This window comes from Rhodohalobacter sulfatireducens, from assembly GCF_022012475.1.
Taxonomy (GTDB): Bacteria; Bacteroidota; Rhodothermia; order Balneolales; family Balneolaceae; genus Rhodohalobacter; species Rhodohalobacter sulfatireducens.
In genome coordinates this window covers 1-57,671 of record NZ_JAKLWS010000017.1, presented here as the reverse complement: position 1 = coordinate 57,671, position 57,671 = coordinate 1, and the positions used below count along the sequence as shown (strand labels likewise).

The 57,671-nt window shown below is 39.4% G+C and carries 44 protein-coding genes and 1 tRNA gene (1 of these 45 running past the window's edge); 31 read left to right on the top strand and 14 right to left on the bottom strand.

Going from position 1 to position 57,671, the window contains the following annotated elements; translation table 11 throughout:
* From L6773_RS13255 to L6773_RS13210, 10 genes are all read left to right on the top strand, one after another.
* Positions 1-450, top strand: partial view of a PAS domain-containing protein gene (locus L6773_RS13255; RefSeq protein WP_237854913.1) — the final stretch only. Its footprint begins 2,277 nt before the window's first position; 450 of the gene's 2,727 nt are visible here — the last part of the coding sequence; its start codon lies off the left edge, out of view; it ends in the stop codon at positions 448-450.
* Between the two features lie 12 nt (positions 451-462).
* A complete protein-coding gene (locus tag L6773_RS13250) occupies positions 463-1,122 on the top strand; it encodes a response regulator transcription factor (protein ID WP_237854912.1) in 660 nt (219 codons plus the stop codon).
* 119 nt (positions 1,123-1,241) lie between these two features.
* Complete coding sequence (locus L6773_RS13245) at positions 1,242-1,676, top strand: hypothetical protein (protein WP_237854911.1); 435 nt, start codon at positions 1,242-1,244, stop codon at positions 1,674-1,676.
* A 159-nt stretch (positions 1,677-1,835) separates the two neighbouring features.
* On the top strand, positions 1,836-4,001 hold the full coding sequence (locus L6773_RS13240) for a PAS domain S-box protein (RefSeq protein WP_237854910.1): 2,166 nt from the start codon (positions 1,836-1,838) through the stop codon (positions 3,999-4,001).
* Positions 4,002-4,033: 32 nt separating this feature from the next.
* Positions 4,034-4,399 (top strand): response regulator, encoded by a 366-nt coding sequence (locus L6773_RS13235; protein WP_237854909.1) that lies wholly within the window; start codon positions 4,034-4,036, stop codon positions 4,397-4,399.
* Between the two features lie 24 nt (positions 4,400-4,423).
* The gene (locus tag L6773_RS13230) at positions 4,424-5,623 is read left to right on the top strand and encodes a GAF domain-containing sensor histidine kinase (protein ID WP_237854908.1); all 1,200 of its coding nucleotides are present in this window, start codon (positions 4,424-4,426) and stop codon (positions 5,621-5,623) included.
* Positions 5,624-5,964: 341 nt separating this feature from the next.
* Complete coding sequence (locus L6773_RS13225) at positions 5,965-6,477, top strand: cupin domain-containing protein (protein WP_237854907.1); 513 nt, start codon at positions 5,965-5,967, stop codon at positions 6,475-6,477.
* Between the two features lie 17 nt (positions 6,478-6,494).
* The gene (locus L6773_RS13220; RefSeq protein ID WP_237854906.1) at positions 6,495-7,595 is read left to right on the top strand and encodes a glycoside hydrolase family 3 protein; all 1,101 of its coding nucleotides are present in this window, start codon (positions 6,495-6,497) and stop codon (positions 7,593-7,595) included.
* A gap of 264 nt (positions 7,596-7,859) precedes the next feature.
* Positions 7,860-8,432 carry a DinB family protein gene (locus L6773_RS13215; RefSeq protein WP_237854905.1) on the top strand — a complete coding sequence of 191 codons (573 nt, stop codon included), beginning with the start codon at positions 7,860-7,862 and terminating at the stop codon, positions 8,430-8,432.
* A gap of 27 nt (positions 8,433-8,459) precedes the next feature.
* A complete protein-coding gene (locus L6773_RS13210) occupies positions 8,460-9,377 on the top strand; it encodes a 2-hydroxyacid dehydrogenase (RefSeq protein WP_237854904.1) in 918 nt (305 codons plus the stop codon).
* A gap of 464 nt (positions 9,378-9,841) precedes the next feature.
* On the opposite strand, the gene rlmN is transcribed toward L6773_RS13210, so the two are convergent.
* From rlmN to L6773_RS13185, 5 genes are all read right to left on the bottom strand, one after another.
* Positions 9,842-10,960 carry a dual-specificity RNA methyltransferase RlmN gene (rlmN, locus tag L6773_RS13205; protein ID WP_237854903.1) on the bottom strand — a complete coding sequence of 373 codons (1,119 nt, stop codon included), beginning with the start codon at positions 10,958-10,960 and terminating at the stop codon, positions 9,842-9,844.
* A 145-nt stretch (positions 10,961-11,105) separates the two neighbouring features.
* The gene (locus tag L6773_RS13200; RefSeq protein ID WP_369431574.1) at positions 11,106-11,285 is read right to left on the bottom strand and encodes a hypothetical protein; all 180 of its coding nucleotides are present in this window, start codon (positions 11,283-11,285) and stop codon (positions 11,106-11,108) included.
* Between the two features lie 12 nt (positions 11,286-11,297).
* Complete coding sequence (locus L6773_RS13195; RefSeq protein WP_237854901.1) at positions 11,298-11,471, bottom strand: four helix bundle protein; 174 nt, start codon at positions 11,469-11,471, stop codon at positions 11,298-11,300.
* 172 nt (positions 11,472-11,643) lie between these two features.
* Positions 11,644-12,267 (bottom strand): peroxiredoxin-like family protein, encoded by a 624-nt coding sequence (locus L6773_RS13190; protein ID WP_237854900.1) that lies wholly within the window; start codon positions 12,265-12,267, stop codon positions 11,644-11,646.
* Positions 12,268-12,327: 60 nt separating this feature from the next.
* Positions 12,328-13,578 (bottom strand): hypothetical protein, encoded by a 1,251-nt coding sequence (locus L6773_RS13185; RefSeq protein WP_237854899.1) that lies wholly within the window; start codon positions 13,576-13,578, stop codon positions 12,328-12,330.
* A gap of 297 nt (positions 13,579-13,875) precedes the next feature.
* Here L6773_RS13185 and L6773_RS13180 point away from each other — a divergent pair, with 297 nt between their 5' ends.
* Entirely contained in the window at positions 13,876-15,504 is a 1,629-nt protein-coding gene (locus tag L6773_RS13180) for a potassium channel family protein (RefSeq protein WP_237854898.1), read from the top strand.
* Positions 15,505-15,921: 417 nt separating this feature from the next.
* Here the strand turns inward: L6773_RS13180 and L6773_RS13175 are convergent, their stop codons facing one another.
* The 6 genes from L6773_RS13175 to L6773_RS13150 all read right to left on the bottom strand — a co-directional run bounded on the left by L6773_RS13175 (position 15,922) and on the right by L6773_RS13150 (position 25,691).
* A complete protein-coding gene (locus L6773_RS13175) occupies positions 15,922-17,436 on the bottom strand; it encodes a TrkH family potassium uptake protein (RefSeq protein ID WP_237854897.1) in 1,515 nt (504 codons plus the stop codon).
* A complete protein-coding gene (trkA, locus tag L6773_RS13170; RefSeq protein WP_237854896.1) occupies positions 17,436-18,782 on the bottom strand; it encodes a Trk system potassium transporter TrkA in 1,347 nt (448 codons plus the stop codon). Before trkA ends, L6773_RS13175 begins: the two co-directional genes overlap by 1 nt.
* A 667-nt stretch (positions 18,783-19,449) precedes the next feature.
* Complete coding sequence (locus tag L6773_RS13165) at positions 19,450-19,893, bottom strand: nucleoside deaminase (RefSeq protein ID WP_237854895.1); 444 nt, start codon at positions 19,891-19,893, stop codon at positions 19,450-19,452.
* On the bottom strand, positions 19,893-22,196 hold the full coding sequence (locus tag L6773_RS13160; protein ID WP_237854894.1) for a S9 family peptidase: 2,304 nt from the start codon (positions 22,194-22,196) through the stop codon (positions 19,893-19,895). The genes L6773_RS13165 and L6773_RS13160 overlap by 1 nt, the downstream gene beginning before the upstream one ends.
* Positions 22,197-22,329: 133 nt before the next feature.
* The gene (locus L6773_RS13155; RefSeq protein WP_237854893.1) at positions 22,330-24,246 is read right to left on the bottom strand and encodes a heavy metal translocating P-type ATPase; all 1,917 of its coding nucleotides are present in this window, start codon (positions 24,244-24,246) and stop codon (positions 22,330-22,332) included.
* A gap of 26 nt (positions 24,247-24,272) precedes the next feature.
* A complete protein-coding gene (locus L6773_RS13150) occupies positions 24,273-25,691 on the bottom strand; it encodes a phosphoglucomutase/phosphomannomutase family protein (protein ID WP_237854892.1) in 1,419 nt (472 codons plus the stop codon).
* 180 nt (positions 25,692-25,871) lie between these two features.
* Between L6773_RS13150 and L6773_RS13145 the strand changes: the two genes are divergently transcribed.
* The 6 genes from L6773_RS13145 (at position 25,872) to L6773_RS13120 (ending at position 30,943) form a co-directional block, all read left to right on the top strand.
* On the top strand, positions 25,872-26,897 hold the full coding sequence (locus L6773_RS13145; protein ID WP_237854891.1) for a porin: 1,026 nt from the start codon (positions 25,872-25,874) through the stop codon (positions 26,895-26,897).
* 318 nt (positions 26,898-27,215) lie between these two features.
* A tRNA-Ile gene (locus tag L6773_RS13140) sits at positions 27,216-27,289 on the top strand.
* Positions 27,290-27,768: 479 nt separating this feature from the next.
* Entirely contained in the window at positions 27,769-28,944 is a 1,176-nt protein-coding gene (locus tag L6773_RS13135) for a tyrosine-type recombinase/integrase (RefSeq protein ID WP_237854890.1), read from the top strand.
* A 102-nt stretch (positions 28,945-29,046) separates the two neighbouring features.
* The gene (locus L6773_RS13130; RefSeq protein WP_237854889.1) at positions 29,047-29,682 is read left to right on the top strand and encodes a hypothetical protein; all 636 of its coding nucleotides are present in this window, start codon (positions 29,047-29,049) and stop codon (positions 29,680-29,682) included.
* 182 nt (positions 29,683-29,864) lie between these two features.
* Positions 29,865-30,122 (top strand): hypothetical protein, encoded by a 258-nt coding sequence (locus tag L6773_RS13125; protein WP_237854888.1) that lies wholly within the window; start codon positions 29,865-29,867, stop codon positions 30,120-30,122.
* Between the two features lie 20 nt (positions 30,123-30,142).
* The gene (locus L6773_RS13120; protein WP_237854887.1) at positions 30,143-30,943 is read left to right on the top strand and encodes a replication protein; all 801 of its coding nucleotides are present in this window, start codon (positions 30,143-30,145) and stop codon (positions 30,941-30,943) included.
* Between the two features lie 1,225 nt (positions 30,944-32,168).
* Here L6773_RS13120 and L6773_RS13115 read toward each other — a convergent pair.
* Positions 32,169-32,396 (bottom strand): UPF0175 family protein, encoded by a 228-nt coding sequence (locus L6773_RS13115; RefSeq protein ID WP_237854886.1) that lies wholly within the window; start codon positions 32,394-32,396, stop codon positions 32,169-32,171.
* A 1,282-nt stretch (positions 32,397-33,678) separates the two neighbouring features.
* Between L6773_RS13115 and L6773_RS13110 the strand changes: the two genes are divergently transcribed.
* The 9 genes from L6773_RS13110 (at position 33,679) to L6773_RS13070 (ending at position 45,938) form a co-directional block, all read left to right on the top strand.
* On the top strand, positions 33,679-35,223 hold the full coding sequence (locus tag L6773_RS13110; RefSeq protein WP_237854885.1) for a type I restriction-modification system subunit M: 1,545 nt from the start codon (positions 33,679-33,681) through the stop codon (positions 35,221-35,223).
* The gene (locus tag L6773_RS13105; RefSeq protein ID WP_237854884.1) at positions 35,216-35,686 is read left to right on the top strand and encodes a hypothetical protein; all 471 of its coding nucleotides are present in this window, start codon (positions 35,216-35,218) and stop codon (positions 35,684-35,686) included. Before L6773_RS13110 ends, L6773_RS13105 begins: the two co-directional genes overlap by 8 nt.
* A 3-nt stretch (positions 35,687-35,689) precedes the next feature.
* The gene (locus L6773_RS13100) at positions 35,690-36,814 is read left to right on the top strand and encodes a restriction endonuclease subunit S (protein WP_237854883.1); all 1,125 of its coding nucleotides are present in this window, start codon (positions 35,690-35,692) and stop codon (positions 36,812-36,814) included.
* Position 36,815: 1 nt separating this feature from the next.
* Complete coding sequence (locus tag L6773_RS13095) at positions 36,816-37,565, top strand: PIN domain-containing protein (RefSeq protein ID WP_237854882.1); 750 nt, start codon at positions 36,816-36,818, stop codon at positions 37,563-37,565.
* A gap of 74 nt (positions 37,566-37,639) precedes the next feature.
* Positions 37,640-39,007: a DUF262 domain-containing protein gene (locus tag L6773_RS13090; RefSeq protein ID WP_237854881.1), complete on the top strand. Its 1,368-nt coding sequence runs from the start codon at positions 37,640-37,642 to the stop codon at positions 39,005-39,007.
* Complete coding sequence (locus L6773_RS13085) at positions 39,004-40,158, top strand: DUF3696 domain-containing protein (RefSeq protein WP_237854880.1); 1,155 nt, start codon at positions 39,004-39,006, stop codon at positions 40,156-40,158. Before L6773_RS13090 ends, L6773_RS13085 begins: the two co-directional genes overlap by 4 nt.
* Positions 40,151-40,957 (top strand): hypothetical protein, encoded by an 807-nt coding sequence (locus tag L6773_RS13080; protein WP_237854879.1) that lies wholly within the window; start codon positions 40,151-40,153, stop codon positions 40,955-40,957. Before L6773_RS13085 ends, L6773_RS13080 begins: the two co-directional genes overlap by 8 nt.
* Positions 40,954-44,190, top strand: coding sequence for a type I restriction endonuclease subunit R (locus L6773_RS13075; protein WP_237854878.1), 3,237 nt, complete (start codon positions 40,954-40,956; stop codon positions 44,188-44,190). The genes L6773_RS13080 and L6773_RS13075 overlap by 4 nt, the downstream gene beginning before the upstream one ends.
* 140 nt (positions 44,191-44,330) lie before the next feature.
* Positions 44,331-45,938, top strand: a complete 1,608-nt coding sequence (locus L6773_RS13070) for a coiled-coil domain-containing protein (protein ID WP_237854877.1) — start codon at positions 44,331-44,333, stop codon at positions 45,936-45,938.
* Between the two features lie 496 nt (positions 45,939-46,434).
* Here the strand turns inward: L6773_RS13070 and L6773_RS13065 are convergent, their stop codons facing one another.
* The gene (locus L6773_RS13065) at positions 46,435-47,511 is read right to left on the bottom strand and encodes a hypothetical protein (protein WP_237854876.1); all 1,077 of its coding nucleotides are present in this window, start codon (positions 47,509-47,511) and stop codon (positions 46,435-46,437) included.
* A gap of 394 nt (positions 47,512-47,905) precedes the next feature.
* Entirely contained in the window at positions 47,906-49,648 is a 1,743-nt protein-coding gene (locus L6773_RS13060; protein ID WP_237854875.1) for a hypothetical protein, read from the bottom strand.
* Between the two features lie 451 nt (positions 49,649-50,099).
* Between L6773_RS13060 and L6773_RS13055 the strand changes: the two genes are divergently transcribed.
* The 5 genes from L6773_RS13055 to L6773_RS13035 form a co-directional block, all read left to right on the top strand.
* A complete protein-coding gene (locus L6773_RS13055) occupies positions 50,100-50,420 on the top strand; it encodes a helix-turn-helix transcriptional regulator (RefSeq protein ID WP_237854874.1) in 321 nt (106 codons plus the stop codon).
* A gap of 93 nt (positions 50,421-50,513) precedes the next feature.
* Entirely contained in the window at positions 50,514-51,113 is a 600-nt protein-coding gene (locus tag L6773_RS13050) for a type IV toxin-antitoxin system AbiEi family antitoxin domain-containing protein (RefSeq protein ID WP_237854873.1), read from the top strand.
* 446 nt (positions 51,114-51,559) lie between these two features.
* Positions 51,560-52,321 (top strand): type IV toxin-antitoxin system AbiEi family antitoxin, encoded by a 762-nt coding sequence (locus tag L6773_RS13045; RefSeq protein ID WP_237854872.1) that lies wholly within the window; start codon positions 51,560-51,562, stop codon positions 52,319-52,321.
* Positions 52,318-53,229 (top strand): nucleotidyl transferase AbiEii/AbiGii toxin family protein, encoded by a 912-nt coding sequence (locus tag L6773_RS13040; RefSeq protein ID WP_237854871.1) that lies wholly within the window; start codon positions 52,318-52,320, stop codon positions 53,227-53,229. The genes L6773_RS13045 and L6773_RS13040 overlap by 4 nt, the downstream gene beginning before the upstream one ends.
* 594 nt (positions 53,230-53,823) lie before the next feature.
* Positions 53,824-57,671 (top strand): SIR2 family NAD-dependent protein deacylase (locus L6773_RS13035; protein WP_237854870.1); only part of this gene is annotated, 3,848 nt, incomplete at its 3' end.

Genomic DNA, 57,671 nt, shown 5'->3' with positions numbered 1-57,671 from the left:
AATCATGCAATTTCTGAAACACGCAGTATTTCGCAAAACCTCCTGCCGAAAGCCATACAGGATTATGGACTGGAACTTGCCGCCGAATCGCTAACAAATCAGCTTCGAAAACTGCACAATATTGATGTCTATTTTTATTCAAATTTGAATGACGTTGAACTTTCCGATAAAGTGCAGATAAACCTCTATAGAATTTTACAAGAAGCCCTAAACAACGCTACAAGACATGCAAATCCTACAAAAATTGAGGTCCAACTGGTCTATTCAGAGGGCGAGGTTCTCATGACAATTGAGGACAATGGCGTAGGTTTCGATATCAATAAAGCAGGCGAAAATGGCCTTGGAATACGTAGTATAAAAACCAGAGTTGGTGCTATGTCTGCAAATTTAGATATTGTTAGTAATAAGGACAGAGGGACGATTGTATCAGTAGTTGTTCCTATTCATTAAACCGATACACATATGGCGAATGTTAAGATAGCTTTGGCAGACGATCATAAGATTGTACGCGACGGTATAAAAACCTTACTTGAATCTCAGTCTGAGATAGACGTAGTCGCGGAAGCATCAGATGGAAATGAAATCCTGGAAAAAGTGAAAGATAACCTGGTTGATTTGGTTATAATGGATATCAGTATGCCGGAGAAAGATGGTATTCGAGCTACCAAAGAGCTGAAGGAGAAGCATCCAAATCTGAAGGTATTAGCCCTGACCATGAGTAACGATGATCTGCATATCCGCCAGATGATCCAGGCAGGTGCATCGGGCTATATTATGAAAAGCGCCGGAAGACAGGAACTCAAAAACGCTATTGAAACTATCATGAAAGGGCAACACTACTTTAGCGATGAAGCCACAAAAAGTATTATGATGGACCTGGTGAAAGGAAAAGGCAAATCAACGACTATGGATGCAGTACATATAACTGACCGCGAACTTGAAATCCTCGAACTTATCGTGCAGGAATTCACAAACCAGGAGATTGCCGAAAAACTATTTATCAGTTCCCGAACCGTGGATGCACATCGCCGAAACCTGTTGCAAAAAACAGGTGCACGCAATACTGCAGGTCTCGTCAAATACGCATTTCAGCACAATCTAATTTCATCTGCAGACGAGTAGTTTCGATAAAATCACCAATGTAAGCCGGATGGTTATTAAGATGGGTAAAGGCTTTCTATTAGGTCTTTTTACGTAAACATACGCCCCAAAAATACGCCCTTCAACCAATATACTTTTGCATGCCCCATTTATACATTGATTATATGGAACAGTGGGATCATAGTATAACAATCATCTCGGATCATAAGCCACGCACGGAAGCACTGTGCAAGATTATTAAAAGTTATTATAAAGAAATTTCAAAGATCCCAATTATTGACACTGATAATCTAGGCTCCTTAACAAATATCAATAAACACCTTCTGCTTCTCATTGATTTAATGGGATCAAATAAAAAGCCAAAAGAAATTATCCTCCCGTTAAGAGAGATGAATTCAGATTTTAAAATGATTGCCCTACACATCTACCAGACCCCAAAGTTGATCCATCCACTCTACAATATGGGGGTAAATGGGTATGTCTTCTATGAGCCATCTCGAGAAGAATTGATTCATGCCATAGAAAAAGTAACGAATGGAGAGACCTATAAACCGGAATATCTGCGATCTGCGTAAAAAAACCTACAGTCAAACTGACGAGTATTATAGGTAGTTACTGAAATAAAAAATACGTCTTTCACGTCAACCTCTTTTCATCCAATTAAGATAATTTAATATGAGAAGAGAAACCAAGACTATAATTATCAAAGAGATTGAATTCCTTTCAGTAGAATCATGAATACGTACGACTCCACAATTTTAGACGCACTGCAGGGTGCAGCCATTATAGTAGACGAAAACGGCAATATTACCTTTACCAATAAGAAATGGAATAACGGAAATGACTCCCTGATGTTAACCGAAAATACACCCCCTGGCGAGAACTATTTTAAACACTGCAGGCTGGCAATCGAAGAAGGTAACGATTACGCTTTGCAATTACTTTTTGGAACCAGAAAGGTTTTAAACGGCCGCAAGAAATCCTTCAATATTACCATAATGCTTCCTGCGTCAGGTGAGAAAAAGTGGTACAAAGTGGAGGTCACACCCATTGATATTAATTCCAAAAATCATGTATTACTTCTGTTTCATGACGTATCCGGAAATATTAAAACAGTCAATTACTTAAGAAATTCGGAAGCACTTTACCGACAGAATTTTAAATACTCTACCGCTGGAATTATTTTTGGAAAACGGAGTGGAGAGATTCTGGATGTAAATCCTGCCGCATGTAAAATCCTTGGGTACAGTAAACCGGAATTGATTGAAGGCGGCAGAAGTATGATAGTGGATGAAGATGATCCAGCCCACAAAGAAGTTGTACGTGCCCGGAATGAAAAATCTGTCTTCCGGGGAGAAAAAGAGTATAAGCATAAAGACGGTCATTACGTCCCCGTTCAGTTAACTTCTGTTAGCTTTAGATCTGAAAACGGTGAAGAACAGATCATCAACACGTTCCAGGATATTCAGCACGAAAAATTGAATCAACATACTCTTGCAGAGGAACGACGATTTACAAAAACAGCTCTGAACAGTATACCCGGCATCTTTTTTGTGGTTGACTCAAAGCGAAAGTTTGTTCGATGGAATCGGTCACTGCATACCACCCTTGGATACAGTGACGAAGAGATGATGGAGAAAACGGTTCTCGATATTTTCGACCCCTCAGAACAGGATACCATTCTGCCATTTTTTGATGAGGCTTTTAAAAACGGACAAATGGAGTACAATGGTAAAATCATCTCAAAGAACTCTGGAATTCGTGATTACCAGCTATATTTCAATGCTTTTGAGAGTAGTGGGAGAAGATACCTGGTTGTAACAGGTATTGATAAAACCGAGCTTGTGGAATCAGAAAAAGTACGGGACCAAAATCTTCAATTGATGACTGAGTTATTCGACAACTCTCCCATCGCAACAGTAATGATCAACCCGAAAAATGAAGCTCAAAAGATAAACAGAGCCTTTATTGATCTGTTTGGTTATTCCGAAAAAGAACTTCTTGGACGTAACATCAACACACTGATTACAAATAAGAAGTTGCAGAAGGAAGCCGATGAAATCAGCCGCCTTGCATTTAATGGAAGTTCAGATCAGCGCAAGGCATTAAGATTTACGAAAAATGGGCATGAAGTACCGAGCCTGTTATCAACCGTACCCGTTCGCAGTAACGGGGATATTATTGCTGTTTACGGAATGTATATTGACTTGTCCGAACAGGTGAAACTTGAGAATCATCTGCAGAAATCACTGGAAGAGAAAGATATTTTACTCCAGGAGGTTCACCATCGCGTAAAAAATAACCTTGCGATCATAGCCAGCCTATTGCAACTGCAAATTATAAATGACAGCAATGAACTTGCAAAACCAAAATTACAAGAAGCCTACAGCCGTATTTTTTCGATAGCGAAAATTCACGAAAATCTTTACAACAGCGACAATGTAGCTGAAATAAGTTTTCCGGATTACCTGAACTCCATTATAGAAACCATGCCGAATGTGGCACGATCAAGCGAGTTTGACTTGAATATCAATGTTCAGGACTCTCCCCTCATCCTCAATGTAAACCAGGCAGTACCGCTTGGACTACTCATTAATGAACTTGTACATCTTACTCCACACACAGAAGATGAATACCAAAAAGCAGAATTGAACTACAATTGCGAGGGAGATAATGTAACGATTACCATCAGCGGGCTTGACAAACAAGCTGAAGACTTTAGTTCTGAATCAGAGGAAACAGAATTTCATCAACTGCTCATCGAAACATTTTTAAAGCAGATTGATGCAAAGATCGACATAGTAAAAAATCACAAAGACAAATTTGTGATCACTTTCCAAAAAATGAATTCAGTAGAAGGGCCTAACCATAACCCAATAACGAATCGCAAGAGTTTATAACTAAAAAAGCGTTGCTTAAAAATACTAAGATCATGCGTATTTTAATTATCGAAGATAATGCAATACAAGCTTTAAACCTCGAAATGATTGTACAACGATTGGGTTTTGCAGACGTTGAAAAAGTTTATTCACCACCACAAGCGTACGAAATTATGGAACACTTTACACCGGATTTAATGCTTGTGGATATTAATCTTGGAACGGATGAAACCGGAGTAGACATTGTAAAAAATGTACAACAAAAACACCCGACTCTTGTTCTCTACATAACCGGGAACTCCGATTCACATCATAAACGTATGGCGGACGAAACCTCCTACATCGACTATATAATTAAACCGATCGATCCATTTCAGATTAAAAAAGTCCTGGAGAATGAAAGTTTAATAACCTCCTGAAATTTTAATGCTCAACACGGGAGTATGGAACAAAAGAATGAAACAGCAAGACTCAAGGCACTTGAAGCTTACGATCTCATCAATGAGAAAAGCGAGGACGAACTCGATAAAATTACGGAACTGGCAGCATCTATTTGTGATGCACCCGTTGCAAAAATAAACCTGATTGGGAGAGATATCCAGTGGACTAAATCAGATTTCGGTTCTGATGAAAATGAAAGAGTTTGGTCCATAAAACGAGATCGCTCCATTTGCCAATTCACAGTTCGACAAAACACAATCCTTGAAATTCCGAATCTAACTAAAGATCTCCGTTTTAGAGATCTCTCGTACGTTAAAGGGGAACCTTACTTCAGGTATTATCTTGGAGCCCAGCTCTTCAACCCGGATGGATATGCCATTGGCGCTCTTTGTGTCCTGGATTATGAAGAACGCCGTTTACCAGACAGGAAGAAAAAAGAACTAAAAATTCTGGCCGACCAGGTGATGACATCCCTTGAGTTGCGAATACAAAACCAGCGACTCACAGAGATGAATGAGCAGAAAAACAATCTCATGAAAGTTCTCAGCCACGATTTAAGATCTCCTCTCAGTGGAATCATTGGAATGAGTGATCTGCTCAGTGAACTGGTGGCCAAAGATAACGAAGAAGCCCTGGAGATGTCTTCACTCGTTAACCAGAGTGCCAAGCAGCTTAACCAACTGATTGATGATATTCTCAACTATACCATCATCGAATCAAAAGGATTTTCTCTGAATCTTACAGAGACCGATATCAACTCCATTGTTGAGAATATGAAGCGCCTGTACAAGCCATCGGCCAGACTCAAGAATATCGACCTGGCTTTTGAATCGGATGTAGATAGAGATGTACAGCTGGATGATAAAAAATTTGAACAAATTTTTGGAAACCTGCTTTCAAATGCTATTAAATTCACAACTGAGAATGGTAAAATCCGTGGAAAAGTTTATGATGAAGGTGACAGCCTTGTCCTTGAAGTCAGTGATACCGGTGTTGGGATGAAAGATGAAGTGATACAAAATTTGTTTACAGAAAATTCAAAAGGACAACAGGGAACAGCTGGAGAAAAAGGCACAGGCTTAGGACTCAACATTATCAAACACTTTACTGAACTCCACAACGGTTCAATTGATGTAGACAGCACGCCGGGCAAAGGCACTACGTTTACCATACGCTTCCCTCTTTCAGGCGAAAACTCCTGATAAATGAATATAACGCGTTTACCAGTTAAGACCCTTTAAGTGGCGGGATAGAAGTCTTAACCACTCACTAACGTGAATAACCGAGGTGCCCACAACCCTTCCCGCAAGGCGATCCTTTTGGGAAAAGAACTTCGCTCCGCTGCGTACTCTTGGAGGTTGTTTGATTTGAGCCTCCTTGAAGTGTCCGCAGGACCTCCAAGAGTGGCAGGGATGGAGCTCTAACCGGTAAACGCTTTAACTTATTGAAAAAGTAAACCTCTCTTATTCAATTTTAAGGTGCCAATCTTTTGCCGTACATTTCTCTGGTAATAAACAACTTACCCTAAAACAGAAAATATCGGATGCTGGATTTATCTCAAAAAACTGATAAAAAGTCGGCCTTTGACTCGGTAGAGAGCTATATTCAATCAATTGGGCTTAACATTTTAAAAAAAGATATGACCCGCCCCTGGGGTGGTTTTTTTGTGATTGAAGATGGTTCTCTTTCGATTTTTACAAATCACTTTTTTCCCGGAATCGACCCTCAAAAAAATGGACAAAACCAGGCATTAAGTCCAAAAGTTTTACTTGTTGAACCCCAAAAACGACTCTCCTGGCAATATCATCATCGTCGATCGGAACTGTGGAAAGTTGTGAACGGACCCGTTGGAATTGTTTTAAGTGAAGATGATAATCAAACAGAAGTCCAATCATTTGACTCCGGTGAGATATTGACCATAGAAAAAGGCCAGCGTCATCGTTTAGTAGGATTGCAAGATTGGGGAGTCGTTGCTGAAATTTGGCAGCATACGGATTCGTCCAACCCATCTGATGAAGATGATATCGTGCGTCTTGATGACGACTTCGGACGCTAAAATTGATGCATTAGACTATGAATAAACTGATTTTTCTCTTATTCACACTTTTCTTTATCGCTCCTTCCCTCTTTGCCCAATCCAACGAAGCTTCACTGGATGAAAAAATTGGTGAAATGCTTATGATCGGGTTCAAAGGTTATGAAGTTAGTGACACCTCACACATTGTTCGGGATATCGAGGATTATCACTTGGGCGGAGTCGTACTTTTTGATTACGATGTACCGACTGACCGGCCCGTGCGAAATGTTGAGAGTCCGGATCAACTAGTAAACCTCATCACTCAGCTCAACAATCTTACCGACAGAAAACTATTTATTGCCGTGGATCAGGAAGGGGGTCGAGTGGCACGGCTTAAGGAGTCCCGTGGATTTATACCTAATGTTTCGGCTGAATATTTGGGTGAAATTGACAATGTTGATTCAACCCGCTACTACGCAGAAACGATGGCCGATCAACTCGATGAACTCGGCTTTAATATAAATTTTGCCCCCGTGGTTGATCTGAATATCAACCCTGATAATCCGGTCATTGGGCGGATTGAGCGCAGTTTTAGTGCTGATCCTGACGCTGTTGTAAAACACGCTTCCATTTTTCTGAATGAATTTAATGAGCATAATATTCTGGGTGTGTTAAAACACTACCCGGGACATGGCAGTGCCTGGAACGATTCTCATGTGGGTATGGCTGATGTCACTGAAACATGGCAGGAATCAGAACTTGAACCCTATCGCGATCTTATTCAAACAGATAACCGGTTTGCGATAATGACGGCTCATGTTTTAAACGAAAATCTCGATGCTGAATGGCCGGCCACTCTTTCTGAAGAGGTTCAAACCAATATTCTCAGGAATCAGCTTGGGTTCGAAGGAGTTCTTTTTTCGGATGATATGCAGATGGAAGCGATCCGTTCATTTTATGGACTTGAAACGGCCATTACCCGGGCGATCAATGCCGGTGTGGATGTACTTGTATTCGGGAATAATTCGGTCTACTGGCCCGATGTTGTACCTCAGGCAGTGGAGATCATCAAGCAAAAAGTGGAGTCGGGCGAAATTCCAGAAGACCGAATTGATACATCATACAGACGAATTATGAATGCTAAAAATTCTTTGTAAATCAACATGTTTACCGGTTGACTTTACAAAGTTTTAGCCGTTAATATTGAATAAAACATGTTTTATAGGCTGATCATCCCCATGTCCCCCCTTCAAAGGGGGAAAATTCGGGTGCCTTTGCCGAATAGGGGGATGACAAATGCTGGGTAACTACATAAGTTCATTCCAGTTGAGTATAGAGCTTTATGGCTTACAATCTTAACCGGTAAACTCATTGCAAATCAATTAATATCCCTTGAATTATAGAATTTAATACAGCGTAAAATGGCTAAAACATACTCTTACGATGAAATGTTGGATCTCATCAATAAAGATCTGGATCGGATTGATAATTTTTTTGAAATACCGAATGACCTGATTTCTCTGAAGCCAGAACCGGATAGCTGGAGTGCGTGTGAAATTATCCAGCATATCTGTAAGTTCAACGGACTTTATGTAGAACAGATCGATAAAGCGTTAGAATCCGGGGAGATGTTGAAAGCCAACGGTCAGCAGTTCAAACCGAGATTCATTTTCAGGCAGTTCATCCGTTTCCTTGAGCCGCCCTACAAGTTAAAGACAAAAACGATTGCCCCGATGTATCCGAACAATACGGGCGAGATCAACCCGGAAAAACCCATTCAAAATTTAAAAGAGAGCAACCTTCAGATCAGCAAGCGTATTGAAGATTACCGGGACCAGCAGTTGGATTTGAATAATATTAAAGGAAAGAACCCGGTATTGCAGTGGGTTTCTATGAGTTTAATTGAGTTTATTTTGATACTTGAAGCTCATCAACGGCGGCACTTCTGGCAGTTAGAGCAAACTCTTTTAAGACTTTCCGGAAATAAATACTGATTTCGAATTGATCATCATTTAGCACCTATGTCGATACTACTCGTCGCAAAAGACAGGAATTTAAAACCTTTTAAGGAAGCACTGCACAAGGCCGATAGAAACCTGGATATTGAAACCTGGCCGAATGTTGACAAACCTGAAAGAGTGCAATTTGCTGTTGCCTGGAATCAACCCAAAAATGTGTTCGATTCCTATCCGAATTTGAAAGTTATCTCATCATTGGGAGCCGGTGTCGATCATCTTTTAAATGATTCGACCATACCGGATCATATTACTTTTACAAAGATTACAGAACAATCCCTGGTCACCCAGATGATTGATTATGTGTACGCATGTGTACTCTCTATCATGCTAAAGCTTGATACTTACCGCGACTCGAAAAGCTGGAATCCTCAACGAAAATTTACCCGGGAGGATCTGAACATCGGCGTTATGGGATTGGGAAATATTGGGAAAGAGGTAGCTATCTACCTGGCTGACCAGGGATTTTGTGTGTCCGGCCTCTCCCATTCAAAAAAAGATCTACCCGATATTCAAACCTTTACACCTGACCAAACGGATGATTTTCTCAGCGGCGTAAGTATTCTTGTTAACCTGCTGCCCCTTACTGGGAAAACGGAAGGAATCCTCGATCTCGATCTTTTTAAGAAACTCACATCTCCTTCTTTTTTGATTAATGCGGCACGCGGAGATCATTTAATAGATGAAGATCTGATCTACGCATTGGATACCAATATAATTGAAGAGGCATATTTGGATGTCTTTTCTGAGGAACCGCTGCCGGATTCACACCCGTTTTGGAACCGAAAAAATATTCACATTACACCTCATATTGCCGGGGGAAGCGATCCCGATAATGTTGCAGAAGAATTAACAGAAAACTATAAGCGACTGCTTTCGGGGATGGAGTTGAAGAATGTTGTTGACAGGGAGAAGGGATACTGAGTCTAAGTTTAAAGACGGAGGAAGCGTCTCGCCGGTACGATATCTTCATTGCTATTATAAATGCGGCTTAAGCCACTTACTGTATCTGTCTGTTTTCAACAGTCAGTTAAAACTGACGGTAATTGATAGCCCCATTGTACCAGATTCCTCTATTAAATTTATTGCCGTTGGCTTTAGCCCAATATACTTTAGCGAACCCCTGTTTGATTCCTCAACATTATTTGCATCCATCAGCTCAACCCCTCTGAACTATTTTCCTGATGGCATGAGCGTTCGACTCGATCCTAATTTCGTAAGCACATGCGCAACACTTACGCTAACTCTTTCAAGCAAATTCTTTGAAAAGCGGATTAAATGACCTCATGAAAAGAATTGAAATCTCTCTCTTTCAGAACTGATATTTATTTAAAATTCTGATTGAGCGAGCGTCTCGCTCGTACCCAATTTTCTAAATATGGCGGAATTTAGCTATCCTTCGCCATACTCTTTCCTCTTTCCTGCCCCTCTTTTATCGCAAGCTGACCACACCCTGCATCGATGTCATCTCCCCGGCTGCGGCGAACGGTTGCCGTCACATCTTTGCTGATCAGGGCCTGCATAAACTGATCGAGTCGGTTCTCTCGTACGCGTTTCAGCTCCACACCGGCAACATTGTTATACATGATGATGTTTACCTTTGACGGAACCCATCGAGTGATTTGAGCCAATTTATGGGCATCCTCAACAAAGTCATTGAACTGATCAAACAACAAGTATTCGTAGGTGACCGGCTGCTGTGTTCGTTGGAAGAAATAGGTTACTGCTTCTTTCAGCTTTTCCAGGTTCAGCGATTCATTGATCGGCATGATTTTATCTCGCTTCTCATCGTCAGCTGCATGCAATGAAATTGCCAGGTTCACACCCAGGTCTTCATCGGCAAGCTGTTTAATCTGTTTTGAAAGGCCTACCGTGGAAACTGTAATTCTGCGGGGTGACATCTCCAATCCGAGCGGATCCGACAAAATCTTGGCAGACTCAACCACCGCTTTGTAGTTGTGGAGCGGCTCGCCCATCCCCATATACACGATGTTGTTGATCTTCTTACCAAACTTCTCCTCGGCCACCTCATTGATAATCTGGACCTGGTCTACAATTTCCCCATGCGTAAGATTTCTGAAATAACCCATTTTACCGGTTGCACAAAAGGAACATCCAAACATGCAGCCCACCTGTGATGATACACAAACCGTAATTCTGTTGATCGACCCGTCCGAATAATAATCAGGGATAAGAACGGCTTCCACTTTGTAATCATTGGGATCATCCAACTTAAAAAGAAACTTGATGGTACCGTCTTTGGATTCCTGCTGATTAAAAACTTCAATACGCTTAATCTCCGCCAATTCGGAAAGCGTAGCACGAAGATCTTTCGAAAGATTGGTCATCTCCTCAAACGTACTTGCTCCCTTTTGGTACAGCCATTGAAATACTTGATCCGATCGGTAACTTTGCAGTCCCAGGTCTTCAAGGTATTCGGTGAGTTGTTCTTTTGGTAGACTTTTTAGATCTGTTGTCGGGGTCTCTGTGATCTGATTGTTTTCCATGGGCCAAAGATACAAACATACGGGCGGAATCAACAGAGGGTATGAATTTCGAATAAAGAATATCCAATGTAGAATATCGAAGGATTGGCTCACTTCTACATTCGGTGTTCAATATTGGCTATTCGATATTCAGAGAGTTCGATATTCATTCCAGGTTTTTCTTTGCTGTTTGAATACTTTTTACAAAAATGGATATGAGTTCATTAACTTCCTCAAGTGCGACTGGAAGATTTTCTGGCAGTGTTCGAAATCCTTTTCTCTGAGTAATCTTTAAATTTATAGAAGTTTCCCTTAGCTCTTTCAACGCTACTTTCATTTTATGTATAAAATCTTTTCTTTATTCCGCACTCTGAGCCTCACCATAGACCAATGCAGGTGAAGTTCCTGAGCGAATCATCTGCCCTGACAAATATCTACCTGAATCTGAACGCGGCAATGCTTCAGCAACTTCCATTGTATGTACTGCAAATTCAATCAGCCGATCTTCAAGGTCATACACATTTTCATCCATAATATTATTGTTTTATTAGGTCTGTCAGTTGTATGAACCTGAAAATTGAAAACCCTTACAGATTATTTTTGAATTTCGAATAAAGAATATCCAATGTAGAATATCGAAGGGTTCTGTCACTTCTACATTTGTTGTTCAATATTGGTTATTCGATATTCAGAGAATTCGATATTCATTCCAGCATCTCTTCAACTGCTGACAAAATCTCGTCATTCTCAATTCGAACGGTATAATCTGGGTTGAAATACCGGTATTCGATCATGGCATTCGTATCAACTAAAAATGCTGCCGGGACGGGCAACAGGTAATGATCATATCCGGATCTTTCGGCTAAATCCATACCATTTCTTTTGTATCGGTTCACCGTTGTTGTATCTACCCGGAAAGCAAGCCCAAACTCTTTGGTTGCACTCATATCACTATCAGAAAGCAGCTGATAGTTCAAATCATGTTCCATCATGGAGTCCTTCAGATAGGAAGGCTTGTCTGGACTCACCGCTAAAATTTGAATTCCCATATCATATAACTGTTCTTCGATCTCGGCAAGCTGACTTAAATGTGTATTGCAGTACGGGCACCATCCGCCACGGTAAAAAATGAGAAGTGTTGGTTTTTTTGAGATTAGATCTTGAAGTTCGGCATCATCGCCAAAGGGATCCTTCAACGTAACATTAGGTATCTCTTCTCCAACTTCTGCAGGAGAAACCTCTTCCGCAGTAGATGCGATCTCTCCTCCTGAGCAAGAAATAAATGTTACTACGAGAATGGTATAAAATAAATGCCAAAGGTATTTCATGGTGTTTTCTTTAAATCTACCTGTTTGAACCCGTAATAGAGTCACAAAAAAATAACAATCTTAAAAACGGGGATTCACCACGTTGTTATAGATCGAACCAAATGTATAGGAAAGGCCAAAAGAAAGGCTATAATCATAAGCTGTTGGGCGCTGGACTCCTTCGATAATGCTAATAGGATCGTTGGGGTCCACTTCCGAGGGCAGTTCCAATGAAAGCTGATCATTGATCAAACGGTACCTGCCGGATATACTTACAGAAAGTCCCCGAACAATTCTAACATTAAATGATGGATTGATCTCCAACCTGTTTATGGACAGATCATGGAAATAGTTGGCGCCCCCTACCCGAATATCTACTCTCCCCCATCGCTGGTCGTATCGCAACCGGGTACTCAGCTCCTGGTTCATTACAAACTCAGAATCTTTCAAAAATATCGTGGTATTAAAATATTTTCGGTATGCAGGAGAAAGACTGTATTGAATGATAAACCGGCGTTCCTCGTACTCTGTATATGGAAAGAAATTATATTCAAAAGCAGGGGAAAGTTCAGCATTAAGTGCAATATTTCGGGTTCTTGAAAAGTTCAAATTATTAAACAAGCCAATGGATGCATGATCGTTGATCGTGTAAGCCACCATCGTCCAGTATTGTCCCCAATCCCGGTTTACATTAATGGTTCGATCGGTCAACTCTACATTTCTACGTCGAATTTCACCTCTTGCTCTCGACCGGATTTTCCATACCGGGGTGATTCGTTCAACCTCAATACCGTTATATAGGCCAAAATTAAATTCCGAAGACTCCCCCCACATATTTGACCGTACATCAATATCGAATACCCAGTTATTCCATGGATCCTCAACCGTTTCACCATTCGTTTCATCTTCATCCGGTTCTTCATAAAAGACATCCAGCGTCTCCATGGCACGTGTACTGCTCACAAAGGGCACAAGCCCCACTTTTATATACCGGGTTAGACCTCTCCTTCGCTCATCACCTGAATCGGTACTGGGGGATACATATTTAAGTGTATCCGAGCGGTTCATCTCCATATTGATATCCGAAAAGACAAGCGTATATTCGCGCCCGCCGCCCGCTGTTCCCAAATCATTAATTAAAATATAGATGTTGGCATCACTCTGATCTCTCACATAATTCACAAAAGTAACATTAGTACGAATGTAGGAAAAATCGCAAGAGCCACAATCGAGATAGACGTTTGGAATAGAATTCTGAGAGTCATTGCCTTGAGCCAGAAGAGCTTGCGGTAGTAATAGTAAGAAGAAAATGACTGTTATTCGGCGAAACACGAACTTCTGTTACTCTATTATTTGATCTGTTTGTAGACTCGTAAAAGTAATCAATTCAAACTGTGAATATCCAATGAAACCCACAATGAGTTTGTAAAAGGTTTGATATATTTTTGGAAACAGAAATTTTGTTCTTTATTTGAGTGTTCATTTTACGAAATCAAATTATCGTCAAACTATTTTTTGATTTCGTAATATCAAGTAAGACGAACCATACATCCAAAAAACTTGAAATTTCTCGGTTCACAATTATCCTATTTTTTTGCCAACCGCCGGACAAAGACCAACGTTCGAAAGTTGCTGAAATTTCTCGGTGTTTTGGTGGCAATGTATATCACCTATTCTATTGCATTTCACTACATCGCTATTTACGAGGGTGTGGAGGAAGGGTATTCCTGGATCACCGGGTTTTACTGGACACTGGTAACCATGTCTACTCTTGGTTTTGGTGATATTGTATTTCACAGTGATTTGGGCCGTATCTTCTCGATGGTGGTTCTGTTTTCCGGTGTACTCTTCCTGTTGATTTTGCTTCCCTTCACATTTATTGAATTTTTCTACGCTCCCTGGCTGAAGGCACAAAACCAGGCCCGGGCGCCCAAAAAAGTGGATGAGGCGATGAAGGATCATGTCATCATCACCCATCTCGATTCTATTACCGAAGCACTCATTAAAAAACTGAATGCCTATAAAATAGACTATGTCATATTGGAACCCGATCTGCAGGAAGCACTGGATCTGTCCGACATGGATTATAATGTTGTAAATCTCGATCCCACCGATTTTGATACCTACAAATACCTGAATATTGAAGATGCCTCCATGATTGTATCCACAGGATCGGATACGGAAAACACCAATATCACTTTTACGGCTGAAGATTTCAATCCTGATATAAAAATTGTGACCACGGCTGCCTCTCCTGATTCTGTGGATGTACTCCAGCTTGCCGGTGCAAATCATGTACTGCAAATGGGAGAGATCCTGGGGCGGGCACTCGCACGGAGAACTCTCGGCGGTGATGCAAGGGTACATGTCATCGGCCATATCGACCGCTTGGTAATTGGCGAATCGACTGTACAGCAAACTCCACTTGTCGGGAAAAAAATTAAAGAAAGTAAGATTCGTGAAAAGATTGGAGTAAGCATTGTAGGAATCTGGGAGCGCGGCAAATTTATCGACCCAACGCCTGAGACGGTTATCCACGAGGAAAGTGTTCTTGTTCTGGCCGGTACGGTCGATCAATTTCGAACATATGACGAGTTGATGAGCATCTATCATGTTTCAGATCATCCGGTTGTGATTATCGGGGGAGGTCGAGTTGGGCGAGCTGCTTCGAAGAGCCTGGAAGATCGCGGAATCGATTATCGAATGATCGACAAAAACCCGGAACGTATTGAAGATGATGAACGACATATTTTGGGCGATGCAGCGGATATCAGCGTACTCTATCGTGCAGGCATTCAGGAAGCACACACCGCACTGATCACAACGCATGACGATGACGTCAATATCTACCTGACAATCTATTGCCGTCAACTTTCGCCCGAAATGCAGATCATCAGCCGGACAACTTATGAGAAGAACATCAACACCATGCATCGCGCCGGTGCCGATTTTGTGATGTCGTACGCCTCAATGGGTGCCAATTCATTTTTTAACATACTGGAGGGGCAGGATGCAATGGTACTGGCAGAGGGGCTCAATGTGTTCAATCATCGTGTCAACAAAAAATTAGCCGGAAAAGCATTGAAACAATGTAACATTCGAAATGAAACCGGGTGTACGGTAATTGCCATTAATTGCGAAGATGACAGCATGCAGGTTAACCCGGGACCGGATACCATTTTAGAACTCAACCGTGAAATTGTTCTGATCGGTTCTTTTGAAGGTGAAGTAGCTTTTAATGATAAGTACGAGCCTTAAAAATCTCGTTAACAGATCAGAAAAAAATTTGAGGAGAGTGTCCCCCTTCGTGGAGGCAATGGGGGATGAAAACAGCGTATATTAAGTTTAAAAATGTAGAATTAACCAATTCAACATTCATTTGTCATCTAACTGAAACACCCTGTTTATCCTTTCCCATTCAAAGAGGCTATGAGAAAATATAACAATAAGCATTGCAAACACTCGCGATTTGAGGCCACGAAGGTACAAGGACACTAAGTTTCACAACGATTATTATTCTGATTTTATTTTACTTTGTGAACCTTCGCGACTTTGCGTCTTCTTGGCAAAAAACAAATGGCTACTCTAGTTGACTATCTGTTTTCTCACAATCTCCAAAAGGGGACACTCTTCAATAAACTCTCACCCTAAATTAGTTACGCGGTCTTATCCTCATCAATTCTTCCAGTACCAGGGGGTGAATAACACGAGTACCGTAAACAGTTCCAGCCGGCCAATCATCATCAACATTAGAAGTACCCATTTCCCAAGAATCGGTACTTTTGCATAGTTATCCACCGGACCAAACTCTCCCCATGCCGGCCCGATATTCCCCAGGCTGGCTATACTCGCGCCCATTGCCGACATCATATCAAATCCCATCAGCGTCATTATGATAGCGCCGGCGGCAAAAACGATAAAATACATAACAAAAAAGCCAAGAATTGTTTTCAGAATTTTTGACTCAACCACCCGCTCCCCAATCCGGATTGGAAGTACAGCCTGAGGATGAATAATTTGCCGGAACTCCCTCCCAATATTTTTCATAATGATCATAAGCCTCATCATCTTTATACCGCCACCGGTCGATCCAGCACATCCGCCGGTAAAGAATAACAGAAAGAGCAGGAAGGAAGTGAATGGCATCCAGAGCATGTAATCGTCCGTGCCGAAGCCGGTGGTCGTCAGGATTGATACAACCTGGAAGGAACCATATTGAAGAGCTTTCCCGATCGAATAATCTTGTGTAATTAATAAACCCACCGTTATTGCTGCCATAAATAGGATCGTAAGTAGAACGTAAAAACGAAACTCACGATTTTGAAAAAAACTCTTTGAATCTCCCGTAAAAAGCCTGTAATGCAGAGCAAAGTTAATACCTGCAAGGAACATAAAAACCGTTATCACAATGTCGATATAGACGGAATCGAAAGCGGCAATCGAGGCGTTTTTTGTAGAAAATCCCCCCGTTGCCAGTGTGGCAAACGCATGGTTGATCGCCTCAAACCAATCCATGGAGGGATGAAGCCATAACAGGATAAACTCCCCGGCAGTCAGGCCCACGTAAATCGTCCAGAGCAGCATCGCCGTTTCCTGGATTCTGGGTGTGATTTTATCAGCCGTATTTCCTGAATATTCCGCTTGATAGAGCTGCATTCCCCCAATCCCCAATAGCGGAAGCAAAGCCAGCGTTAAAACAATAATTCCCATCCCGCCAAGCCAGTGGGAGAGTGACCGCCAGAAGAGGATGCTTTTATCCAGTGATTCAATATCCGGGTTTTGAATTCCACTCGCCGTAATACCTCCGAAAATAGTGGCACCGGTCGTTGTAAGCCCGCTCATGGACTCGAACACTGCATCGGTATATGATTCGAGTGAACCAGAAAGTGTAAACGGAAAAGCCCCGAAAATGGAGCCGAGAAACCAAATGAGAGCTACGATCATAAAAGCTTCCCGCATTCGCAGCTCATCCTTCGGCCTAAAAATATAGAAAAGGGTTCCGCCGATGAGCATAGTACCGCCCGCTGTGATCAAAAATGCACTCCAGGAGGATTCCTGGTAGATCAAAGCAATTAATAATGGAAGCAGCATTGCAACTCCAAGAAAGAAGAGAAGACCACCGAGGATGCCTGAAATCAACCGGAAATCAATCCGCGGCCGATTTACATTTTGAGTCATGAATTCAATCATCAGAAAAGTTTTTCTACTTGATTGATAGCATTCGGAAGGGCGAGAACAATTACGCGATCTCCTTTTTTGATGACGGAATCTCCGGTTGCAACTTCAGCTGAATCACCACTCAAAATTCCACCGATCACAATTCCTTCCGGGATGCCAATGGAATGAATGGGTTTGTCTGAGATATCACAATTTTTCCCGGCAACGACCTCCATTATTTCCGCTTTAATTCCCTGGAGCGCTTTTACCGTTAGCAGTTGTCCCTGGCGGATATGACGGTGAATTTCATCCGAAGCTGATGCTTTTACGTTTACAACAGCATCGATACCGATGGTTTGACTGAGGGGTATATACTGCGGTTTTGATACGAGGGCCACAGCCTTTTTTACCTCCAGGTGTTTCGACATCAAACAGGAGATAATATTCGATTCCTCATCTTCGGTTACCGATACAAACGCATCCATCTCCTGGATCCCTTCCACAACAAGCAAATTCGGGTCTGTCGGATCACCGTTCAAAACAAGGATATCACGCTGATTATTCGCAATTTCAGTTGCGATATCGGGATTGGGTTCGATCAGTTTAATCTCCCATTTCTGTTTGTCCTTTGAGAGCTTTCTGGCGAGCATACGGCCCACTTCATCGCCGCCTGCAATCATTATTCGGCGGAGGCTTACATCTTTGTGCCCCGTTGCTTCAACAATATCCCGGATATGTTCCACCTTTGTGATAATAAAAATGTGGTCCAGCGGCATGATCTGGTTGTTACCGCGCGGGATGATGGTCCGTCCCCGTCTTGATATGGCAACCACTCGAAATGGTATCTCTGAATAGGATTCGGCAAGATCTTCGAGCGTTGTGTTGATGATGTCGGAGTTTTTTTCAACCCGTAGTCCAACCAACTGTAATTGGCCGTCAGCCAGGGAAACAACATCCGTTGCAGAGGCTCTTTTAACCAGCTGATGGATCTCGTTAGCTGCACTCTCTTCGGGATGGATCAAAACGTCAATCCCCAACTCTGAAGGTGTAAGAGGTGAATCCGGGCGTGATAGTTCATTGTTTCGAACACGGGCGATCACTCGCTTAACGCCAAGCCGTTTAGCCATCATCGAAGCGATAATATTGACCTCATCTACGCTGGTAACGGCAACCATCAGGTCGGCGTCTTGTGCCCCGGCTTCAACAAGTACATTTGGAGATGTGGCATTGCCCTCTACTGTAAGCACATCCAGGTTTTCCAACACACGCTGCAGGCATTTTTTTCTCTCATCTATAACGGTAACATCGTGTTTTTCGATTGACAGAACCTTACTCAGTTCATATCCAACCTCACCCGCACCCGCGATAACTATTTTCAATGGTTTCCTCGTTTTTGAAAAGAATCATTCAAAGTTATCACTTATTCCATAGAAATTGAAAGGTTGTGTGAATATTGATTATTGAATATCCAATCTCGAATTTCGAAGGGCTCTGTAACTTCAACATTCGGTGTTCTCCCTGAGGGAGCCCTTGCGGGGATATTGGATACTCGACATTCATACCAGGTTTTTCTTCGCTGTTTGAATACTTTTTACAAAAACCGGCATAGGTTCATTTACCTCTGCAATACATACATTTGATTAAGGTAGTGAATCCTGGATCAGAAAAGTGTATGAATATCGAACACTGAACATCCAATCTCGAATTTCGAAGGATTCTGTCACTTCAACATTCGGTGTTCTCCCTGAGGGATCCCTTGCGGGGGATATTGGATATTCGACATTCATACAAGTTTTTATTTACGAATAGGTCCGTTCTTTCAGTCATCGGATGAGTTTATCAGCTTACAAAACATAATTCGAGCTTTTTACTCATCCGATAACTCATTTCGAATCCTTATTATTCAGCAATTGAAAAAGACAATAAGCAACCGAACGTTTCTCTCTATTTATAGATGAACAACATGAGTCACAGCGAAGAATCCCCTTGCAACGGCCCCATACTTGTTCGTGACATTCACCTGAATGACAGGGACAAGCCCCTTCTCTACGAATATTTACGTAGCAAATCCTCACACTCAGCTATCATAAAACCCGAATGTATCTCTACATCTGCTGAGCTTTTTTGAGCGATCTCTTCCGCCCGAATGTGGATCTGTTTCATGTAGGTTGAGATGATTGGTATATCACAACCAAAAACAACGGTTGATATTCCCGACCAGATGATGGCACTCATACACATGGGACAGGGTTCACAAGTTGTGTAAAGAGTAAATCCTGAGAGATCTTTCTTCTGAAGTTGATCTGAGAGCTTTCGTATGACTTCAATTTCGGCATGAGCTGTAGGATCGCTCTTCTGTGAGGTTTGATTGGCAGCCGCTGCAAATAGCTCATTTCCCATCGCCAGGGCTGCACCGAACGGCGTTTCATTTTTTTCGGCAACATGGATCGCCGCCTGCATAATTTCTTTGTTTGATTTTATACTCACCATTAATGACTGCTTGTGTTGCCGGGGCTGCTTGGAATTCGCACCTCTTGCCCCGGTTGTAAAATCCTATCCAGGTAGTTTGTATAGGTTTTATAGAGTAAAATTTCGCTTTGCAGGTTATAAGAAACACTATGATCACCCGGTGGGTAGATTCTCAAATCAACATCTTTCCCGGCAGTGGTGAAAGCCGTTATCATCTGCATCGTATTTTGAACGTGCACATTCTCATCCATTGACGAGTGTACAACCAACAAATCTCCTTTCAGATTTTTTGCATGGGCCATCACTGAGCTGTTGATATATCCATCTTCATTCTCTTCCAACAGTCCCATATATCGCTCCGTGTATATGGTATCGTAAAGACGCCAATCGGTTACCGGTGCCGCTACAATTCCAGCCTTAAAAACATCGGGGTGAAGTACCATCGTCAGCGCAGCCATGTAACCGCCGTAACTGTGTCCCCGGATTGCCATCCGATCCGCATCAATCCATTCATATTCAGAAGAGAGATATTTTGCTGTTTCAGCAAAATCTTCCGCTTCAAGCTCCCCGAGGTTTTTGTACACTGAATTTTCAAACTCCCATCCATACCCACCATTTCCGCGATTATTTACATTCGCAATCACATATCCCTGCTGAGCCAGGTATTGATACCAGGCTGTTGTGTCGAACTCATTCTGGACCCCCTGAGAGCCGGGTCCGCCATATACCATCATCACCATTGGGTATGATCGGTTTGGATTATAATCGGTTGGTTTTATGATAAATGCATCCAACTCCCTGCCATCTGAAGTAGTGACTTTAATCAATTCCCTCGGCGAGTATGCATATTGGTCTATATATCTTTTTACAGATTCATTATCCACAAAGGTTTCCAGCTTTTCTCCGCCATCTGCCGTGCTCCACAACTCAACCTGTGTCGGGGTGGTCGTATTCGACCATGTATCAATATAATACTTGCCATTAGAGCCCATACTGATGGAGTGCATCCCTTCCGAATCAGTGTATTTCTGTTTACCGGAGCCATCAAATCCAATTGAGTAGAGATGCCGCTCAAGCGGATTTTCCTCGGTTGATAAGTAATAAATGCGTTCCCGGTCGGTATTTACGGCGAGGATGTTCATTACCTCCCAATCTCCCTGCGTAACCTGGTTGATCAAATCTCCATCATAACTGTAGCGATAGAGATGTTTATATCCGTCACGGGTAGATAGCCACAAAAATTCCTCTTTGCCATCCGGGAATATAAAGTAACTTTCCAGGTCCGACCGGTGGTCATACACTTCAATCCACCCGTCCTCTGATGTTTCTTCCATCACATGTCGGCCTTCACCGGTGCTCACATCAAAAAATGTGAGGTCGACATGATTTTGCTGACGATTCATCTTTACAACCGCCAGTTCACCGGCATTGCTTGTCCATAAAATTCTTGGAATAAGTTCATCCTCTTCCGTTTCCGTAAGCCAGCTGTTTTCGCCGGACTCAATATCAATCACACCAATTCTAACACCGGGATTTTTCTCTCCAACTTTAGGATACGGAATGTCGGTATATTCGGGATACTGCCCTTCATAGGATGTAGATACAAAACGTTTTACATCTCGTTCGTCGGATTGCCAATACGCTATGTGCTGACTGTCGGGCGACCATTTCCAGGCTTGAACCAAGCTAAATTCCTCCTCATACACCCATCCAAACCGGCCATTGTAAAGATTTTTTTGTGAATCAAAAGTAAGTTGTGTTTCCTCTCCGCTATTTAAATCAAACAGAAACATCTCTCCGTTGCGATGGTACGCAACTTTTTCCCCGTCCGGGGATAACTTTGCCGTAAATGCATCTTCAACGAGCAAACTCAGCCTGTCATCCTCCAGCGAATAGTAGTAATAATTGGCAATTCCAGAATGGCGGTAGATCGGGGTAAAATCAGACTGAAATACCAAGTATTGAAAATTATTCGACCACTGAAACGATTTAAAACTAAACGGTTCTCCTGTTCCGGGGAATGTATAGTTGGTATTTCTGAATATTAGCTCATCTTCTCCGTTTGCAGGATTGTACACTCGAATCTCGTTGCTTCTTTCTGATTGATTGTATTGCATATAAGAGTAGCGATCTCCACCATCTATCCATGTTACATTCTGTGGGCCACTGTTCCCTGATAACTGGCTCGATGAAAAAAGGGCGTGTTCAACATTTTGATATTCCTGTTGAGCATGAGACTGGCCGGGTATAAACACCCAATGAATGAAGAAAAGAAAGAGAACAAAAAATGAGCACTTCGAATAATCAAATAAATTTGTAAGCATATTTATTTACTTCAATAGAGATTTTAAACCAATAGTCAACGACACGATCTGTGGTTTCTTACATTAGATAAGATAGGCAATCCTCAAAAAACTTTGATACCGGGTTTAAAGATCCTTTTGAGATAATTAATCTTCATTTGCCTTTTTTCAACAATCTAAGGCCATTCAGAACTACCAACAGCGTACTTCCTTCGTGACCAATAACACCAATAGTAAGTGGAAGTTCAATCGTAAAAACACAGACCAAGAGAAAGAGAATAACCGACAAACTGAACGCGATATTTTGCCAAACAACTTTTTTAGCCTTTCGTGACAGCCAGAGCAAATAGGGCAGTTTTGTAAGATCATCGCCCATTAAAACAATATCGGCCGTTTCGAGTGCCACATCTGTTCCGGCTGCTCCCATAGCTATTCCGATATCACTTACAGCCAGCGCCGGTGCATCATTCACACCATCTCCAACCATCGCTACAACACCCTTTTCACGAAGCTTTTTAATGATATCAACTTTTTTCTCCGGTAAAAGTTCAGCATATACATGACTGATATTCAATTCTGCCGCAACAGATTTTGCTACACCTTTATTATCCCCCGTCAGCATAACAATCTGTTTTATTCCTAGAGATTGCAATTTCGAAACAACTATTTTTGCGTCCTCCCGAACTTTATCAGCAAGAGCAATGACGCCCAGCGCAATCTCATCCTGAACAACAAAAACAACAGTTTTACCCTGTTCTCTCAGGAAATCAGCTTTTTCTGAAATCATTGGATTCCATTTTTCAAGCTGCTTATTGAACATTTGAGAATTTCCTACAGAAACGTGGTGTCCATTCAATTTTCCCTCAACCCCCTGCCCCGGAGTAGATTGCATGTCATCAACACGGGTCAGATCAACATGAAGTTCTTCAGCTTTTTTAACAATAGCGTGAGCCAGGTGATGTTCTGAATGATATTCGCAACCGGCTGCGATAGCCAACATCTCTAAAACTTCGGATCCATCCTCTGAAAATTTCTCGTTATCCCGATCAAAAGATATCAAATCTGTGACCTCAGGCTCTCCCTTTGTAAGCGTGCCCGTCTTATCAAATGCAATCGTATCGATATCAACGGCATGCTCCACGTATGCGCCCCCTTTGAACAGAACACCATTTTTTGCACCGTTGGCAATTGCGGAGATAATAGATGCCGGTGTGCTAATGATTAATGCACACGGCGATGCCACCACCAAAACCGTCATCGCCCGGTAGAATGTGGGATCAAAATCCTGACCAAACACTCCCCAGGGAATAAAGATCAGCAAGATAACAGAAACTACAACTGCCAGTGCATATCGGGGTTCAAACGTATCCAGGAATCGTTGAGTCTGAGCTTTAGATTTCTGTGCCTCCTCCACCAATTGGATAATTTTAGCAACTGTGGTATCACTTGCCCGCCGGGTTACTTCGATCTCAATAACCCCATTTTCATTGAGCGTAGCTGCAAACACCGATTCCCCGATTCCTTTAGATACAGGCATACTTTCACCCGTAATGGTTGCTTCGTTAACGGAGGTCTGTCCTTTTACAATTTTACCATCGATGGGAATATGCTCTCCCGGTTTTACGATCACTACCTGGCCAACTTCAAGTTCTTCAATCGGAACTAATTTTTCGGAACCATCCTCCATTTTCAGTAATCCCTCGGATGGACGTAACTTTAACAGGGAATGGATTGCGTTTCGGCTTTTTCCGAGGGCATACGTTTCCAGTGCACCGCTCAGTGAAAAAAGAAACAACAGTGTAGCACCTTCAATCCACTGGTCAATGACTGCAGCTCCAAGAGCTGCAAAAATCATCAGAAAGTCGATGTTTAGCTGAAATTGTCTCAGGTGCTTAATGGTCTCAACAAAACCGCTGTATCCACCGGTAAGATATGAGAGAATGTAAAAAGTAACGGATACTTCATTCGGCCATAAAAAAAGATGTTCACTGACAATACCGGCCAGCAAAAAAACTGCACAGAGTACTGTAAGCCAAATTTGCAGCTTCCCGCCCGTTTCTTGTTGGGACATAGTTTGCCCTCTCCATCAAACCGTTTCTATTCCAGGATTTCCGGACGATCCACCCATGCTGTAGTATCCTCAACAAGGGCAACGGCTTTCTCCTTTGAGGATGCTTCCGAGTAAATTCGTAATACCGGTTCCGTGCCCGATTGCCTGACTAAAAGCCAGGATCCATCGTTAAGGTAATGCTTAATACCGTCCTTCATATCCCAATCTACCACTTTTTGGCCTGCAATTTCTCGCAATTTCTTCTCACGGCAATATTCGATCATCCCTATCTTTTTTTGATCTTCCGTATGGATATCATTTCTGTGCGTTTCGTGCAAACCATATTCATCAAACAGATCCGTAACAAGCTCACTCAAAGATTTGCCGGATTTTACCATCATCTCTGTGATTAATAGCCCGATATAGATTCCATCTCTCTCCGGCAGATGCCCCTTCACAGCCAGGCCACCCGATTCCTCCCCGCCCACCAAAACATCTTCCGCTACAATTTTTTCTGCGATATATTTAAATCCAATGGGAGTTACATCCAGTTGCAAGCCGTATTTATCCGCCTGTTTATCAAGCATGGTGGTTGTAGATACGGTTTTAACAATTTTACCGGTCATCTTTTTCTCATCAACCAAATACTTCACCAAAAGGCTTAAAAGCTGATGGGAATTCACAAATTTCCCGTTTTCATCAACCATACCGATCCGGTCGGCATCGCCGTCATTCGCGATCCCCACCGAACAATCGTTTTGAACGACAAACCCTGAAAGTTCATCTACATTTTTCCCCATCGGTTCCGGTGCTATACCTCCAAACGAGGGATTGATCTCGCCGTGAATTTCCAATACCTGATCATCCAATAACTGTTTCAAAATGGTTCTTCCGGACCCATACATCGGATCATGCGCAATCTTTATCCCACTTTTCCGAATCGAGTCCAGGTCGATCGATTGACGAATCAGGGACAAGTATCCTTCAGAAAAATTCATCTCCCGGATCAATCCACTTTTCACTAAAAAATCGTACGATTTGGTATCCAGTGATTCATCATAAAGATCCAACCTAAATTCAATTCCCGCTATCTGATCCGGCCCTGCCGATCCCCCGTAAAGCGCCTTGATCTTGTAGCCGTTGTATTCGGGTGGATTGTGGCTTGCCGTTATGACGACTCCCACCGCTTGAAAATGCTTTGCAGCCCAGCTAATTGCAGGAGTTGGGGTGATACGATCTGCAATTCGAACCGGAATCTGCATGGCCGCAAACATTTTAGCAGCATGTTTGGCAAACCGCTCACTGAGAAACCGGGCGTCATACCCAATCACCACGCCGTTTTCCGTGACTTCCTCATCTACAATCCATCTCGCAACAGCCTGGGTAACAATCCCTACATTTTTAAACGTGTAATTTTCAGCGATTACCGCTCTCCATCCGTCGGTACCGAATCTGATCTTTTTCAAATTTTTCACCAATTCTTCAACTATAATTATTTTCTTATTGGTTTCGAAAAAGTACAATGCCTTTTAACAAAAATCTATGATTAGTTCGGATATGCAACGATTAGAAGAATAGACTTGTTGAATTTTTTGATTTAATACGTCCACCTGTCGATCTGATCAATGATAAATCAATAAATAATCATGAAATCCAAAATACAAACGATCATCGTTCTCCTTTTCAGCCTGGTTTTATTTTATTCAACTTCACTTCAAGCTCAGGAACCTCTTGGTGACCGTATGAAGGAGAAATTAAAATCAGAAGAGTTTAATGTAACTTTTCTATTACAGACTTTCGGAAACGTAACATTTACAGACAGGAATTTTAATAGTGGAAATGGCTACGAGCTTGATGCAAACCGCCTGGGGTTCCGGGGTGTTTTGGATGGTAAATTTAGTTATCGATTCCAACTTGAATATACAGATGCACCAAGTATTCTAGACGCCCGTATGGGATATCATTTTTCAGATAATTTTGAAATGCAGGTCGGTTCATTCAAACCCCGCTTAAGTGCAGATCTTGATCCCAACCCCGGCATCACCGACTTTATTGACAGGGCTCGTATTACAGGTGCCATGATGAACAACAGGGAAATTGGCATCACATTTCTGGGCGAAAATGATGGATTTAACTACGCCTTTGGAATGTACAATGGAAACCGGCTGCAGAACGAAAATGATGGCAGGTTTCTTTATACAGGACGTCTTTCCTATACATTTGGCAATGAAGGCAATTCACTCGAACTTGGACTTAACGGGGCTTTTAATCAAACAAAGATGGAACGAGTGGGAAAGAGCGGCCTAACCTCAATGGGTGACCGTGAACTATTCGGTATCTATGCTGAATTTAACCGCGATCCGCTCTTTGGCACCGTTGAGTATTTACAGACTACCTTTGATGCTCAAGAACTTCAAGCTGAAGAAACAATATCCGGCTTCTATGCTACTCTCGGAACAAATCTCTCTGAGAGAGATCAACTCATAGCCCGATGGGATCATTTAGAGTATAACCTCTTAGAGCGCAACTCCGAGCTGCTTATTTTGGCCTGGAAACGAAAAATCACGAGCCTTTTCAGCATTCATATAAATGCACTTGCTCTGATGGATAGTGAAGAGTACGATGGAGAAAATCAATTTGGTTTGAAAGCCAATTTCCAGTTCCAGTTTTGATACCCGTCTCCTACCACCGCCAAGGCTATGGAAAACAGGTATCAATCCCCTTCCCTATTCCGCTAAAAAACGGAATAATGAAGGGGATGGTCTTTACTTGTTATCTGTCCAATAACAGTAGACAATAACCCCTATAAATTATAATAAATCTACAAATTTCAATGGGGTTTTTAAGTGGAAATTAAAAAATCGGTATGTATTGTGTTTATCTCGTGTACGGGGTAACTCATATGACAATAATCTTGTATCTCGGTTTGAAAGCTCGTAATTTTAGGGTCTTTCGATTGATTGAAGATCAATCGCTGCCCATCCATAAACGGGCCCGTAGCTCAGCCGGTTAGAGCAGTCGACTCATAATCGATTGGTCGGGGGTTCAAGTCCCTCCGGGCCCACTTTTTTCTCCCTCCCAAAATTTCCCGAATAATCGCCCTTAAAACCGTTTAAACGTACATTTTTTGGCGTTTTTCTAATTCCATCAAAAAAAGTTCAAGTGAATCATTTTCATTTTTAAACACGAATTACGTAATTAGTGGGTACACCAGTGGGTACAAAATTGAGGTTAGTTAACACTTTTCACCCACGATTTTGTGAGTTATTTGGGACTTTTTAAACCCCCTTTAGCAGGTGCAAATGTTCCACACTCTCATACCCAATTGGAATTTTGAACTTTATGCAGGGTAGCTTGAATTAAAAATTCTGAATTTTGGGCCGGAAAGTCCCCCTTTGAAGGGTGAATGTGAGCATGACGAATGTCGTGTGAACTCGGGGGATGTACACCCCTCCGCTTAAAGGCGTCCCGACGGTTCGGGACCCTCAAGGGGAGACTATTTTTACAAATTCTTAATTCGAACTCAAATAAACTACGTTATTTATGGCCAGTCTTAAGAAAAGAGGTGATATCTATTACATCCGTTTCTTTAGAAAAATAAATGGAAAGAGAGAGCGGAAAGCATTCAGTTTAGGAACGACAATTAAAAGGGAAGCCGAGAAGCTGCGGATCGAATTTGAAGACAAACATATTCGTGGGGAGATCGATCCCTTCAACGGCTGGACGCCTCAAAAAGAAGCAGAAAAGAAGAGGGAGAAACTAAAGGGCAAATATGTTCCCCTGCACAAAGCGGCAGATCAATTCATTGAACAACGAAGCCAGGCAAACGCAACTACCAAGAAAAATTACCGCAAGCATCTGGATATGTTAATGAAGAAGCTGGGAAAAACTATGCCTGTAACTAAAATTTATGAATCGGATATCCGAGAGTTTTGCTTTCGGTCTGATTTAGCTCCCGCAACTCAGGCCAGTTATTTGCGCCATCTGAAAGTGTTTTTCAGTTGGCTTCATGAAAAGGATATTTTAAAAGAAGATATTACCTCAAATATCAAGCCTCCGCGAATTCCACAGAAAATTTCGCAAAAAACGATTTCAAGAAAGCAATTGGATGAAGTGTTTAAAGCGTTTGATAAATTTTATAAGATCCAGGAGAAAAAAGGATCGGTCACCAAACCTCATCAAAAACGGTTGTGGTTTAAACCGATGATCAATACTATCTATTATTGCGGACTCAGGGCAAAGGAAGCGGTGAATCTACAATGGACTGATATAGATTTGACTGGAAATCCAAATGATCCTGAGGACTTTGGTCGTATATACATTACAAACAGGGATGATAACACGACAAAATCCGGTAAGGAGCGTGTAATTCCGATCCGTAAACCGCTAAAACCGTGGCTCGAACAATGGTATAAAGACCAGGGAGAACCGAGTGACGGTTATGTATTTCCCAGCTCAACAGGGCTGAATCGATATCATGGAATGAGTCCCGGATCACTGTCTAAATCCTTCAAGAAATTTGTGAAGAAGGCCTCCAAGGTCCCAAATACCGTAACGCTGCATGGATTAAGACATTCCTGCGCAACGGACCTGCTGAGAAAAGGAGTTCCCATCCATATCGTCCAAAAAATAATGGGACACTCATCTGTTCACGTAACTCAAATTTATGAGCACCTGGACCAAAACGATATTACGAACGCGATTAAAGGAATCGAATAAATGGAGAAGAATGACCTAAAGAAATTAGTACTCGACCTCATCTGCTCAAGCAAAGTTGAAAGTGGCTTTGTGAACGGTCGACCGTCTTATAAGAAAGCCGCTATGATTTATGCAGAGCTGGATAATGACATTGAGGATCTCAAATATCAATATTTATCGGATTACGATGGCTTCGGGAAAGAGCAAGTTGAAGAGCTGGAAAAAAATAAAAAACGATTGATCAAGATCATTGAAAAAAATCTCAAGGTGTTGGATGACTATAAACCCATGATTGAAAACCATAGCCGCAAAGAGATATCACTTTCGGAAATATCCTCTGAAAAGCTTAAAAATTTCTGTATTTCATTTAATCGTTCTACAGCAAGGAGCAATTTAAACATAGTTCGATTCATCAATTGTGAACCTAACGTTGTTGCACCGCTTAATGCTCCACTAAACAAGATTGGAAAGGCTCATATAAAATTGAATATCATTGAGACCGTAATTGAAGATATTGAGCTTGAAGGTAGCTTTAGTTTAAAACAAGAGTTCGATACAGTTCCGGATGCTTGCCGTTATTATGAAAAAGAGCTAGGAGAAGAGATCACTAGGGATAGGTTGAAGTCTCAAATAAAAAAATTTGCAGTTTTTTATGAAAATGGAGAGAAAGTAGAGTGGAGTACTATTAATGGGAGAATCAATACATGGGTACATGATGAAGGGAAAAAACCCAATAAACAGAAAATCCCGCACAAGTAAATTTCATGTTTTTTAGCCGTCTATAGTTTGTTGCCATTCTTCTATAAGATAAGACACTTTTCTATTCCAAAAACCAGATTTTCTATAACTTACTATAGACTTTTATGTTCTAATAGACTGTTAATTTTGAATTTACGGGGATATAATTAATGAAATGAAATCATTAATGAAACCCCATACAAATGAGTGAAGAAAAATTAACCAGAATCGAAAAAAAGTTGGACCTCCTTCTGAACTCCAACAAACATCGTATCAATGAGAAAAAGTATATCACGGCCAGAGAGGTAGAAGACCTCACCGGGCTGAATCATCGTACCATCCTGAATCGCTCTAATCTGGACGATCAAAATCCCCGTTACATTCCTTCCATTCAATTTGGGGGAAGCCGACGGAAATATTTTGAGCGGAAGGTGATCGAACGAATTTTTCATTTAAGCTAATTTTGGGAGGTACTGCAATTATGAATGGCTTAGATGAAAGAATACCGTTTACAAAAGTTCCGAACAGAATCCTTGATGAAGTGATCAGCAAACTGTCGGGCAGTGAGTTTAAAATTTTAATGACAATCTGCCGGTCAACATTTGGGTTTCACAAAAAACGGGATAAAATCTCGATTAGTCAGATGGTTGATGCTACCGGATTAGCCAAGAGTACAGTTATTGACGCATTGCATAAATTGACTCAAAAGAAAATCATCAAAAAGAATGAGGAAGTAATACCACATGAGTACCTGGTCGTAGAATCGAACCAGCAAAATTTGGACGGTCCGAAAAAACAACCCGATTCGGTCCGAAAATCAAACCAACCATTGGTTCGAAAACCGGACACACAAAAGAAACCTTCCAAAGAAAAGAAAGATACTACTATTAGTAGTAGTGAATTTTCTGAAAAATTGATTCGTATCGCAGAGTACTGGAACAACTTGTTCTATTTTAAAATTTTAAATCATCATTCCGATCTGCTCGACGATATTGAGAAATCTTTACATGAATTTTCAGAAAAAGAGCTTAAAAAAGCGATGACCAACCGTTCAGGAGCCAAATTTTATGAAAATCGCTATGCACTCAAGCATAACCCAAAGTGTTTCTTCCCCTATCCGGACACTATTCGAGCCGATCTACACCGAACTCCGGCAGATCTGTTTGAATATGAACAGATGATAGACAGAGTCACCGGCGGCCAAAATGAACAATCTGATTTTGAGATGGTTTCTGATATCAAAGACGACCAAGGTAGGGCGATGTGGAAGCTTAAATCATAATAAATAAGTTCAATTTTCTGAAAATCACTACGATATTATTTGATTTTCAAATTTTTAAGCATCTAACCGCTGTGAAAACCAACAAATTATTAAATAGAATAATCCGAAAATCGATGAAAAGTTGAAAAATGCACGATGACACAACTGTGATTTTAAACATATACTCCCGCATGACAGGTTTGATTTTCAAAAAATTGGACTCAGTTGGACACTTTTACAAAACTATCACTCAAAAACATGAATATTGAATGGTTATCAGTAGTATCGGCTTTTTTAATTTTCATCCCTGTATTCTTAAAAATTAGATTATTGATGCTACAAAGTAATGTTGGTCACTGAACACTTCTGAAAACCAGAAAAATGCTCTACAATCAGCAGTTTGGCGTCAATTTTATAAATATTGGTATTCAAATTGCTTGAGCTGCGTAATCCCAAATACAAACATCCACCATTTTTATAAAAATCGAATTAGAAATGGTGATTTTTAAAATTTTATCGAGGCATTTAAGAGTGAATAGCAGCTCATATAGATATCCAAAAAATTAGATAATTAACTTTTTAGGTTTTATAACGGATAAGAATTACAGCTTTTTGTGCGAGTTAGTGGTCCATTGGCTACTAAAAGGACCAAAAAGTTGAAAATTAAATACTCTTTTTCTCTTGTATTGATTCGCGGATCCACACCATAAATACGACGATTATGTTAATTTCTATTCCCGGCTTAAATTCAAAAATTTGCCGATTTTTATATCAAAATTGGTCAATTTTTTAATTTTTACCTCTTCTCATCTATTCTCTCACTGTGGGTATCCGAACTCAATGGTTGGTAAAAAGCAGAAAATTCAAGGAAAATCTACTAACTACAGCTTTTCAAATATTAAAATAATCGTCGATTGATGATCTATACCAATGTCGAATAAACAGATTTTTTAAATTTGAAGCGAATATCTGAAAAACCTAAAGGGTCATATCAGGTATTTTAAAACAGTCTCGTCCAATAATCTATTTTTTAAATTATTAAAAAATCAAAATCCTGAAAATGGTTTAAAAATCGGACCATCGCTTTTCTTTTCACTCTTGTTTTTCCCATATCAAAATAACATCTCTCATACCCGATCAGGTATATTTTTCTGAAAATCCATGAATTTTTACCCGAACGGTTATAGGAATCAACGATTTTACCCTAAATAGTAGGCTACTTTTAATAGGAAGGATAATTTCAAAATTATGCATTTTCTATATCTGAATAAAGGTCATCAAGAGAATCACTAACGATAGAAAAACCGTATTTACCGATCATTTCTATGAATGCTCTTTTGGTCAGCCCGATCAGTTGTGCGGCTTGTCCCAGTGTCAGCTTTCCGCGTTCATATAATTTTCCGGCTAAAAGCATCTTCGCTTCAACTTCATTGAAGTCCACAGAATCCGGTATGTCAAGTCTTAGTGTCTTCAAAATTCAACCTTTTCATTTCTAAAGATACAATAGTATTCCTACTCTTCTTTTTCAATTATGAAACGAATGGCATGAACTTTCATTGAAATTCTGTGGAAATCTTACGCAAATTAGCCCATACTCCGCAAAAAAAGCTTTTCGCAAATCTCCTCAATTACATAAACTGCCATTGCTAAGACTAAGCTTGGAGAAACAACAGCTACATGGCCGATCAGGAACAGTGTTTAAAGTATGTGGAAAACTGTTTTCACTTTTCAGACTATTTTTTGAGTGAGAGGCTGGATCAAAAAAAGTAGTGGAAGGAGGATATTTTCGCGCCATTTCAGAAAATTCTGAAAATCTACTCCGAAAAGAGGGAAGCTCTACCCTCCTATTATTTATGAAACGCAAACAGAAGAGGAGTTAATACAGTGGGATGATATGATCTGAATGATTACATGAATAGACTTTATCAAGTAATGTCGTTAGGCTTTCCAACTCAAGATAGAATGTCAGGATTTTAAATTTTTGCGGTTAATTCGATGCATTCCGCGAAATTCATTCTTTTCTCAGCTTAATAACAGAAACCTTTCATTAATATAGACCAAAGCAAGAGTGCTTCAAGAACAAACAGACCGCGCAGATTGCGGCTACTGTCGAATGGTCGCAGATCATCCGGTTCATTTCTAAAGAATGAGTTCGAAAGTCTGATTCATCGCATTTCGCGCAGAATGAGGGAATAGCCGCAAAAAACAGTAAATCTGATTCATGTATTCAGCCTATTCGATGGAAGGGATTGCCAATTCGTCTTTTAAAGCAAAATCTTTTAATTCAGAAGAATAGATAATCATTCTGACCCTATTTTCGCCTAAATTGAACCGTTACCCGCAAAAACAGCGAAATGATGAGTTATCAATCAATTGACTGGAAGGAGTTTATAGAGAGAATTGTCCTATTTCAACTAAAATCGAGCATGCATCCCAATCAAATTCACCAATAAAATCTATGAATGCACTTAAACATAGTGATTTGCGGTTATTTTGCTATTCCACCGCAAAATGCAAGTAATTCCATGCCGTGAGACTCAGATTCTTTCTATTTCTATCAGTGGGTTTCAGTGGAGGTGTATTCAATGTCTAAATGAAGGGCTTCAAGAGAATCACTAAACAATAGAAAGGCCATATGTTGCGCTCATTTCTATGAATACTTTTTTACTTCACTTCTCATAATTACCCTTTGTACTTCATCCCTGATTTTGTTAGGATTGAAACACTTATTTAAAGCAATTAACCAACCAAACTGAATGGCTAAAAAGAAGGGTACAAAAGAAGAACCTCTCGAAAAACAACTCTGGAAAACAGCAGATAAGCTCAGGAAAAATATTGATGCGGCGGAGTACAAGCATATTGTATTAGGACTCATCTTTCTGAAATACATTTCTGACGCCTTTGAGGAACTGCACTCCAAGCTAAAGAAAGGAGAAGGAGAATATGCCGGAGCCGATCCTGAAGACAAAGACGAGTACAAAGCAGAGAATATTTTCTTCGTTCCGCCATCCGCACGTTGGTCCTATTTAAAAACACACGCCAAGCAGACTACCATTGGCAAAACTGTAGATGATGCTATGGATGCTATAGAAAGTGAGAATGCCTCTCTTAAAGGTGTGCTTCCTATGGTGTATGCCAAACGAAATCTGGATGCTACAGTTCTGGGTGGATTGATTGATGAAATCAGCAAAATTGATTTAAAAGAAGACAAGAAAGGCTCGACCGATGTGTTAGGGAAAGTCTTCGAATACTTTTTGGGTGAGTTTGCCCTTGCGGAAGGAAAAAAAGGCGGACAGTTCTATACACCACGTAGTGTGGTTCAGTTGTTGGTTGAAATGCTGGAACCGTATAAAGGAAGGGTATTTGATCCCTGCTGTGGTTCCGGTGGAATGTTTGTGCAGTCCGAGAAGTTCGTAGAAAGCCACCAGGGGAATGTACAAGATATTTCCATTTACGGGCAGGAAAGTAATTTAACGACCTGGCGCTTGTGTAAGATGAACCTGGCCATCCGTGGGATTGACAGTTCTCAGGTGAAATGGAACAGCGAAGGTTCTTTTTTGAATGATGCTCATAAGGATTTGAAGGCTGATTATATTATTGCCAATCCTCCTTTTAATGTAAGCGACTGGAGCGGAGATTTACTTCGGAAAGACGGCCGCTGGAAGTATGGAGTACCACCTTCCGGTAATGCTAACTTTGCCTGGATGCAGCATTTCATTTACCACCTCTCACCCAGCGGGCAGGCCGGGGTTGTATTGGCTAAAGGGGCTTTAACTTCCAAAACTTCTGGTGAAGGGGAAATACGCAAAGCCCTGGTAGAAGCCGGACTCATAGATTGTATTGTAAATCTACCGGCTAAGTTATTCCTGAATACCCAAATTCCCGCTGCACTTTGGTTTATGAGTCGTGACCGAAGCAACCATAAATTCAGAGACCGTCGGGATGAAATCTTATTCATTGACGCCCGCAACCTTGGCCATCTCATTAACCGCCGAACCCGTGTATTGTCTGAGGAAGATATTTCCCAAATAGCGGACACTTACCACAACTGGCGGAATGAAGAGGGCGACTATGAAGATGTAGCCGGTTTCTGCAAGGCCGCCCCCATTGATCGAGTAGAAGAACTGGATTATGTATTAACACCCGGCCGCTATGTGGGGCTGCCTGACGAAGAAGATGACTTTGACTTTGAAGAGCGGTTTAAATCTCTGAAAACAGAGTTTAAGGAGCAGTTGAAAGAAGAAGAAAAGCTGAATGAACAGATTTTAGCGAATTTGGAAAAAATTCAAATCAATGAGTGAAGAACAGATGGAGCTTTTTCAATTATTGGAAACTGCTGTTAATAAGGTTTATCAAGAAGAAAGACCCCTCTTACAATATGAAGATGAAGGTCGGATTGGCTTGGAGCAGGCTTTTGTATTTCGGACAGGCATATACCTTCAACAACTAATTTTGGATACGGAATATGCAAATCTTGATGTAGACTCAGAGTACAATAAAAACCATAATGGTTTTAAAGTCACCGCTAATCATCCTAAGGGTATTCGACCTGATTTATTATTACATGAAAGAAATACTCACACAAATAATAAACTGGCTGTTGAGTTTAAAGGGGTATGGACATCCAAAGCTGAATGGAAAAAGGATACTGAGAAATTGAAAGATATTACTTGTGATGAGTATGATTACACATTGGGAGTATTTGTTCTTATTGGTAATGAGGATGCTAGAAACCAGATTTTTTTTCTGATGGAGGAGAAGTAAAATATGAGTGAGTGGAAGGAAAATGTATTGGCTGATATTGCAGAACTTAAAAAAAATAGCTGGAAAGTAGGAGATGAAGTTTTACCATATATTGGCTTGCAACATATTGAAGAGAATAAACTCCGTTTAAATAGCATTGGAAGTTCAGAAGAGATCAATAGCAATAAATACAGATTTAAAGCTGGAGATACACTTTTCGGGAAACTACGGCCATATTTTCGCAAGGTAGTAAAACCTGATTTTGATGGTATATGTTCCACTGATATCTGGGTTGTTCATCCTAAAGATGGAGTGGATGCAGATTTTCTTTTTTACTTTTTTGCAAATGAGGAGTTGGTAAATCTTTCTTATGCGTCATCAAGTGGGACACGAATGCCTAGAGCAGATTGGGATTTTTTAAAAGAAACAAAATGGCCTCTTCCATCCCCACCCGAACAAGAAGCCATTGCCTCTGTACTCAGTTGTTTGGATGAAAAAATAGATTTGCTCCACCGCCAGAACCAAACTTTGGAAGCTATGGCGGAAACTCTCTTCCGGCAGTGGTTTGTGGAAGAAGTAGATGAGGGTTGGGAGGAAGAACCATTGAGTGATATCGCGGAATTTCTTAATGGAAAGGCTTGCCAAAAATATCCACCAAAAAACCCTGTAGAAAAACTTCCTGTATTAAAAATTAAAGAATTAAAAAATGGCATAACAGATAGTTCGGATTGGGCAAGTACCGAGGTAGGAGATGATTATATCGTAGAAAACGGAGACGTGATATTTTCGTGGTCTGCCAGTTTGTTGGTTAAAATCTGGGATGGAGAAAGGTGTATTCTTAACCAGCACCTTTTTAAGGTGACTTCAGAGAGGTTTCCTAAGTGGTTTTATTATCTATGGTCTAAGTATCATTTAGATAGGTTTCAGGCGATTGCCAGAGCTCAAGCTACAACTATGGGGCATATCAGAAGAAAAGATTTAGATGAGGCTATGGTATTATATACGGAAGAAATAATTGAAGAAAAGGATGAGATCTTTGCTCCAATTATTTCAAAAATTGTATCAAACAACCAACAAATTGCCAAATTGGAAGAATTAAGAGATGCGTTACTTCCTAAACTAATGAGTGGGAAAATTCGGGTGAAGTAAGATGGATGTTTTATTCATAGATACCAATGCAATAAGAAACGATGGAGTAAACTCTTTTTTTGGCAATATTGAAGAGTTGGAACGAATTCAGTCTCATGTGCAAATTGCCATTCCAAAAATTGTTATTGAAGAGATTAAAGTACAAAAGAGAAGTCAACTCGTAGCTGATTTAAGTCGATTTAAAGGGAATTACTTTACCGGGGCATTGGAGATAGATACAAGTGAATACCTGGAAGAAATGCTGGAACAAAAGATTAACCAGCTTTATGAAGAATGCTTGGATGAGCTTGAACATATTGAATTGGATTTTGATCTAACTCAATACTTCGATGATATGACGGAGAGGGCAATTCATAATAACGCTCCATTCAATAAAAAAAATGATAAGGGATATAAGGACTCTTTAATTTTTTATACAGTCATTGAATACATACAACAAAACCCAAATGATGAAATATTTGTCCTAACTAATGATTCAAGATTGGAAGAGGCATTTTCTAAGCAAGAAGGGGTAAATGTAATAGGGGAAGTGGATGAATATTATGAATATAGAAAAGGGTACTTTTCAGATGAGTATTTTATTGGCCGTCTCAGAGAAGACTTGGGAGTAGATGAAGGCTTATCCATTGAAATTCTGGATGCCAATATTAATGAAGATGACGATTGGATTGTATCCGTAGAAATTGACGGTGCCGAACATACCTTAGTTGTTGATTTCTATTCAAAGGAAATCATTGAACATGATTATTAAAAAGACATATTCATATTATATTGACTAATGAATAGCTAATCGAAATCAAATTTATCAACCATACAAAATGACATATGGAGATTAGTTTAAAAACAACGGATGAAAGAGAAATTGATCTCAGAGTAATTGAAGGGGCTGAGACAGAAGCAGGTCAGGGTTATAAACTTGTTGATCCATTGAATGGTAAATCATTTCTGGAGCTTTTGTTCAATGAAGAAGGGTATAAAATAATAGAATCTGATCCCGCAATAGATATTGCTGATCCTTCATTGGACCAAATATTAACGGAATTATTAGTTGAATTATCACCAGACGAGTCATCTATCGGTTCTGAAAACAGTGAAACAGATGATGAGTTTGAAGAGGAAAGACCATACGATCCTGAGAAGATTAGGGTAGAACCCAAACAATTTTCCCTGCGACAAATCTATGACATGATTAAACAGGATGACATAGATCTAACACCAGATTTTCAAAGACATTTGGTGTGGGATAATAAAAGAAAGTCCAGATTAATCGAATCAATACTGCTACGTATACCACTACCGATGTTTTACTTTGCTCAGGATGAAGATGGATATATTTCGGTAGTAGATGGCCTTCAGCGGCTTAGTACTATTAAAGAGTTTATGGATAATAAACTTCGTCTCAGAGATTTGGAGTATCTCGAAGATAAATGCGGGGGTAAGTACTATAATCATGAATCCCGACCATCAATTGATCAAAAATACTTCAGATGGTTTAATATGACGCAAATCACAGTAAACGTTATTGATCCTTCTTCACCTACTAAACTCAAATACGACGTATTCAGAAGAATTAACACAGGAGGTAAGCCATTAAACAATCAGGAAATTAGAAACTGTTTGGCTGGTAAGAGCCTGAGAAAACTACTCCATGAAATGGTGAATCTGGATTCATTTAAATTGGCAACAGGAGGAAGTGTTAAAGACGTGAGAATGGAAGCACAGGAGCTTGCATTGCGGTTTATTTTATTTCATAAAAAGTATACGTCAGATCCCTCATTAAGTAGTTATACTGGAAATATAAACAGTGAGCTTAATAGTCTGACTGAAGAGTTAAGTAAAAAGGGTGTAGAACTGGATCACTACGTTCCGCTCTTCGATCAGTCTATGAAGAATGCGTTTTATTTATTTGGTAAATATTCTTTTAGAAAAAATTTATTAGAGCATTTAAAACCGAGTGCTAGAAGGCAGTTAATTAACAAAGCTCTGTTTGTGAGTTGGTCCGTATTACTTAGTCAGTATGATATTGATCAAGCCAAACAGAATCCTCGGGGAAGTTTGGTAGAACCACTTGCCGAAAAAATTACGAACGATGAGGAGCTATATAGTTACTTAACATACGGTACAAATGCTAAGGCAAATACTCAGGCAGCTTTTGCAGCTGCAGAAGAATTAATATCAACCTTGGAATTATGAATGCTAAACTGCATATAAAAGGATTCAAGTGTTTTAGGGATGTTGAAATACCATTAAAGCAATTAACGATTTTTGCCGGGGCTAATGGTCAGGGAAAGAGTACTGCAATTCAATCAATATTATTATTAAGGAATACAATTGATTCAATTAGAAGTAAAATTTCAAGAGAGGATCACGAAATTGAACATGAAAATCTTGTAGAATCTACTAAGATTTCGATTAATGGTAATTACTGCCTCTCCCTCGGTGATAGTCATTCTCTATTAAATTCTAGCAGGGAAGGGGAAGGAATTGTACTTAAGCTAGATCATAATGATAGAGGTTATTTTAGTGCTATTTATGATGCTGAGGATTTTACGAATACTCTTTATTTAAATCTTTTAAAGTCTACTGGTAAAGGATTGAGCAATGCCCCTCTACTTACAAAGGAATTTTATTATTTGAATGCTGAAAGAATCGGACCTAGAACTAGGCAGGATATAGTATTCACAGAATTTGATCATGTTGGGTTTTATGGAGAATTGACTGCTCAAGTATTGAGTGAGAAAGGAGGATTTACATCTGTTCAAAAAGAACGATGGTTCAAGGGGACAACGAATAAAAACCTTGAACAACAAGTTAGTTATTGGATGGATTTCATATTTCCTGGAATCCGGGTAAAGTCCGGTTCAAGCGGATCAATTCATTCTGCAGAAATTCTTTTAGAAAATGAATACTCTTCATCTGGATCTTTAATTCCAACGAACGCTGGATTTGGCATAAGTTATGTTTTACCAATAATTGTAACAGGTTTAATAGCAAAGAAAAAATCATATTTCATAGTAGAAAATCCTGAAGCTCATTTACACCCTTCAGCACAATCGAGGGTTGGTCGATTTCTTGCTCAAATTGCTCAAGCTGGAGTACATATTTTGGTTGAAACACATAGTGAACATGTTATAAATGGCATACAAATTTCAGTAGCAGAAGAAACAATAGATTATCAATTTCCATTAGTAAACTTTTTCGGGGGCAATAAGAGTAATACACAGCCAGAAGTAGAATCAATTCAATTAAAGAAGAATGGGAAATTAACTAAATGGCCAAAAGGTTTTTTTGATCAAGCGCAAATTGATTATGCAAATTTGTTAAATATTCAGAAGGATGTTTAACTATTATTTATTTGAAGAAAGCTATTCTAATGCTTCAAGGAATGACCTTGAAGATTGTTTTAATGAATTGAATCATATTCATGTAATTGAATCAAAAGATGATGACAATTTTTTAATGTCAGATGATTTCTGGAATGTTGAGACACAGTTGGGGCCATTAAGCGAGGTGGTTTTTTCTTCTAAGCTAGATGAGCAATTATCACGAAGTATATTACCTCGATTATTTGGTACTCTAAATAATGTTGAAAGAATAAATGATTTAGGTCAATTTGATAATGACTACGAAATCTATAATGCCTTTTTTGGGATTGAAATACATGACATTCCACCTGATAGATTTGTAAGAAATCGAATAGAGTATCAGCAATTTAGAAAAACTAACTTATGGGATGTTGATCACAATAACTTTTGGGATCGAAAAGAATCACTATTCCCTAATTTGGTTTTTTGTGATGGAGTAAAGGATCAAGTAGAAAAATTGGGAACAGGCAAATACTTTGGTCAGGTCGTCGATATTTTGAAAGAATTTGATGAGGCAAATGATGGATGGTCTAAAGGGGCATTTAGTTACAAGGAGATAAATAATAGAAGTGCTTTAAATATTTCCCCGGAAAGCAAACGTACGATGGATAAATACGGTAATCAGAGAAATTTTCAATTACCAGATGGATCAACTGAAAGTTTTGAATTACATATTAAAACAGGAGATTTACGATTCCATTTTTTTCCTAATAATGATACTAAAGAAATATTTATAGGATATATAGGTAAGCATCTGTCAACAGTAACAGATAAATGACCAAAATCACCGAAAACGCCATAGAAGAATTTGCAATAGAACTTCTGCAGAAGTTAGGCTATCAATATATCTATGGTCCGAATATAGCCCCGGATACTGAACGGCCCGAACGGGACAGTTTTGAAGAGGTCGTGCTGGCCCAACGCTTGGAAAGCGCGGTTCAGCGGATTAACCCGGATTTGCCATACCCTGCCATTCAAGAAGCTATAAAGGAAGTCCAACGCATAAATGCTCCGGAACTCATTACCAATAATGAAACCTTTCACCGGTACTTAACCGAAGGCGTAAAAGTCAGTTACCAGAAAAAGGGCAAGGAACGGGGAGATTTAGTTAAGTTGGTAGATTTTGAGGCCCCTGATAACAATGGGTTTCTGGTCGTAAATCAATTCAGGGTAACTGATGACAACCGTACCAAACGCCCGGATGTGGTTTTATTTGTAAACGGGTTGCCGCTGGCCGTATTAGAGCTTAAAAATGCCTCCAGCGATACTGCTTCTATCCGATCCGCATTCAAGCAATTGCAAACCTATAAGGACGCTATTCCGTCTTTGTTTACCTACAACGGAATTCTGGTGATCTCTGATGGACTGGAAGCAAAAGCCGGAGCTTTGTCTGCGGGCTTTGCACGCTTTATGGCCTGGAAGACCGCCGATGGTGAAGTAGAAGCTTCTCCGTTAGTCGGTCAGTTGGAAACCCTGATAAAGGGCATGCTGAATAAAGAAACCCTGCTAGACCTGATCCGGTATTTCACGGTATTTGAAAAGTCTAAAAAGGAAGATCCCGAAACGGGGATTACCACCGTTGAGACCGTAAAGAAAGTAGCCGCTTACCACCAGTACTACGCTGTGAACCGGGCCGTGGAATCTACCCTGAGAGCGTCCGGCTTTGTTTCCAGAGAGAATATTATATCCCCGGATAATATCCGGGTGGAAGTAGAACCCCAGAAATACGGCGTGGCTGGAGTGGATCAGCAACCAATGGGAGACCGCAAAGGCGGGGTGATGTGGCATACCCAGGGAAGCGGCAAGTCTTTATCTATGGTATTCTTTACGGGCAAAATTGTACTGGCAATGGATAACCCAACCATTGTTGTTATTACTGATCGAAATGATCTGGATGATCAGTTGTTTGATACTTTTGCTTCATCTACCCAACTACTAAGGCAGGAACCCAAACAGGCTGAATCCAGAAAACATCTGAAAGAGTTATTAAAAGTCGCTTCCGGTGGTATTGTTTTTACCACCATTCATAAATTTCAGCCGGATGAAGGAAATATTTACGAAGAACTATCTGACCGCACCAATATAGTAGTGATTGCAGATGAAGCTCACCGTACGCAGTACGGTTTCAAAGCAAAAATTATTGATGACAAGGACAAAAAAGGAAATATTGTAGGTAAGAAAACAGTCTATGGTTTTGCCAAGTATCTGAGAGACGCATTACCCAATGCTACCTATTTAGGGTTTACCGGAACTCCCATCGAGAAGACGGACATCAATACTCCCGCTGTATTCGGTAACTATATTGATGTGTATGATATAGCTCAAGCGGTAGAAGACGGGGCAACGGTGCGAATTTTCTACGAAAGTCGTTTAGCGAAAATTCGATTGAGCGATGAAGGCCGTAAAATGGTGGAAGAAGTAGATGAAGAGCTGGATCAGGATGATCTCACCGAATCACAAAAAGCCAAAGCAAAATGGACGCAGCTTGAAGCTTTAGTGGGTAGCAAAGAACGGACAAAGCAGATAGCCAAAGACATTGTTGCCCACTGGAAAGAGCGGAATGTGATTGAAGGCGGAAAGGGAATGATTGTAACCATGTCCCGCCGTATCGCTGCTGACCTCTATGAAGAAATCATCAACATAAAACCAGAATGGCATTCCGATGAACTGAAAGAAGGAGTGCTTAAGGTAGTTATGACGGCGAGTTCCTCAGACGGGCCAAAAATGTCAAAACATCATACCACCAAAGATCAGAGAAGAACACTGGCCGACCGGATGAAAGATCCGGAAGATGAATTAAAGCTGGTCATTGTCTGTGATATGTGGCTCACCGGCTTTGATGCTCCGAGTTTACACACACTGTATATCGATAAACCGATGAAGGGTCACAACCTCATGCAGGCCATTGCTCGGGTAAACCGGGTATATAAAGACAAACCGGCAGGACTGATAGTGGATTACCTTGGGATCGCCTCTGATTTAAAGAAAGCCTTGTCATTTTATTCAGAAGCCGGAGGTAAAGGAGATCCTGCCGAAGCCCAGGAAAAGGCTGTTACAGAAATGCTGGAGAGAATCGAGATTATTTCCCATATGTTTCATGGCTTTCCCTATGAAGACTATTTCGATGCGAGTACCTCTGAAAAACTAAACCTTATTTTAGCCGCTGAAGATCATATACTGGGACTCGAAGATGGCAAGAAGCGCTATATCAACCAAGTGAATCATTTATCCCAGTCTTTCTCTATTGCGCTCCCCCATGAGCAGGCGATGGATGTTAAAGAAGAAGTCGCCTTTTTCCAGGCGGTAAAAGCCCGGTTGGTTAAGTTTGACAGTTCCGGTGCAGGTAAGACCAATGAAGAAATTGAATCAGTGATCCGCCAAGTTATTGACGAGGCGTTAGTATCCGAACAGGTCATTGATGTATTTGATGCGGCCGGTATTAAGAAGCCGGAGATTTCCATTTTGTCTGAGGATTTCCTGCTGGAAGTAAAGAGCATGGAGCACAAGAATATTGCTATGGAAGTGCTCAAAAAACTGCTTAATGATGAAATTAAATCCCGGTCAAGAATTAACCTTGTCCAGGGAAAGACCTTAATGGAGATGCTGGAGAACTCCATCAAAAGATATCAGAATAAGGTGCTGACGGCCGCCGAATTTATCGATGAACTCGTGAAGCACTGCAGAACCGTTGTGGAGATGGATAAAGAGCCGCAAGAAATGGGCTTGTCCACGTTTGAATATGCCTTCTATACGGCCATAGCAAATAATGACAGTGCCCGTGAGGTCATGGAGAAAGACAAGCTTAGAGAGTTAGCGGTAGTTCTTTATGAGAAAGTCAAAAATAACGCTTCTATAGACTGGACTCTTAAGGAAAGTGCCCGTGCCAAATTAAGAGTTGTTGTTAAAAGAACGCTCCGCCAGTATGGCTATCCTCCGGACATGCAGAAACTGGCTACCGAAACTGTCCTCAGTCAGGCAAAGAAAATAGCACAAGAATTGGTTGAGGCTTAATCTTAAAAAATACGTTTCACATTAGAGCGGGTATAAATATGAATCTCAATACAACATATTCATGTAGTGAAACTGAGGAAGTATTTTTTCAAAATGATATTAAGTATTTCCTTATACGTTTAAAATGAAAATCAAAGACCATGAAGAAATTACTGATAATTATACTCCTTTTTAGTGTGATAGATGCTCTTTATGCTCAATCCAAAGAAGATCTTAAGAAGCAAAAAAAAGCCTTGGAAGAGAAAGTAGAGAATCTGGATGAACAAAATAAATTGATTAAAGAGATAGAAAAATTACAGAATGAACTTAAAAAAAGGGATGATGAAAAATATGACAACTCGCTCCCCAAAGTTAAATTCGATTTTAGGTCTCGGTCGTATATCACAATTCCCAAAAAGATCAGAAAAGGAGAATTCTATCAAATTCAGATAGACAGCATTAATTTGAATCAATATCGGTTAGAAATTGAAAGTAGTGACACGGTATATAATACCGCATTGAATTTCCCCACTTTTGGCACCTTAGACCTTAGCACCCTAAGTGGGTTGGTGAGTAGCCTTGTTGTTGAGTCGAGCTACCAAAAAGAGATTGAAGAAGTAGTCGAGGCTTTGGATAAAGTATCACTTACAGAAGGTACAAAAATTAATACAAGTTTCAACTTATTCGAAACGTATAGCGATAAACCAATTAAAGATTTACAGGATGAAATAGATGCACAGGAAAAAGTAAAAAACACCCGAAAGGAAATTGAAGCTCGAGTTGCTTTGGTTAAAGCCCAAACAACAAAATTCGAAGCCAAATTGAAACTTGCCAAGGATGCAATTGAAAATAAAAAATTCGACTACATGACCTATCGTATACTTCGACAAACGGGAGAACAAGCAGATGGTTATAAGCCGAATGTTCGATCTGATTTAGAGGATTTCGAAGAATACAGGAATGAACTTAAGGGCTTGAAAAGAAGAGTAGAGACGGAAATAAAATCTCTTGCTGAATTTGCAGAAAGATCGGAAATAAAAGTTTTTCTAAACAACGATGAGAATATTGACTTGAAAGACAAGGTTGAAAAGTCAAAGAAAACTCTGGCTGAAGCTAACTCAAAGACCAGTAAAGCCATTTCCCTTATTAGTACAGAGAATGTTGGAAAACAGTTTAAATCTATTTTAAACCTATACCAAACCAACTCATATACTTCAATGCCTATTCAGTATAATGGCGGTAAAGCGGAAGTACGAATAAAATTTATTCCAAAAGATTCAACCTCTGGATTGCAGTCCGAAACGTTGCCTCCGGTTCGTTTTCCTAAAAGAGGATTTTATTGGTCGGTAGGTCCATCCGTCTATTTTTCCGGTTTATCGAATGAGCGTATAGGGATAGAAACAATTCAAGTAAGTGATTCAACATCACGATATTCATTATTGAGAGAATCAGAATTGAAAAATGAAATTGGAGCATCGGTTTTACTTCGTAGTGGTTATAAATGGGATTCAGGTTTTGGACTTCATAGTTCGGTAGGAACAGGCCTTTCTTTAGGTGAAGAAGTAAAACCCAGATTGCTCTATGGACTTGGCATTTCGTTAGGTCATACCCATAATCTATCCATTGATTTCGGAGGAATTGCGGGCTACGTGAAAAGAGTGAGTGATAATGCTGATTTTGACAGAGAGTACCCTGAAAAACCTTCTTTAATTATCAATGAACTCAAAGGAAGCTGGTTTGTAAGTGCTGGGTATATTATCAGATTTTAGCTGAAGGAAGGAATTTTATTAAGAATTAACCTCTTAATTTTTTTTAAAAACGATTACTTTTTATAAAAAACGTTTAGAAATGCTACGATTTTCTTCAAATCGATTATATAGCGTATTGTGTGATTGAAGATCAGTTTATTGACCGTCCATTTCCGGATTTTTTGCAATGACATCAGGAAAAAGTCTATAAAGAATAGTTTTATATATCAGTGATTTTCAATTTTCGCTTCTAAGAGCCTAAAATTTAGAAAAGATTGGTCTCCCCTCCTTAATTTTAGGGTTTTTATCCTCATTCAAAACCTTATGGAGACCATATTATGAAGTTCGAAACCTACCTTACCCAAACCATCTAAGATGCAGTCAAAGAAGCTGTGGCCAGGGAGTTCGATGATTTAAAGAAAACTTTAATGCAACTCGATTACTTACAGAACCGTTCGGCTCGGAAAGAGGTTGGTAGCCACTAAAAATTAAGTAGCTAAGCCTATGGCATTTAAATTTACTCCACATCAATCTCAATACTATTCGAAAGTGTATCTAATCCACCAGCGGTCAAAGTTTGTGCCAAAAGTATGATTTTTTTCGAAGTATCAATGTTTTTTGTATCAGTATGAAATTGGACTTCTACTTCTCCATTTATATCTGATTTTAAATCCTGGATTCCTGTAAATCTTCCAACCGGCACTATATTGGACTCAGCCCGCTGGTAAGCTTGAAAATTTACTGTTAGTCCCTTTGAAACTTTGCCGACATTCTTTCTAAGAAAGACCTTAATAGAATTCGTCTCATTTAAAGCCATGGTGATTTTTTGTGGTTCAATGAATATTGTTTCTGGGTAGCTTCTTACTGGCTTGATGGTAAGCAAGTCATTAAAAACAGGATTGCTGCCTACGCTTGCATTAATAAAAATAGGATCAACAGTGTTTGGTATTCTCATTTTTACAGTTACAACGGCATCAGCGTCTGGAGTTAGTGCAACTTTGTTTCCGGAAACCCCCAAAAGGGTTCCACTTGTAGTTTCAATAGTTATTTGATTTAGCGATGGGTTACTCACTAAAAGTCCAGCACGTATCAAAACAACTCTTTCTCCGTCACCAAGAATATCTTCATTAAGTGGTGAACCATCTATGTTTAACAGTTCGGCAAATATAACATCATTCACTTTACTAATAACTAACTCTTTTTCGGCAGTGTACGTTTTACTGTCTGTACTTATTTCAGCTGAAATATAGATCCTTGATTCAACATTTGCGAGAGGTAGTCGCAGACCGGTTTGGGCAACACCTTGTGCGTTCGCTTTTTGACTGCTTGCGTCTGCCGTAACACCTACAAACGTACCATCTGATGTTTTAAACTTGATAGTCTTGAACTTCTCATCAGTATTTTCTGGGATAATTGCTTTTACAGTAATGACAGACTCACCATCTCCAACAACAACAGCCGACAAATTTCCCCCATTCTTATCCAATAGCTGAAGAGAAATAATATCCTCTGGTTGTACAAGTTTCTCTTCTATTCCATCACATGATAAAAGCAGGGTGCCTAAAATGATAACTAATGTGCTGAAGGCTTTCATTACTTTATGGTAAAATGTTAAAAGATTCCGTAGCCGAATCTATTGGTTCTGCATCATCAGTCGATCTGTCAGGGACATTCTTAAATAAAATTACTTTCATATTAATCGAAGCCATTTGAGCAGGATTTTTTAAATCTGTGTAATAATGAACATCTACGTCATTTTCCCCATTCTTTATACTATATATATCCTTAAAGGGTACTTTTTTGTCATCAAAATAAAAACCCTCCGGGCGGTCTTTTATGATAAGTAAAAGACTTAATTCTTCTATTGAATAACCATGACTCCGGACGTTAATTTTAATTGTTATTCTCCGACTGATATATGTAAAATCTGGATTTGAACTACGCTCGAATTTCACATCTGGCTTATTTGAAAAATTGACATACATATATTAAAAATTTAAAAGTTCACCGAAAACTGTCCCGATTTTTTTCAATTCGATATCTAAAGAAGCTGCAACTCCCCACGTTGAATTTGTAATAGATTCTGTGACAACTGGATTCTCATCGAACTCTTTATAAAACATAACTCCGCCACTCACCCGTATCATCCTATTTATCCGAAATCCGGCCCCTACAAACGGCGAACCTGTGGCGAATAGTTTTTCAAAACTATCGTCTGAGTTATTAATCCTTTGAGCAATGCCTATGGAAATGCTTGTTCGTTTTAGAAATTCATCAAGGCTAAAAATCCTATTCATTGGTCTTAAATCCGAAAATTTAGCTCTTCTGTTCACAGGCCTTAAATGAATATTAAAACCTTGGAAGGTAAAGGTAGAGGAAATACCAGGAGCAACGATAACACCGAAGTCAACCCCGATATAGGGAGTGTCCTCTGTGTCTATTGGAGTGTTCAGGTGAATGTTTGTAGATGAATACCAATTGGTATAGACGTCCTCAAGAATATTCGGAAAGTCTTTTTTGTATATTTCGAGATCATTAAATGACTCATTGAATACGCTAACATCAGATACCCATTTTCTGACTATTTCAATGGCATGATCCAGATTCGTCATGTCTTGTACTACATAACTTCCTCCTGCATCCTTTAAATCTTTTAAATTGAGCATTGCTGACATTAACAATTGTCCACCGGTGAGATCAAAATTATTAGCAGCTACGACTATATTGCCTTTAATTTCCCCCTGACCTGCTAGAAGTTGATCTGTATATCGGTTCAAAATGTGAATGTTACAAATATTTTCTTTTTCGTATTCCTTTAGATCAACAGATGTGGTTTCTAAATCTCTCTTTAAAATTGTTAAAATGTGATTGTTGGTCGTTTTTTCATCTAAAATAGTATTGACAGGTGTATCTAAGAATGTCTTATATCGACTGTCATTAAAAATTATATCTAAATCTGATAACAGGGTGGCTTGAGTACTATTGATAGTCTTAGAAAAATTATATGCGTAACCCGATCCACCAGGATCGCGTAGTTTAGGCTTACTTTTATATCCACAGATCTTTTCAATCTGCCCATTTAGGTGATCTTGTGTGTTTTTAATTTTCTGAAAATATGAATATGCATTGCTCTGGGTTATGGGGTCAGATAAATCAACACGTGTTTCATCGGCATAAAATAGTTCTCGTGAATTAGCAGTTTCAGCGATCAAATTTCCAATTTCAGGATGCATATTTTTAATCTCTAATGAATCAATCACAGATTTAGTGTAATGAAATGTTTCATCAATTTTCTTGGCTATACTGCCCCTGAGTTCATCAATTGCTGTCTTTTCTAAGTTCAATTTCCTTTTTGCCTCAAATACGACATCGTAGTCTTCGTTAGGATGTAATGGTTGCATTATAATTGTAAAATTTCCTGTAGATGAGTGGGATGAAGGAAGTTCTATCATAGTACCATCGTACAGTTTTTCTCTAGGGAAAAACCTATAGTGCCAGCGTTTTTTGTATGAATTTGTTTTTCCTTCTCCATGATCATGAATACCAAACCTGGTAGTAATGGATATAATTTCAGGGTCAGAAATTTTTATCCAGAAAGGCTCGTCAAATGTTATTTTTTCGTAGTCACCATCCCTAAAGAGTCCAGTCTTAGTGTCAAAAGCTACTGTTACTTGTGCAAAAGAATTCTGAAAAGCCAAACAAATATAAATTAGAAGCAATAGTGTACGCATATAGTACGATTTATATCTAAATTGATTAGGTGGTAAAGATAATTGTTGTGCTACTCCCTTTGTCCTATACTTCTTATCCCTTGCACATCTTTGGAGAAGCTGTTGTACCAAATAACAATTTTTGATTGTACGAAATAATCGCACAATAACCACTACATAAATATGTAGTATTTATTTAAGTCATATATTAATCATATTTAGGATTCCATTTATAATTATTTAGCTCTATAACAATGATTTATATGCTGTACTAAACCATCCGGAACTGTTAATTGACAGTCCATCCCCCGATTTCTTGCAATGGCATCAGGAAAGAGTCTATAAAGGATAGTTTTATAGAGAATTGATTTTCAAATTTCGCTTCTAAGAGCCTAAAATTAGAATAGATTGATCTCCCCTGCTTAATTTTAGGTTTTTAAACTTCATTCAAAACCTTATAGAGCCCCAGCCTATGAACTTTGAAACCTATCTTACCCAAACCATCCAAGATGCAGTTAAAGAAGCTGTGGTCAGAGAGTTCGATGAGCTAAAGAAAACTTTAATACATTTCGAGACCTTACAGAGTCGGTCGACTCAAACACAAACATCTACTTCACAGAAAGAAATAATACGGCCAAAAGAGTTGGGGGAGATGCTTTCTTTAAGCATTTCAACGATTTATAAAATGTATAATGAAGGTCAATTACCTCTCAAAGTGAAAATTTCCAGCCGTGTAGTCGGTTGGCTCAGGTCGGATATAGAGGAGTGGCTTTTGCTAAGGAAGGAAAGATAATACCTGCTTTAGTTTATTTAATTGAAAACCAAAATATTTTGGTTCGAATAAAAGGTCATTTCAAGTAAACGACCTTGAAAAAGAACCAATAAAATGTCACAGACAATTCTCAAAATAATGCGCAGTAAAGGTGGCTACGCCACCATGAAGGAGCTGAAGGAAGCAGGTATTCATACCCGCAAAGTAAAAGAGACTCTTGAAAAAGATCTTGTCATTAAAATCAAGCCAGGTCTTTATAAACTAAAAGATTATCAGCGGGATGAATACGAAAGCTTTGTGGATATACATAAGGCCAACGATAGTGCTGTTATTTGTCTTTCATCTGCACTGGCTTACCATGAACTTACTACTTTTAATCCCTCAAAAATTACTGTGGCAGTTCCAAACAACACAGATCGTTTTGAACTGGACTATCCGCCCATAGATGTTTACTTCCACAGGGAGAATATTTATAACGCAGGTAAAAAGGAAGTTGAACGTTCGTATGGGAGTTTCAAGGTTTATAATAAACCGAAGACAGTCTGCGATATGTTTCATTACAGAAACAAACTCGGAGAAGATCTTGCTTTCGAAGGACTCAGAAACTACCTGGAACTGCCCGAAGCCAATCTTAACGAGCTTCAAAAGTATATGGGAATCTGCCGGGTTAAAACTGTGATGAAGCCTTATCTAAAAGCACTGGTATCCGGATGAGTAGCAGATTAGAACAGTCCGTTAAGGCCCGTCTATAAATGTTGGTGCGATACAAAATTATTATTACCGGACAACAATTCTAAATATCGATTACCTTTTATAAAAACCGTTTAGAAATGCTGCAATTTTCTTCAAATCGATTATATAGCCTGTTATGCGATTGAAGATCAGTTTAATTTTTACTCTGAATATTGACCATTAATCAATATTCAGTAGATATTTTAAACTGAAATTTACCTACGATTTTCCTAGCGCACCCATTTTGTTCATTTTCATTTTTGTTCACGTTTCGTGAACAAGAAGAATGAGTGAACAAAAAGAGATTATTATTACAAATTCAGTTTAGAAAATCACAATTTTGCCTACATTATATTGACAAAATTGGTATTATTTAAACCAAAATAGTTTATAAATATTTAAATATGTCAACAAAACCTTGACGTAAATTGAAAAAAATAAACCAAATATTGCAGAAATGGCCTCCTGGTACGGTAATAACCACCCACTGGTTGGAGAAACAAGGAGTATATCGGCAGTTGGTCGACAACTATAAGAACAGTGGTTGGATAGAACAGATAGGCCCCGGAGCTTATAAACGAAAGGGAGATACCGTAGAATGGCCGGGAGGTTTGTATGCATTACAAACGCTGCAAGATATTCCGGTACATGTAGGAGGTAAAACGTCCCTGGAGTTGCATGGATACGGCCACTATATAAGAATGGGTAATACCCGGTTGGTCTTGGTTTGGAAAACTCCTGACGTCAGGTTACCATCCTGGTTTGTTAATTATAATTGGACGGCACAGTTAGAAATCCGGTCGGCAACACTTTTTGGGGATAATGCAAACGAGCTAACAAAAAGGAAGGTAGAAAATATAGAATTAACGATATCATCTGCCGAACAATCCATACTTGAATATCTTCATGATGTACCAAAGCATGAAGGCATAGATGAAGCGAACTACATCATGGAGGGATTAACATCTTTGCGGCCCTCCGTTCTTCAGAAATTACTTGAGGGCTGTAAATCTGTAAAAGTAAAGCGCCTGTTCTTGTATATGGCAGAGCATCATAATCATGCATGGTTCAAAAGACTCGATCCCTCAACGATAGACTTGGGCAGTGGAAAAAGAGAGATCGTTAAAGGGGGAATACTGGATAAAAAATATAAAATAGTCGTTCCGGATCTATCGAGGGAAGAGCGATGACAGAAGAATATCGAAATCAAGTCCGGCTGTTACTGAGTGTATTGCCCATAGTTGCAAGGCAGAAGGATCTAGTACTAAAAGGGGGAACCGCTCTGAATTTTTTCTGGCATGACTTTCCCCGCCTGTCGGTAGACATCGATCTCACCTATCTGCCTGTAAACGATAGGAAAGAGTCGCTTACATCAATCAGCAAAAGTGTCCAGAAAATAGCAGATGCGATTGAGAAAGAGATTCCGGGAACAAGGGGTAAGCCTCAGAAAAGCGGAGGCACCCTGAGTAGGCTGATTATCAGGAATGCCAACACTCAGATTAAACTGGAAGTCAACACCGTTTTGCGAGGTTCTATATTTGATCCTGTTGAAAAAGAGTTGAGTTCCAGAATCCAAAATGAGTTTGAATTATTTGCAGCGTTACAAACGCTTTCTTTCGAAGATCTTTATGGAGGCAAATTGTGTGCTGCATTGGACAGACAGCACCCCCGAGATTTATTTGATGTAAAACTCCTCCTGGAAAATGAGGGAATCACCGAGAAAATTCGAACCGCATTTATCGGGTATTTAATTAGCCATTCCCGGCCTATGAACGAACTTTTAAATCCCAATACCATAGATCTGGATGATATTTATAAAAAGGAGTTCAGGGGCATGACCAATGACCTCGTTGAGTTAGAAGAACTCATTGAGGTACAGAAAGTATTACCAAAGCTCATTTTGCAAGATTTAACGGATCTCGAAAAAGAATTTCTTATCACTTTCAAGAAAGGTGATCCTCAATGGAATCTGATGCCTGTATCTCATTTAAAAAATCTGCCCGGTGTTAAATGGAAGTTGCTGAACATCCGAAAGATGGATGAAAAAAAGCACCAAGAAATGCTGAAGAAATTAGAAGAAGTTTTATCTGAAGGATAAAATCAATATCTAACTGCACAAAAATTTGTGGTGTCAAAATTTGGACCAAATTTTCTAAAACGTCTTTTTAAGCTATTGAAAAGGGAAAGTGAAATCGATCTTCAGTCGACTGGTTTTAAAAGAAACCTACTTTTCATATAAACTGATATTGAGCAAGCTGACTTGCGTTAAGTCCGCCATACTTGGCACGCCACTTATAAAAAGGTCGTATCACTTATTTTATGATCTCGACAAACATCTCGACAAACATCTCGACACTTTAGTCCTTGTTACTCTCTGTTGAGAATAAATATTATCTGGGATTCGCTTCAACAAATTTTTTTCATCCTTCAAGGATAAGGCTTTTTCTACTTTCAAGTGGTAAACTTTCGTAGAAGACTACATTGAAACTGCTGAATTCGATTCATTCAAGGAAATATTTTTTTTTGGTAGGCTTTAGATATTTTAAATAGCCATTTAATACTTTATAGATCATTTGAGTTAATTTTGTTCTGTTCTAGTAATTTATTTAGCATTAATTAATATAAATGACTAAAAAAAGAACAAATCATCCTCCCAATTATTCAGCATTGATTTAAAAATAAACTTGAAAAAATGAGTTCTACTTTTAAAAAAGATTTAAAAAAAGCAATTTTAGCTCCCGGTGAACGTGTTGTCTTCGTAATTGGGACAGGTGTATCAATTGCAGCGACTGAGAATCAAGAAATAGGATGGGTAGGGCTTATCAGAAATGGGTTAGAATATCTAAATAATCATTTTCCAAATTTTAATGAACAGTATAAAAAGTATAGTCGTTTTCTTGAAGATTCACCTCAACCAGATGATTTGATTTTTTTAGGAAGCAAGATACAAGAGTTGCTTTCTGAACATGGAAAAGGTGCTTTTAAGGATTGGCTTGAACATTATTTTGAGCAATTTGAGATAAAAAACTCTCAGATTCTTGAAGCTCTTCGTCGTATACATGATAGTGGGATTATCATCGCCACGACAAATTACGATAACCTCTTGAGTGAGTGGTTAGAAATTCCGCCAGTGACACTTCAATCATTAGATGAGTTTGATAAGGCTTTACGTCATGGAGAGGCAATACTTCACTTTCATGGACATTATACACAACCTGATTCAATTGTTTTAGGTGAGAGATCCTATCACAATATTTCTGAAAATATTAAGGGGCAACATTTTCTTAGAATTTTACGATCTCCCTATACTCCAGTATTTATTGGCTTTGGTGCAGGTTTAGAAGACCCAAATATAGGAAATATGTTATCTTGGGCTGGAGATCATTTTTCTGACCTTACTTCTTCGATTTATATACTTTCACCTTCTGATTCATTTGATGAAGCCAGATCAAAATTTCCAATTCAAAAGAGATTCAAGGTTTTGGATTATGGAAAGCACGCTAATCTTCCGAAGTACTTACTTAATCTTATAAATGATCATACTTATAAAGATGAAAATAAATATACCCAGAAATCTAATCAAATTGAACTAAATACATCAGGTTCAAAGGCCCTCGTAACAGAATATCAATTACCTGATTATTTTAATTTTATAAATCAAATTTTATCTCCAAATACAAACGCTGAGTATTACGATAAGATTTTAAAACGAAATCAATTTACTAGTTTAGGTATTGCTGGTAATACTGCGAGACTTAGAGACAAAGCTTCTATTGGCAACCCCTTTGAATTGTTTAAAAATCGTACTTATGATAGAAGTTTAGAGGGCCTCACTAAACAGCCTCTTGTGACACTAGATTTGATTCAACTTTTCATAAAACTTGAAAAACATAAGGAGTTCCTAAATGAATTTAAACCAACCAACTCTTATTGTTTTAGAAGTGATGAAAAAACTGGAAAATCAAGTTGGCTAGCTTATTTAGCATATCAACTGATACAAATTAGTAATGAATATGAACCTATATGGGTAGGACATGTTGATGAAACTGAGAATGTATATAGGTGGTTTGTAAGTTGGATTGAAAATTTCAGAAGAAACAATAAAGGTTTAATACCAGTTTTTTTTATAGATGATATATATAGACAACCAGATTTGATACGAGCAATTTATAATTTAAGAGTATCAAAACATACAATGCGAAATGTTCCGATAATTTGTACAGATCTGCGTTTACAGCCAGCAGGTAATGGTCGTGAAGATGAGGAGCGACTCAATCAATGGATTGAGTCGAGAGCTATTTTCGAGAATTTGGAAAGCTATTTTGAAATAGTACCCTCTTTTCCATTTCATCCGTTAGTGGCAAATGAAGATGGAGAAATTACACAGGATGGTGAAGCAATTCTTTCTTCAGCAGAATCAATTTTGGGGTCTGAACATATATCATTGTTGAGAAACTTATTTAAGAAGCACCAGAATGTTATCCCATTATACTGGATAGCTTCATTTGTAATTGAAAATTATAATGAACCACTAGATGAGGCTGAATATTGGATCAATCAGTTCAGAGGGCTCATGTCTCCAGAAATGTTATTTCGTCTTACATGGAGTGGATCTGAACGTCATCAAGATATCATAAGAGCAGCAGCATATATTGGATTCAGTACTCAAGAGCTACTAATTGATTTTTGTGCTAGGTTAAGAGAAGAGCCAAATAATATAATAGATGCCAAATTAGATAAATTAATTAATAGACATGATCTATTTATTGAAACTGATCGGTTATTTTTCTCAGATAATGAGATAGATTACCTCTGCATGGTTGATGGATTAGAATCTTTAGCACTTGATATTTCAGATAAGACAGAACGTCAATACTTTTCAACTCTGGTAGATTGTATTAGTACCAATAAGAGTTATTGTGAACTAGCTATTTTGATAGCTTATTCAAAATCCAGGGACCAAAAAAATATCAATAATCTGATCAAAGCATTAGAGAGATTGGACCTTTCTTTGCTCGGTCCAAGTTCATTATGGGTTTGTGGAAGTCTAAGTAAGTTTTTTAATGATTCTGTGTGGATAAACTCACTCGCGAATGAAGTAATTGAACACACACCAGATGAAAAGCTAAGCACTTGGGCAAGAATGCTTGTCGAATTGTCTAAAAAAACTAAATCTAGACATCATGAATTATTGGATCGTGCCTTCTCGATCATTGACAATCTATTGTCTAACAGTGATTTAAGAGATAATATAGTTCATGACCTAGAAGAGATTCTGAACTCACTTGTTCATTTTGTTTCAAGTCAAAATAAAGAATGGGATAGAGTTTTAAATTGGAGTAAATATCTCAAAAAAAAGTTTCCGGAAAATTCTTTATTTGGTCATATATATGTGAAAGCTTTACTCAATTTAGGTTATGAAAAGAAAGCGCATTCAATACTCAAAAAGGAAAAAACTGAGAAGATACTTCTATACACTATGGCGGAATTTTATCATAATGCTCAACGGTGGAAAGACGCATTACCTTGGTGGAAATTAATTAATTTACATTTTCCAGAAGCAAATGATAATGCTATGGGCTCTTGTGTGATGTGCTTGCTTGAATTAAACTTGTTAGAAGATGCACGAGAAATATATGAAGATCCTGAAAACCCAAGTGGCACATTGTTTGCTGCTGCTAGCTATTATTACAAGAAGAATGATTACTCATATTCTCTTGAATTATTTAAGAGACTACAAAATAAAGATGCTGACTATCAATCGAAGCAAATAAGAAATCACATAATAGGTTGTTTTGTAAATTTGGGTGAACAGGAAGAGGCTTGGACTTTAGCAATGGAGAAAGGAGCTAGCTCTGAATCTGCCCTATCATGGATTAAACATCAATATGAGCAGAAACGCTGGATAGAGATTCTAGATGCATTAGAGACAATTCAGGAACGCTTCCCTGGTGAAGCGTCGGAATGGAATGGGTATAAAGTACTTGTTCAAATACAAATGGGCGAATTCGAGAAAGCATGGGAAGATGATAGTGAGCTAGACCTCGGTTATCTAATGGATTCTGCATTACTATGTCACGAGAAGCAGGAATGGGAATGGGCCCTTCGGTGGCATGAGAAGATAGCCGATATTTCACTTGAGCACAGATCTTACGCCAACATATTTCGAGTAAAATGTTTGTTGAATATTGGTAATAAGGAAGGTGCCTGGAGTTTAGCATTGGAGAAAGGAGCTAGCTCTGAATCTGCCACGGCATGGCTTGAATATCAATATGAGCAGAAACGCTGGATAGAGATTCTAGATGCATTAGAGGCAATTCAGGAACGCTACCCTGGTGAAGCATCGGAATGGAATGGGTGTAAAGTACTTGTTCAAATACAAAAGGGCGAATTCGATAAAGCATGGGATAATGGTCAGGAGCTACAGCTACCCAGGGGACACTTATTGATGGCTGTAGAACTATTTGAAGAGAATCGGGAATGGGAGTGGGCTCTTCGGTGGATAAATCATATCATCGATGTTTGGCCTCATTATAAAGA

What these genes read in the sequence shown, in the direction of transcription:
- L6773_RS13125 (WP_237854888.1), top strand. Translation starts at nt 29,865, where the DNA reads ATGAGTGAAGAAAAATTAACCAGAATCGAAAAAAAGTTGGACCTCCTT.
- L6773_RS13195 (WP_237854901.1), bottom strand. Translation starts at nt 11,471, where the DNA reads ATGGATGAAAATGTGTATGACCTTGAAGATCGGCTGATTGAATTTGCA.
- L6773_RS13190 (WP_237854900.1), bottom strand. Translation starts at nt 12,267, where the DNA reads ATGAAATACCTTTGGCATTTATTTTATACCATTCTCGTAGTAACATTT.
- L6773_RS13095 (WP_237854882.1), top strand. Translation starts at nt 36,816, where the DNA reads ATGGATGTTTTATTCATAGATACCAATGCAATAAGAAACGATGGAGTA.
- L6773_RS13065 (WP_237854876.1), bottom strand. Translation starts at nt 47,511, where the DNA reads ATGAAAGCCTTCAGCACATTAGTTATCATTTTAGGCACCCTGCTTTTA.
- L6773_RS13155 (WP_237854893.1), bottom strand. Translation starts at nt 24,246, where the DNA reads ATGTCCCAACAAGAAACGGGCGGGAAGCTGCAAATTTGGCTTACAGTA.
- L6773_RS13215 (WP_237854905.1), top strand. Translation starts at nt 7,860, where the DNA reads ATGGCTAAAACATACTCTTACGATGAAATGTTGGATCTCATCAATAAA.
- L6773_RS13175 (WP_237854897.1), bottom strand. Translation starts at nt 17,436, where the DNA reads ATGATTGAATTCATGACTCAAAATGTAAATCGGCCGCGGATTGATTTC.
- L6773_RS13135 (WP_237854890.1), top strand. Translation starts at nt 27,769, where the DNA reads ATGGCCAGTCTTAAGAAAAGAGGTGATATCTATTACATCCGTTTCTTT.
- L6773_RS13085 (WP_237854880.1), top strand. Translation starts at nt 39,004, where the DNA reads ATGAATGCTAAACTGCATATAAAAGGATTCAAGTGTTTTAGGGATGTT.
- L6773_RS13090 (WP_237854881.1), top strand. Translation starts at nt 37,640, where the DNA reads ATGGAGATTAGTTTAAAAACAACGGATGAAAGAGAAATTGATCTCAGA.
- L6773_RS13080 (WP_237854879.1), top strand. Translation starts at nt 40,151, where the DNA reads ATGTTTAACTATTATTTATTTGAAGAAAGCTATTCTAATGCTTCAAGG.
- L6773_RS13110 (WP_237854885.1), top strand. Translation starts at nt 33,679, where the DNA reads ATGGCTAAAAAGAAGGGTACAAAAGAAGAACCTCTCGAAAAACAACTC.
- L6773_RS13130 (WP_237854889.1), top strand. Translation starts at nt 29,047, where the DNA reads ATGATTTATGCAGAGCTGGATAATGACATTGAGGATCTCAAATATCAA.
- L6773_RS13100 (WP_237854883.1), top strand. Translation starts at nt 35,690, where the DNA reads ATGAGTGAGTGGAAGGAAAATGTATTGGCTGATATTGCAGAACTTAAA.
- rlmN (WP_237854903.1), bottom strand. Translation starts at nt 10,960, where the DNA reads ATGGAAAACAATCAGATCACAGAGACCCCGACAACAGATCTAAAAAGT.
- L6773_RS13210 (WP_237854904.1), top strand. Translation starts at nt 8,460, where the DNA reads ATGTCGATACTACTCGTCGCAAAAGACAGGAATTTAAAACCTTTTAAG.
- L6773_RS13050 (WP_237854873.1), top strand. Translation starts at nt 50,514, where the DNA reads ATGTCACAGACAATTCTCAAAATAATGCGCAGTAAAGGTGGCTACGCC.
- L6773_RS13070 (WP_237854877.1), top strand. Translation starts at nt 44,331, where the DNA reads ATGAAGAAATTACTGATAATTATACTCCTTTTTAGTGTGATAGATGCT.
- L6773_RS13040 (WP_237854871.1), top strand. Translation starts at nt 52,318, where the DNA reads ATGACAGAAGAATATCGAAATCAAGTCCGGCTGTTACTGAGTGTATTG.
- L6773_RS13120 (WP_237854887.1), top strand. Translation starts at nt 30,143, where the DNA reads ATGAATGGCTTAGATGAAAGAATACCGTTTACAAAAGTTCCGAACAGA.
- L6773_RS13240 (WP_237854910.1), top strand. Translation starts at nt 1,836, where the DNA reads ATGAATACGTACGACTCCACAATTTTAGACGCACTGCAGGGTGCAGCC.
- L6773_RS13225 (WP_237854907.1), top strand. Translation starts at nt 5,965, where the DNA reads ATGCTGGATTTATCTCAAAAAACTGATAAAAAGTCGGCCTTTGACTCG.
- L6773_RS13165 (WP_237854895.1), bottom strand. Translation starts at nt 19,893, where the DNA reads ATGGTGAGTATAAAATCAAACAAAGAAATTATGCAGGCGGCGATCCAT.
- L6773_RS13105 (WP_237854884.1), top strand. Translation starts at nt 35,216, where the DNA reads ATGAGTGAAGAACAGATGGAGCTTTTTCAATTATTGGAAACTGCTGTT.
- L6773_RS13235 (WP_237854909.1), top strand. Translation starts at nt 4,034, where the DNA reads ATGCGTATTTTAATTATCGAAGATAATGCAATACAAGCTTTAAACCTC.
- L6773_RS13250 (WP_237854912.1), top strand. Translation starts at nt 463, where the DNA reads ATGGCGAATGTTAAGATAGCTTTGGCAGACGATCATAAGATTGTACGC.
- L6773_RS13160 (WP_237854894.1), bottom strand. Translation starts at nt 22,196, where the DNA reads ATGCTTACAAATTTATTTGATTATTCGAAGTGCTCATTTTTTGTTCTC.
- L6773_RS13230 (WP_237854908.1), top strand. Translation starts at nt 4,424, where the DNA reads ATGGAACAAAAGAATGAAACAGCAAGACTCAAGGCACTTGAAGCTTAC.
- L6773_RS13055 (WP_237854874.1), top strand. Translation starts at nt 50,100, where the DNA reads ATGAACTTTGAAACCTATCTTACCCAAACCATCCAAGATGCAGTTAAA.
- L6773_RS13060 (WP_237854875.1), bottom strand. Translation starts at nt 49,648, where the DNA reads ATGCGTACACTATTGCTTCTAATTTATATTTGTTTGGCTTTTCAGAAT.
- L6773_RS13145 (WP_237854891.1), top strand. Translation starts at nt 25,872, where the DNA reads ATGAAATCCAAAATACAAACGATCATCGTTCTCCTTTTCAGCCTGGTT.
- L6773_RS13075 (WP_237854878.1), top strand. Translation starts at nt 40,954, where the DNA reads ATGACCAAAATCACCGAAAACGCCATAGAAGAATTTGCAATAGAACTT.
- L6773_RS13220 (WP_237854906.1), top strand. Translation starts at nt 6,495, where the DNA reads ATGAATAAACTGATTTTTCTCTTATTCACACTTTTCTTTATCGCTCCT.
- L6773_RS13245 (WP_237854911.1), top strand. Translation starts at nt 1,242, where the DNA reads ATGCCCCATTTATACATTGATTATATGGAACAGTGGGATCATAGTATA.